50 protein-coding genes, 2 tRNA genes and 3 pseudogenes (2 of these 55 only partly in view) are annotated in these 56,068 nt (G+C 63.7%); 28 read left to right on the top strand and 27 right to left on the bottom strand.

Features of this window, described 5'->3' with window-relative positions; translation table 11 throughout:
• The 3 genes and pseudogenes from gltB to MQW79_RS10760 form a co-directional block, all read right to left on the bottom strand.
• Window positions 1-2,329 (bottom strand): annotated as a pseudogene (gene gltB / locus MQW79_RS10770) (glutamate synthase large subunit); its annotated part reaches 2,318 nt to the left of the window's first position; the annotation flags it as partial.
• A gap of 643 nt (window positions 2,330-2,972) precedes the next feature.
• Window positions 2,973-3,446 carry a DNA starvation/stationary phase protection protein Dps gene (gene dps / locus MQW79_RS10765; RefSeq protein ID WP_476584482.1) on the bottom strand — a complete coding sequence of 158 codons (474 nt, stop codon included), beginning with the start codon at window positions 3,444-3,446 and terminating at the stop codon, window positions 2,973-2,975.
• 283 nt (window positions 3,447-3,729) lie between these two features.
• Window positions 3,730-4,188, bottom strand: coding sequence for an Hsp20 family protein (locus MQW79_RS10760; protein WP_476584481.1), 459 nt, complete (start codon window positions 4,186-4,188; stop codon window positions 3,730-3,732).
• Window positions 4,189-4,611: 423 nt separating this feature from the next.
• Between MQW79_RS10760 and MQW79_RS10755 the strand changes: the two genes are divergently transcribed.
• The gene (locus tag MQW79_RS10755) at window positions 4,612-5,586 is read left to right on the top strand and encodes an alpha/beta fold hydrolase (RefSeq protein ID WP_476584480.1); all 975 of its coding nucleotides are present in this window, start codon (window positions 4,612-4,614) and stop codon (window positions 5,584-5,586) included.
• Between the two features lie 7 nt (window positions 5,587-5,593).
• Here the strand turns inward: MQW79_RS10755 and MQW79_RS10750 are convergent, their stop codons facing one another.
• Entirely contained in the window at window positions 5,594-6,388 is a 795-nt protein-coding gene (locus MQW79_RS10750) for an inositol monophosphatase family protein (protein ID WP_476584479.1), read from the bottom strand.
• A gap of 315 nt (window positions 6,389-6,703) precedes the next feature.
• Entirely contained in the window at window positions 6,704-7,528 is an 825-nt protein-coding gene (locus MQW79_RS10745) for an N-formylglutamate amidohydrolase (protein WP_476584478.1), read from the bottom strand.
• A gap of 327 nt (window positions 7,529-7,855) precedes the next feature.
• On the opposite strand from MQW79_RS10745, the gene cpdR reads away from it, so the two are divergent.
• From cpdR to MQW79_RS10730, 3 genes are all read left to right on the top strand, one after another.
• Window positions 7,856-8,215: a cell cycle two-component system response regulator CpdR gene (gene cpdR, locus MQW79_RS10740; protein ID WP_046105558.1), complete on the top strand. Its 360-nt coding sequence runs from the start codon at window positions 7,856-7,858 to the stop codon at window positions 8,213-8,215.
• Window positions 8,216-8,343: 128 nt separating this feature from the next.
• Window positions 8,344-8,418: transfer RNA gene (locus tag MQW79_RS10735), tRNA-Val, on the top strand.
• Between the two features lie 40 nt (window positions 8,419-8,458).
• Window positions 8,459-8,533, top strand: a tRNA-Val gene (locus MQW79_RS10730).
• 263 nt (window positions 8,534-8,796) lie between these two features.
• Here MQW79_RS10730 and MQW79_RS10725 read toward each other — a convergent pair.
• Entirely contained in the window at window positions 8,797-9,423 is a 627-nt protein-coding gene (locus tag MQW79_RS10725) for a pyridoxamine 5'-phosphate oxidase family protein (RefSeq protein WP_476584477.1), read from the bottom strand.
• A 158-nt stretch (window positions 9,424-9,581) separates the two neighbouring features.
• On the opposite strand from MQW79_RS10725, the gene msrB reads away from it, so the two are divergent.
• The gene (msrB, locus tag MQW79_RS10720) at window positions 9,582-9,983 is read left to right on the top strand and encodes a peptide-methionine (R)-S-oxide reductase MsrB (RefSeq protein WP_476584476.1); all 402 of its coding nucleotides are present in this window, start codon (window positions 9,582-9,584) and stop codon (window positions 9,981-9,983) included.
• Between the two features lie 325 nt (window positions 9,984-10,308).
• On the opposite strand, the gene hrpB is transcribed toward msrB, so the two are convergent.
• Window positions 10,309-12,759, bottom strand: a complete 2,451-nt coding sequence (gene hrpB, locus MQW79_RS10715) for an ATP-dependent helicase HrpB (protein WP_476584475.1) — start codon at window positions 12,757-12,759, stop codon at window positions 10,309-10,311.
• Window positions 12,760-12,918: 159 nt separating this feature from the next.
• Here hrpB and MQW79_RS10710 point away from each other — a divergent pair, with 159 nt between their 5' ends.
• On the top strand, window positions 12,919-13,785 hold the full coding sequence (locus MQW79_RS10710; RefSeq protein WP_476584474.1) for an aldose 1-epimerase family protein: 867 nt from the start codon (window positions 12,919-12,921) through the stop codon (window positions 13,783-13,785).
• Window positions 13,786-13,940: 155 nt separating this feature from the next.
• Here MQW79_RS10710 and MQW79_RS10705 read toward each other — a convergent pair whose 3' ends face one another.
• Window positions 13,941-15,464: a helicase HerA domain-containing protein gene (locus tag MQW79_RS10705; RefSeq protein ID WP_476584473.1), complete on the bottom strand. Its 1,524-nt coding sequence runs from the start codon at window positions 15,462-15,464 to the stop codon at window positions 13,941-13,943.
• A gap of 137 nt (window positions 15,465-15,601) precedes the next feature.
• Complete coding sequence (locus MQW79_RS10700; RefSeq protein ID WP_476584472.1) at window positions 15,602-16,231, bottom strand: class I SAM-dependent methyltransferase; 630 nt, start codon at window positions 16,229-16,231, stop codon at window positions 15,602-15,604.
• Window positions 16,232-16,338: 107 nt separating this feature from the next.
• Here MQW79_RS10700 and MQW79_RS10695 point away from each other — a divergent pair, with 107 nt between their 5' ends.
• Window positions 16,339-17,211, top strand: coding sequence for a LysR family transcriptional regulator (locus tag MQW79_RS10695; RefSeq protein WP_476584471.1), 873 nt, complete (start codon window positions 16,339-16,341; stop codon window positions 17,209-17,211).
• A gap of 150 nt (window positions 17,212-17,361) precedes the next feature.
• On the opposite strand, the gene MQW79_RS10690 is transcribed toward MQW79_RS10695, so the two are convergent.
• Window positions 17,362-19,911 (bottom strand): ABC transporter permease, encoded by a 2,550-nt coding sequence (locus MQW79_RS10690; protein ID WP_476584470.1) that lies wholly within the window; start codon window positions 19,909-19,911, stop codon window positions 17,362-17,364.
• Window positions 19,911-20,627, bottom strand: coding sequence for an ABC transporter ATP-binding protein (locus MQW79_RS10685; protein WP_476584469.1), 717 nt, complete (start codon window positions 20,625-20,627; stop codon window positions 19,911-19,913). The genes MQW79_RS10690 and MQW79_RS10685 overlap by 1 nt, the downstream gene beginning before the upstream one ends.
• Window positions 20,628-20,893: 266 nt before the next feature.
• Between MQW79_RS10685 and MQW79_RS10680 the strand changes: the two genes are divergently transcribed.
• Together MQW79_RS10680 and MQW79_RS10675 are read left to right on the top strand one after the other, a co-directional pair.
• Window positions 20,894-21,409 (top strand): hypothetical protein, encoded by a 516-nt coding sequence (locus tag MQW79_RS10680; RefSeq protein WP_476584468.1) that lies wholly within the window; start codon window positions 20,894-20,896, stop codon window positions 21,407-21,409.
• A 102-nt stretch (window positions 21,410-21,511) separates the two neighbouring features.
• Window positions 21,512-21,820 carry a GFA family protein gene (locus MQW79_RS10675; RefSeq protein ID WP_476584467.1) on the top strand — a complete coding sequence of 103 codons (309 nt, stop codon included), beginning with the start codon at window positions 21,512-21,514 and terminating at the stop codon, window positions 21,818-21,820.
• A 360-nt stretch (window positions 21,821-22,180) separates the two neighbouring features.
• Here the strand turns inward: MQW79_RS10675 and MQW79_RS10670 are convergent, their stop codons facing one another.
• Window positions 22,181-23,461: a Gfo/Idh/MocA family protein gene (locus tag MQW79_RS10670; protein WP_476584466.1), complete on the bottom strand. Its 1,281-nt coding sequence runs from the start codon at window positions 23,459-23,461 to the stop codon at window positions 22,181-22,183.
• A gap of 233 nt (window positions 23,462-23,694) precedes the next feature.
• On the opposite strand from MQW79_RS10670, the gene MQW79_RS10665 reads away from it, so the two are divergent.
• Both MQW79_RS10665 and MQW79_RS10660 read left to right on the top strand, forming a co-directional pair.
• A complete protein-coding gene (locus tag MQW79_RS10665; RefSeq protein ID WP_476584465.1) occupies window positions 23,695-24,387 on the top strand; it encodes a GntR family transcriptional regulator in 693 nt (230 codons plus the stop codon).
• 118 nt (window positions 24,388-24,505) lie between these two features.
• Window positions 24,506-25,480, top strand: coding sequence for an aldo/keto reductase (locus MQW79_RS10660; RefSeq protein ID WP_476584464.1), 975 nt, complete (start codon window positions 24,506-24,508; stop codon window positions 25,478-25,480).
• Between the two features lie 14 nt (window positions 25,481-25,494).
• Here the strand turns inward: MQW79_RS10660 and MQW79_RS10655 are convergent, their stop codons facing one another.
• Window positions 25,495-25,752, bottom strand: coding sequence for a BrnA antitoxin family protein (locus MQW79_RS10655; protein ID WP_476584463.1), 258 nt, complete (start codon window positions 25,750-25,752; stop codon window positions 25,495-25,497).
• Window positions 25,749-26,051 carry a BrnT family toxin gene (locus MQW79_RS10650; protein ID WP_476584462.1) on the bottom strand — a complete coding sequence of 101 codons (303 nt, stop codon included), beginning with the start codon at window positions 26,049-26,051 and terminating at the stop codon, window positions 25,749-25,751. The genes MQW79_RS10655 and MQW79_RS10650 overlap by 4 nt, the downstream gene beginning before the upstream one ends.
• 195 nt (window positions 26,052-26,246) lie before the next feature.
• Between MQW79_RS10650 and MQW79_RS10645 the strand changes: the two genes are divergently transcribed.
• Window positions 26,247-29,153 (top strand): insulinase family protein, encoded by a 2,907-nt coding sequence (locus MQW79_RS10645; RefSeq protein ID WP_476584461.1) that lies wholly within the window; start codon window positions 26,247-26,249, stop codon window positions 29,151-29,153.
• A gap of 169 nt (window positions 29,154-29,322) precedes the next feature.
• On the opposite strand, the gene MQW79_RS10640 is transcribed toward MQW79_RS10645, so the two are convergent.
• Together MQW79_RS10640 and MQW79_RS10635 are read right to left on the bottom strand one after the other, a co-directional pair.
• Window positions 29,323-30,330, bottom strand: coding sequence for an alpha/beta hydrolase (locus MQW79_RS10640; protein WP_476584460.1), 1,008 nt, complete (start codon window positions 30,328-30,330; stop codon window positions 29,323-29,325).
• A gap of 122 nt (window positions 30,331-30,452) precedes the next feature.
• Window positions 30,453-30,794 (bottom strand): hypothetical protein, encoded by a 342-nt coding sequence (locus MQW79_RS10635; RefSeq protein WP_476584459.1) that lies wholly within the window; start codon window positions 30,792-30,794, stop codon window positions 30,453-30,455.
• Between the two features lie 150 nt (window positions 30,795-30,944).
• Between MQW79_RS10635 and MQW79_RS10630 the strand changes: the two genes are divergently transcribed.
• The 3 genes and pseudogenes from MQW79_RS10630 to MQW79_RS10620 form a co-directional block, all read left to right on the top strand.
• The gene (locus MQW79_RS10630; RefSeq protein WP_476584458.1) at window positions 30,945-31,949 is read left to right on the top strand and encodes a ligase-associated DNA damage response exonuclease; all 1,005 of its coding nucleotides are present in this window, start codon (window positions 30,945-30,947) and stop codon (window positions 31,947-31,949) included.
• A complete protein-coding gene (locus MQW79_RS10625; RefSeq protein ID WP_476584457.1) occupies window positions 31,946-33,511 on the top strand; it encodes a cisplatin damage response ATP-dependent DNA ligase in 1,566 nt (521 codons plus the stop codon). Before MQW79_RS10630 ends, MQW79_RS10625 begins: the two co-directional genes overlap by 4 nt.
• A 199-nt stretch (window positions 33,512-33,710) precedes the next feature.
• Window positions 33,711-33,809, top strand: a pseudogene (locus MQW79_RS10620) (UvrB/UvrC motif-containing protein); the annotation flags it as partial.
• Window positions 33,810-33,997: 188 nt separating this feature from the next.
• Here MQW79_RS10620 and MQW79_RS10615 read toward each other — a convergent pair.
• From MQW79_RS10615 to MQW79_RS10600, 4 genes are read right to left on the bottom strand one after another with little or no spacing between them, the layout of a single operon-like run.
• On the bottom strand, window positions 33,998-34,267 hold the full coding sequence (locus MQW79_RS10615; protein WP_476584456.1) for a Txe/YoeB family addiction module toxin: 270 nt from the start codon (window positions 34,265-34,267) through the stop codon (window positions 33,998-34,000).
• Entirely contained in the window at window positions 34,260-34,514 is a 255-nt protein-coding gene (locus MQW79_RS10610) for a type II toxin-antitoxin system Phd/YefM family antitoxin (protein ID WP_476584455.1), read from the bottom strand. The genes MQW79_RS10615 and MQW79_RS10610 overlap by 8 nt, the downstream gene beginning before the upstream one ends.
• 50 nt (window positions 34,515-34,564) lie before the next feature.
• A complete protein-coding gene (locus MQW79_RS10605) occupies window positions 34,565-34,960 on the bottom strand; it encodes a MerR family transcriptional regulator (RefSeq protein WP_476584454.1) in 396 nt (131 codons plus the stop codon).
• Window positions 34,957-36,675: a long-chain-fatty-acid--CoA ligase gene (locus MQW79_RS10600; protein WP_476584453.1), complete on the bottom strand. Its 1,719-nt coding sequence runs from the start codon at window positions 36,673-36,675 to the stop codon at window positions 34,957-34,959. The genes MQW79_RS10605 and MQW79_RS10600 overlap by 4 nt, the downstream gene beginning before the upstream one ends.
• Before the next feature lie 388 nt (window positions 36,676-37,063).
• On the opposite strand from MQW79_RS10600, the gene MQW79_RS10595 reads away from it, so the two are divergent.
• From MQW79_RS10595 to MQW79_RS10550, 10 genes and pseudogenes are all read left to right on the top strand, one after another.
• Window positions 37,064-39,526 (top strand): acyl-CoA dehydrogenase, encoded by a 2,463-nt coding sequence (locus MQW79_RS10595; RefSeq protein ID WP_476584452.1) that lies wholly within the window; start codon window positions 37,064-37,066, stop codon window positions 39,524-39,526.
• Between the two features lie 173 nt (window positions 39,527-39,699).
• Window positions 39,700-41,661 carry a 3-hydroxyacyl-CoA dehydrogenase NAD-binding domain-containing protein gene (locus tag MQW79_RS10590; protein WP_476584451.1) on the top strand — a complete coding sequence of 654 codons (1,962 nt, stop codon included), beginning with the start codon at window positions 39,700-39,702 and terminating at the stop codon, window positions 41,659-41,661.
• Window positions 41,662-41,830: 169 nt separating this feature from the next.
• The gene (locus MQW79_RS10585; protein WP_476584450.1) at window positions 41,831-43,117 is read left to right on the top strand and encodes an acetyl-CoA C-acetyltransferase; all 1,287 of its coding nucleotides are present in this window, start codon (window positions 41,831-41,833) and stop codon (window positions 43,115-43,117) included.
• Window positions 43,114-43,272: a hypothetical protein gene (locus tag MQW79_RS10580; RefSeq protein WP_476584449.1), complete on the top strand. Its 159-nt coding sequence runs from the start codon at window positions 43,114-43,116 to the stop codon at window positions 43,270-43,272. The genes MQW79_RS10585 and MQW79_RS10580 overlap by 4 nt, the downstream gene beginning before the upstream one ends.
• Before the next feature lie 306 nt (window positions 43,273-43,578).
• On the top strand, window positions 43,579-45,195 hold the full coding sequence (locus MQW79_RS10575; protein ID WP_476584448.1) for a peptide ABC transporter substrate-binding protein: 1,617 nt from the start codon (window positions 43,579-43,581) through the stop codon (window positions 45,193-45,195).
• 111 nt (window positions 45,196-45,306) lie between these two features.
• Window positions 45,307-46,230, top strand: a complete 924-nt coding sequence (locus MQW79_RS10570) for an ABC transporter permease (RefSeq protein ID WP_476584447.1) — start codon at window positions 45,307-45,309, stop codon at window positions 46,228-46,230.
• Complete coding sequence (locus MQW79_RS10565; protein WP_476584446.1) at window positions 46,230-47,150, top strand: ABC transporter permease; 921 nt, start codon at window positions 46,230-46,232, stop codon at window positions 47,148-47,150. The genes MQW79_RS10570 and MQW79_RS10565 overlap by 1 nt, the downstream gene beginning before the upstream one ends.
• Window positions 47,151-47,152: 2 nt before the next feature.
• Window positions 47,153-47,341 (top strand): annotated as a pseudogene (locus MQW79_RS10560) (ATP-binding cassette domain-containing protein); the annotation flags it as partial.
• A 103-nt stretch (window positions 47,342-47,444) separates the two neighbouring features.
• Window positions 47,445-47,993, top strand: coding sequence for an ATP-binding cassette domain-containing protein (locus MQW79_RS10555; RefSeq protein WP_476584445.1), 549 nt, complete (start codon window positions 47,445-47,447; stop codon window positions 47,991-47,993).
• Window positions 47,990-48,856 carry an ABC transporter ATP-binding protein gene (locus MQW79_RS10550; protein WP_476584444.1) on the top strand — a complete coding sequence of 289 codons (867 nt, stop codon included), beginning with the start codon at window positions 47,990-47,992 and terminating at the stop codon, window positions 48,854-48,856. Before MQW79_RS10555 ends, MQW79_RS10550 begins: the two co-directional genes overlap by 4 nt.
• A gap of 112 nt (window positions 48,857-48,968) precedes the next feature.
• On the opposite strand, the gene MQW79_RS10545 is transcribed toward MQW79_RS10550, so the two are convergent.
• Entirely contained in the window at window positions 48,969-49,469 is a 501-nt protein-coding gene (locus tag MQW79_RS10545; protein ID WP_476584443.1) for a response regulator, read from the bottom strand.
• A gap of 182 nt (window positions 49,470-49,651) precedes the next feature.
• Between MQW79_RS10545 and ykgO the strand changes: the two genes are divergently transcribed.
• Window positions 49,652-49,777, top strand: coding sequence for a type B 50S ribosomal protein L36 (ykgO, locus tag MQW79_RS10540; protein WP_476584442.1), 126 nt, complete (start codon window positions 49,652-49,654; stop codon window positions 49,775-49,777).
• Between the two features lie 64 nt (window positions 49,778-49,841).
• Here the strand turns inward: ykgO and yddG are convergent, their stop codons facing one another.
• The 4 genes from yddG to MQW79_RS10520 form a co-directional block, all read right to left on the bottom strand.
• On the bottom strand, window positions 49,842-50,738 hold the full coding sequence (yddG, locus tag MQW79_RS10535; RefSeq protein ID WP_476584441.1) for an aromatic amino acid DMT transporter YddG: 897 nt from the start codon (window positions 50,736-50,738) through the stop codon (window positions 49,842-49,844).
• 168 nt (window positions 50,739-50,906) lie between these two features.
• Entirely contained in the window at window positions 50,907-51,599 is a 693-nt protein-coding gene (locus MQW79_RS10530; RefSeq protein WP_476584440.1) for a L,D-transpeptidase, read from the bottom strand.
• Between the two features lie 126 nt (window positions 51,600-51,725).
• The gene (gene pyk, locus MQW79_RS10525; protein WP_476584439.1) at window positions 51,726-53,165 is read right to left on the bottom strand and encodes a pyruvate kinase; all 1,440 of its coding nucleotides are present in this window, start codon (window positions 53,163-53,165) and stop codon (window positions 51,726-51,728) included.
• Entirely contained in the window at window positions 53,162-53,701 is a 540-nt protein-coding gene (locus MQW79_RS10520; RefSeq protein WP_476584438.1) for a DUF1036 domain-containing protein, read from the bottom strand. The genes pyk and MQW79_RS10520 overlap by 4 nt, the downstream gene beginning before the upstream one ends.
• Window positions 53,702-53,998: 297 nt before the next feature.
• On the opposite strand from MQW79_RS10520, the gene MQW79_RS10515 reads away from it, so the two are divergent.
• Entirely contained in the window at window positions 53,999-54,262 is a 264-nt protein-coding gene (locus tag MQW79_RS10515) for a DUF2312 domain-containing protein (protein ID WP_254675418.1), read from the top strand.
• A gap of 190 nt (window positions 54,263-54,452) precedes the next feature.
• On the opposite strand, the gene MQW79_RS10510 is transcribed toward MQW79_RS10515, so the two are convergent.
• Window positions 54,453-54,680: a flagellar basal body rod C-terminal domain-containing protein gene (locus tag MQW79_RS10510; RefSeq protein ID WP_476584437.1), complete on the bottom strand. Its 228-nt coding sequence runs from the start codon at window positions 54,678-54,680 to the stop codon at window positions 54,453-54,455.
• Between the two features lie 85 nt (window positions 54,681-54,765).
• Window positions 54,766-55,476, bottom strand: coding sequence for an aspartate/glutamate racemase family protein (locus MQW79_RS10505; RefSeq protein ID WP_476584436.1), 711 nt, complete (start codon window positions 55,474-55,476; stop codon window positions 54,766-54,768).
• A gap of 156 nt (window positions 55,477-55,632) precedes the next feature.
• Between MQW79_RS10505 and MQW79_RS10500 the strand changes: the two genes are divergently transcribed.
• Window positions 55,633-56,068: the 5' portion of an Lrp/AsnC family transcriptional regulator gene (locus MQW79_RS10500; protein WP_476584435.1), read on the top strand. The gene runs 26 nt beyond the window's last position; only the first 436 of its 462 coding nucleotides appear in the window; it begins with the start codon at window positions 55,633-55,635; its stop codon lies off the right edge, out of view.

Genomic DNA, 56,068 nt, shown 5'->3' with positions numbered 1-56,068 from the left:
CTTCGGCCAGGCCGACGCCCTCGATGGAGGTGGCGGTGCCGAAGAAATACTTCTTCACGAAATCGGTGTTGAGGCCGATGGCGTCGAAAATCTGGGCGCCGCAATAGGACTGGTAGGTCGAAATGCCCATCTTGGACATGACCTTGAGGAGGCCCTTACCGACGGACTTGATATAGCGGTAGACCACTTCGTCGGCCGAGACTTCGGGCGGATATTCGCCTTCGGCGTGGAGCGCGGCCAGAGCCTCGAAGGCGAGGTATGGGTTGATCGCCTCGGCGCCATAGCCGGCCAGCATGGCGAAATGGTGCATTTCGCGGGCTTCGCCGGTTTCCACAACGAGACCCGAGGAGGTGCGCAGGCCCTTGCGGATCAGGTGGTGATGGACGGCAGCCGTCGCCAGCAGCGCCGGAATGGCGATGCGGTCAGCCGCGACCAGGCGGTCGGAGAGGATGATGATGTTGTATTCGCCGGCAATGGCGGCTTCGGCCTTTTCGCAGATGGCCTGAATGGCCGATTCCATGCCCGCTGCGCCTCGGTCGGCGGAGAAGGTAATGTCGAGCGTCTTGGTCTTGAACTGGTTGTCGGCCATGTCACCGATGGCGCGGATCTTTTCGAGATCCTCGTTGGTGAGAATGGGCTGGCGCACTTCGAGGCGCTTTTCGCGCGACGAGCCTTCAAGATCGAGAATGTTGGGGCGCGGGCCGATGAACGAGACCAGCGACATGACCGATTCCTCGCGGATCGGGTCGATGGGCGGGTTGGTGACCTGCGCGAAGTTCTGCTTGAAATAGGTGTAGAGGAGCTTGGACTTGTTCGAGAGCGCCGAGATCGGCGTGTCCGTGCCCATCGAGCCCACGGCTTCCTGGCCGGTCGTGGCCATGGGCGCCATCAGGAGCTTGATGTCTTCCTGGGTATAGCCGAAGGCCTGCATGCGGTCGAGCAGCGACTCCGAGGTCGTCGGTGCCTTGGGCTCGGTGGCCGGCAGGTCTTCGAGCACGATCTGGCTGCGGGCCAGCCATTCGGCATAGGGGTTCCTGGTGGCGAGCGCCTTCTTCACTTCCTCGTCGGAAATGATGCGACCCTCTTCGAGATCGATGAGCAGCATACGGCCCGGCTGCAGGCGCCAGCGTTCGACGATGTCTTCGTCGGGGATGTCGAGAACGCCAGACTCCGAGGCGAGCACGACGTGGCCTTCGCGCGTCACGAGGTAACGGGCGGGGCGCAGGCCGTTGCGGTCGAGCGTGGCCACGACATAGCGGCCGTCAGACAGCGACATGGCGGCCGGACCGTCCCATGGCTCCATGAGGGCGGCGTGATATTCGTAGAAGGCGCGGCGCTCTTCATCCATCAGCGGATTGCCGGCCCAGGCTTCGGGGATCAGCATCATCGCCGCATGGGGCAGCGAATAACCGCCGCGCACGAGGAATTCGAGCGCGTTGTCGAAGCAGGCGGTATCGGACTGACCCTCATAGGAGATCGGCCAGATCTTGGTGATGTCGTCGCCGAACTTGGGCGAGGAGACCGAGGCCTGGCGGGCGGCCATCCAGTTGACGTTGCCACGGATGGTGTTGATCTCACCATTGTGGGTGGTCATGCGATAGGGATGGGCCAGCTTCCAGGACGGGAAAGTGTTGGTCGAGAAGCGCTGGTGCACGAGGGCAATGGCGCTTTCGAAGTGTTCGTCGCTGAGGTCCGGGTAGAAGGCGCCCAGCTGATAGGCCAGGAACATGCCCTTATAGACCAGCGTGCGCGCCGACATGGAGACGACATAGAAGCCGTTGTCGCTGTCGCTCTCGGGCACGTCCTTGTAGACGGTGTTGGAAATGACCTTGCGCACGATCAGGAGCTTGCGCTCGAACTGGTCGAGCGTGAGGCCATCGGGGCGGGCAATGACCATCTGCTCGATGATCGGCTGGGTGGCGATGACGCCTTCGGAGAGCTTGGAATTGTCGGTGGGGACAATGCGCTCGCCCAGGAGTTCGAGGCCTTCCTGTTCGAGGCAGCGGCGCACCACGGCCGCGCAGCGGTCCCGCAGGGCCACGATGTTGGGGTAAAAGATCATCGCCACGGCGTAAGCGTGCTTTTCGGGCAGCGCGAAGGGCAGCACCTTGGCGAAGAAGGCATGGGGGGTCTGAACCAGGATGCCGGCGCCATCGCCCATCAGCGGGTCGGCGCCTACGGCACCACGATGTTCGAGGTTCTCGAGGATTTCGAGACCCTTTTCGACCACTTCATGGCTGGGCTTATTCTTGATGTTGGCAATCATGCCGATGCCGCAGGCATCGTGCTCATGCGCGGGATCATAGAGGCCCTGGGCCGCGGGGCGGCCGTCAACGCTGGCGCGATCATCTGCGATGACGCGCTTGCCATCCAGAATCAGGGTTTTGCGATTGGCGTTATCCGTCTGGGCGGGAATTCCGGTCCGTACGTGTGCCATGGCTCAACCTCGTTCTGTTTACGCCCGCAATCGGGGCTCAATGGTTCGTCTTGCGCATCCTTGGTTGCCGGGGGGCCGGCCGGGCGGATGCATATGGTCCTCTTCGGGCGCAGTGCTCAGCCGGGTCGTACTACACAGTACGGCTCGAATGAGCAACTTCACGTCCATGCGTGGGGAGCGGCACTGCATCCAAATGGCCGCTCATAATTCGAGCTGGGGTCGATGTCCTTCTCAGGCACTCTCGACCTATGTTAGCTCCGCCTGTCCGTTTCCGCTATCGACTAGCGGTCCAGCCGGACCAGCGTGCGCGCTGACCGCGGAGAGCGGGGCGACGCGTCAGATAGGACAGCTGTACTGCCCTAACCGCTTCACATTTGCATAATTCAAAACTAGGGGCAAGCGATTTTGCCGCCATTCCGACACAAAAAATAGGAAATGGCGGGAAAAGCGATAGGAAAGTGTAGGAAAGCCGGGCCGGGAATGCATCGGGCGCCCCTCTGGGACGCCCGGGACCGGACCATTACGAGAAAAAGTCCTATTCGAGATGCGATTTGATGAACCAGAGGTCCTTGTCGAGATCGCGTGAGAAGGCCGTGAGGATGTCGGCGCTATCGGCGTCGCCCGCTTCGTCAGTGGTATCGATATCCTCGCGCACCTGATTGGCGAGCTTGCCGAAGCGCTCGGCCAAGGCGGCAAGGTGATCGGGCACCTTCTTGATATCGGTGGGATAGGGCGAAAGCCCGGAAGCCTTGGCGACGACCTGGCTGGTGCCCAGCGGCGTGCCGTCAAGCTGGGCGATGCGCTCGGCAATGACGTCGACATGGCCATCAATGCTGGCACGCATGGGGTCGAGCATTTCGTGCACGGCGATGAAATTGGGACCCTTGAGGTTCCAGTGCGCCTGCTTGGTCATGAGGGCCAGATCGATGCTGTCGGCGAGCCGGGCGTTGAGAACGTCGATCACGGCGGACTTGGCATTGGCCTTGAGATCAATGGCGGGGAGTTTCATCGGAGGAATCCTGATGCTGGTTGAACGTGTGGCCGGGGCCGTGCCGGTTCAACTGGCGGCAACAGGACTTGTTCCGGGATAGCATGAAAAAGGCGCGGTCGGCTGGACCGCGCCTCCGTATAGTCCGGGCCATTCGAGCGTAGCTCTCATGGCCTAGCCATCTGAAATCGCTCCACTGGAGCGATTTTGCGCAAAGCGCCACCGCCACTCAAGCGTAGCTTTCGTGGCCTTCTCGACTCTAGACGCGCCACTGGCGCGTCTAGCCCTTCGGGACGGCTCGGAGCTAGTTAACCGACTTGTCTTCGATGGTGGGCTGGGTGCCGCCATTGATGGAGATGGTGCGGGGCTTCTTGCTTTCGGGCAGCTCGCGCTTCAGTTCCAGGTGCAGGAGACCGTTTTCGAGGGTCGCGCCCTGGACCTCGACATAGTCGGCCAGCTGGAAGCGCAGCTCGAAGGCGCGCTCGGCAATGCCGCGATGGAGGAATTCACGCTTGCTGTTGCCGCCGTCGGCGGGCTTGGCGCCCTTGACCACAAGGTTGTTTTCCTTGGTTTCGATGGCAATGTCGCCATTGGCGAAACCCGCAACGGCAATGGTGATGCGATAGGCATCGTCGCCGGTGCGCTCGATATTGTAGGGCGGGTAGGTCTTGGTTTCCTGGGCGCCCAGCGTGTCGAGACGATTGAACAGCCGGTCAAAGCCGACCGTGGAGCGATAGAAGGGGGAAAAATCGATGGTCTGCATTTCACATTCTCCAATGAGCAACGTGGTTGGTGTCGACCGGTGCTGCGAGGCGTTCCCTGAAATGGCGAACGCGGTGGCGCAGGGCCGGTTGTCCCCGGCTTTCCGGCGGACAATGCTGATGTAGGTGGGCGCGGGTCCGGTTCAAGAGGTGGCGGTGGATGAACGCAATATGAACGGGACGCTCCATCCCGGTTCAGGCGGGAAAGGCTAGACATGACACGTGGACGCGGCCGGAAGCTCCGGTTCGAAGGTCACGCCCCTGACGGCTCCGTCAACCCGCCCCCCGCATGGAGCCGCACAGACAGAAAAGCCAGCGACCAAATCCGGTTGCTGGCTTTTCTTTTCTGGCCGCGCCCGCTTATGGTCTGGGCGAAGCTGTTCGCCGGTCCTTTTCAGGGGCCGGTGCTTGTGCGAGGCCAGGACTTGACCGCCCAGATCGATCCCAATGGACCCAAACTGGTCTCCATTCCCTCCAATCCGGTGCCCGAAGGGGCGCGGGTGGGTTATTTCACCACCTCGGACAAGGTGCGACTGCGCTATGCGCGCTGGCTGCGCTCGGAAGGGCCACAGCGGGGCACGGTCTGTCTCGTGCAGGGGCGCACCGAATATATCGAGAAGTATTTCGAGACCGTGGCCGATTTCCGCCGGCGCGGCTTTGCCGTGGCGACCTTCGACTGGCGCGGCCAGGGCGGATCGGACCGGCTGATCGGGGACCGGACGGTGGGCTATGTCGATCGCTTCGAGGACTACTGGACGGACCTGAGAAGTTTCCACGCCGAGGTGCTGCTGCCCGACTGTCCCGGCCCCTTCTACCTGGTCGGCCATTCCATGGGCGGCATGGTGAGCCTCCTGGCCGCGACGCTCGACCGCATGATGTTCGACCGGGTGTTTCTCAGCGCCCCCATGGTGGGGCTGCATGGGATGGAAGAGACGCTGGGGCGCACCGCCGTGATCGCCGAGACGGCCAGTTTCCTTGGTCTCGGACGACTGCCCCTCAAGCGCAGGGAAGATCGGCGGCCGGACGAAAGCATGTTCCCCAACAATCCGCTGACTTCGGACCTCCTGCGCTACAAGCGCATGGTCGATACGGTGCGCGCCGATGACTGGCTCTATATCGGCTCACCCAGCTTCCGCTGGCTGGCCGCCGCCATGCGGGCCATGCTGTCGACACGCGAGGAGCGCTTTCCGGGCGAGATCCGCATACCCTTGCTGATCCTGGCGGCGGCGCGCGACCAGATTGTCTCGACGCCCGATATCGAGCGGCTGGGTCTCAGGCTGCGCACCGGGCGGCATGTGGTGGTGGCCGGGGCGCGGCATGAAATGTTCATGGAAACCGACCCCGTTCGCGGCCAGGTGCTGGCGGCGTTCGACGCCTTCATTACCCAGCAAAGCAGCTAGCCCGGCCTCAGGAGGCGTTGACGAGATCGAGCGCCTGCTCCAGCAAGTGCGGCGTCGCGGCGGCAACGACATTGCCGCCGCCCGACGGTTCGGACCCGTCCCAGCAGGCAATGGCGCCGCCCGCTTCGCGGATGATCGGCACCAGGGCGGCGATGTCATAGGTATTGAGATAGGGCTCGATTACGAGGTCGGCCTGGCCGGCGGCGAGCAGGGCATAGCCGTAGCAGTCCATGCCGAAGCGTTGCAGGCGCGTCGCGCCTTCCACGGCCAGCCACTTGCTCCAGTATTCGCGCTTGAACAGATTGGGCGTGGTGGTGAAGACCCGGGCCGCCGACAGGTCGGTCTGGCCGCTGCTGCGATTGGCCTGGACGATGTCGCCGCGACGATAGGTCGAGCGACCCGGCACGGCAAGGAATTCCTCGCCGATGAAGGGCTGGCTCATCAGTCCCGCCACCGCCACGCCATCGACGGCAAAGCCGATCAGCGTTCCCCAGACCGGGGCGCCGGAAATGAAGGCGCGGGTGCCATCGACCGGATCGATGATCCAGCTATAGCGGCCCGTGCCGGTCATGCCCCATTCCTCCCCGATAATGGCGTGATCGGGAAAGGCCTCGGCAATGACGGCGCGGATGGCGGTCTCGGCTCCCTTGTCGGCCTCGGTCACCGGGTCGAAGCCGCCCTCGAGCTTGTTGTCGACGTTGAGCGGCGTGCGGAACAGCGGCAGGGTGCGTTCGGACGCGGCCTTGCCAGCAGCGCGCAGGGTGGCTTCGATGCGGCCAAAATCAATCTCGGATGTGCTCATGAGGGGGTTTTTCCGGGGAAGGCTGGGCAAGGCGTTGAATTCTCGCTGGATAGGCGAAGAACACGAAAAATTGAAGCCGTATAGTCGAGCAAAATGACAGGGCGATGCTGTCTCTTTTCTGATTCATTTTTGCAACAAGGCCGGTTTGATCTGCTGTGGATCACGCTGATCTGGCTTGTCGGCGGGCACGAATGCAGTCATCCCGGAAGGGCATGGTGCGTTACCGGACTGCTGGCCTAGGCCGCCACGTCCGGTGAACATCGTTCCTCCCTTGACTGGGGCCGTCTTTGGGGGCGGCCCCTTTTTATTGCGCGATCATTCCGCGGCGGCCTGTTCGGGCGGCGCGGTGCCGGCAAGGGCGACCAGGTCGAGGCCGATCAGGGTGAGGATCAGCCGTTCCATCAGGGCCTTGATGGCGTCAAATCCGGCATGCTTTTCCAGCGTCACCTCATTCATGTAGAGGTGGCGGCTGATTTCGATCTGCAGGGCATGCACGCCGTGCTGTGGACGGCCATAGGCCCTGGTGCAGAAGCCGCCGGCATAGGGGCGGTTGCGCGCCACCTTGAGGCCGGCCGAGGTGAAGACGGTTTCGACCAGATCGACCAGTGGGCCGGCGCAGGTGGTGCCATAGCGATCGCCCAGGACGATGTCGGGCGTCGCCCTTTCGCCGTGGCGGCCGAGGCGCGGCATGGAGTGGCAGTCGATCAGCACGGCAAGGCCAAAGATGGCTACAGATTCCGACAGGAGTTTCTGCAGCGCCGCGTGATAGGGGTGGTAGATTCCCTCGATGCGCATGCGTGCATCGTCCAGTGTCAGGCGCTCGCGATAGATGGGCTTGTTCTCGGCCACGACCCGCGCCAGCGTCCCCAGGCCGGCCGCGACGCGGGGCGAGGTGGTGTTGAACCGGTCCGAAAGCGGCTCGATGAACATGGTGGGGTCGAGTTCCCACGGCTCCCGGTTCACGTCGAGATAGGCGCGCGGAAAATGGGCGCGCAGCAACGGGGCGCCGAGATGGGGCGCGCGGGCATAGAGCTCGTCGACAAAGGCGTCTTCGGACTGGCGGATCGAGAGATGATCGAGCCGGGCCATGGCCAGGAAACGCTCGGGATAGACGCGGCCGGAATGGGGCGAATTGAACACGACGGGCGCCACCGGGCGCCGTGGTCTTATGGTCTCGAATGCCGGTTGATCCCAATAATCGGACCGCACGCAGTTTCCCCCCAATTCGGCGCTTGAACGTGCGCCGCGATGTTTTGTTCCTCAAGGGCATCGATGCGGCATGCGAAGCAGTCCGAACCGGTGCAACAGTCTCGCGCGGCGCAGGAAAATTGTCCAGTTTGGTCGCAGAGTTGCGAACAGCGCGAAAAACCCGCACGAGACGTCCGTGAGGGTGTTGCTTCAGCGCCAAGGTGGCATAAACATCGGCCCACACCGACTCACTCGCGTAAACGGCCAAGGGGCTATGAGATGAAGCGAATCCTGCTCGCCGAAGACGACAACGACATGCGCCAGTTCCTGACGCGCGCGCTCAAGAACGCCGGCTATGAAGTCGTGTCCTTCGACAACGGGCTTTCCGCCTATGAACGGCTGCGCGAGGAACCCTTCTCGTTGCTGCTTTCTGATATCGTCATGCCCGAAATGGACGGGATCGAGCTGGCGCGCCGCGCCACCGAACTCGATCCCGACCTCAAGGTCATGTTCATCACCGGCTTTGCCGCCGTGGCGCTCAACCCCGACAGCGACGCGCCCAAGGATGCGTCGGTGCTCTCCAAGCCGTTCCACCTCAAGGACCTGGTCAACGAGGTCGAGCGCCTGCTGGCGGCCTGATTTTCCACAGGCCCGCGGGCCTGTGCGCGCGAGAATTCACAGCTTGCGGAAAGGCTCTTGACCCCTCAGGGGGTTTTATGGTCTATCCGCGCCACCGGAACGGCAATGCCAGTCCGGCCCGGAGAGATGGGCGTATAGCTCAGCGGGAGAGCACTACGTTGACATCGTAGGGGTCACAAGTTCGATCCTTGTTACGCCCACCATCTCTTTCCGGTTCGCTCGGGTCCTGACGACCAGGCGATTGGGAGTATAGCTCAGCGGGAGAGCATTCGCTTCACACGCGAAGGGTCACAAGTTCAATCCTTGTTACTCCCACCATCTACCCCGCCCGGCCCTGATGACGGGCTGCAAATCCCAAAACACTGCGCTTCCGGTGCTCACGTGCTCATGCACGCTGCGCTCCGGTTCTCGCGTTCCGCGATTTTCGCCACGTCCTGAGGGCCGCTCAGGGCAGATGGTGCCCAGAACTGCCTGTTCTGACTTGAAGCACCCGCTGCGCAGGTGGTGCCTAGCGTGACATCGCAGCCGCGCCCCGAGCGCCGTTCGCGGCAAATGGTGCCCAGAAAGCGTTTAGGGCAAAATTACCACATCGTTGCCTTTGCCCGCTCAGGCCAGGCTTTGTCGTAGCTTTCGCCGCCGACCTGGTTTTCGGTCATGGCGGCCAGGATCTGGCCGGGGGTGGGAAGCGTGGCGGGATCGACATGCTTTTCGGGGTTCCAGAGTTCGGAGCGGAGAATCGCCCGGGCGCACTGGAAATAAAGTTCATCGATCGCGAGCACGATGACCGAGCGCGGGGCCTTGTCCTCGACGGCGAAGCTTTCGAGCAGGGCCGGGTCGACGGAAAGATGGGCGCGGCCATTGACGCGCATCGTGGTGCCCGAACCGGGGATCAGGAACAGGAAGGCGCAGCGCGGATCGCGCACGATGTTGCGGAGGCTGTCGATGCGGTTATTGCCGCGCCGGTCGGGCATCATCAGCGTTCGGTCGTCATGGATGCGCACGAAGCCCGCTCTGTCGCCACGCGGCGAGCAATCCACGCCTTCCGGGCCGACGGTGGCGAGGGCGGCGAAGGGGCTGGCCTCGATCAGCTGCCGATAATGTGGGGTCATGGACCGGCTGACCTTGGTGGTCGAGGCGGCGACAGGCGCCGGCAGGTAGAGGGCTTCGAGTTCAGCGAGGGAGGTGATCTGATGCGGGCGGGCGGACATGAAACCTTGCGCGAAAGCGTGACGGAACGAAAATGGGTGTTTTGCTGTAACTATGCCTATATGTCAGCCGAATGAAGGATCGAATGCGACTTTCGCCCTAAGCGCCCGGTGGGGCGCGGCTTGTCGCCAAAATCCCGAGACCAGAAGGAGTTCTGCCCATGGACGGCCATGCCTTTCCCGTGACCCGCACCGATGCCGAGTGGCGCGCAAAACTGTCCGACGAGCAATATTACATCATGCGCCAGCATGGCACCGAGCGGCCCGGCTCCTGTGCGCTGCTGCATGAGGAGCGGCAGGGTACGTTTTCCTGCGCCGGCTGCGATACGCCACTTTTTGCCTCGACGCTGAAATTCGAAAGCGGCACCGGCTGGCCCAGCTTCAACGACCCGATCCCGGGCTCGGTGGAAACCACCACTGACCGTAGCCACGGCATGGTGCGCACGGAAGTCCATTGCGCCACCTGCGGGTCGCATCTGGGCCATGTGTTTCCGGACGGCCCACCGCCGACCGGACTGCGCTATTGCATCAATGGCGTGGCACTGAATTTCGTGCCCAACTAGCCGATCTTCCGGCCGGCACGGCCTGCAAAAGCCCGTTTTCTCCGCTTCCGGTCCTCACGTCCTTCAGTGCGCTGCGGTCCGGTTCTCGAAAACGGGCTTTTTCATGCGGACCAAAATCTCGACCAGTTGGTGCCCGCTCATGTTCAGTTGCCCTGGATGAAAGTCCGGGGCTTTTTTCTTTCCCCCCTCGGGGAGAAGGTGGTGCGTAGCGCCGGATGAGGGGAAGGCTTCAGCGAGAGTGGAGACTCCCCCCTCCCCCGTCTCGGGCTTCGCCCGATCCACCCTCTCCCCGAGGGGGAGAGGAATAGGAGGCTCCGCTCTTGCCCTAAGTCCCGCGCGGCTTGGCCCTGTTGGTGGCAGGCGCGGCGATGGGGTCGTCGGGCCAGGGGTGGCGAGGGTAGCGGCCTTTCAAATCCTTCTGCACATCCTTCCAGGAGCCCCGCCAGAAACCGGGCAGGTCGCGCGTCGTCTGGATGGGCCGGTGCGCCGGGGACAGAAGGACCAGCAGCAGCGGCAACCTTCCATTGGCCACCGACGGATGACGGTCGAGGCCGAACAGTTCCTGCACGCGAATTTCGAGGGCCGGGCCATTCTCTGCCGCATAGTCGATGGGCAGGTGGCTGCCCGAGGGCGCGTGGAAGTGGCTGGGCAGGAGTTTGTCGATCTCCTGCCGTTTCGCCCAGGGCAGGAGCGCATCGAGGGCATTGCCGAGGTGTCCGGCTGATAGAGCAGAGAGCCGGGTTTCGCCAATGATGTGGGGCACGAGCCAGGCAGGATCGGCGGCGAGGGCTGCGTCAGAGAGGTCGGGCCAGTCACCGCCCAGCGTCTGGTGGAGGAAGGTGGCGCGGGCGCGAATGGCCTTCTGGTCCTTGCTCCAGTTGAGGGTTTCGGGCCGCTTCAGCGCTACCTCGGCCAGAAGGCCTGCCGCCGCTTCGAAATCAGTGATGGGCGCTGTGTCGTCGGCAAGTCGTAGGGCATCGAGCCGGCGCTGGCGGCGCGCGCGGATGGAGCCGGTGGCGGTGTCGAAGCTCAGCGTGGTCTGGCTGGTGATGTGACCGGCGAAGAGGCTTTCGAGTTCGGCCGGGTCGAGCGCGGCGGCCGAGCGGATGCGTCCCTGGGTGGCGCTGCCGGTGAGGTCGGCGACGACGAGCAGCGGCGCGCCGGCCAGCGCATGGGTCTCGTCGAGCTGGGCCTGCCGGCCATTGGCGAGGCGGAAGCGGCCGCGCGGTCCGGCGGGTTGGGCGATACGATCAGGAAAGGCGCGGGCAAGGTGATGGCCCGGCGAAAGCGGCTCGGTGGAGGCGCCGCCTGCCAGTTTTGCCCAGCGACTGGCCATGGCGCGGGCATCCTCGGCGCGGCGGGAGCGGTCGGCGCCGAAGCGTTCGAGGCGGCGGGCGAGGTCGGTGTCATCGCCGCCAAGGCCCCGCTCGCCGATGAGCACCGCCAGTTCGGCGGCGGTGCGGCCGTCGCCATCTGCCGCGCCGGAAACGACCATATGGGCAAGGCGCGGATGCAGTGGCAGTTTTGCGAGGGCCTTGCCTGACGGCGTCAGCATGCCCGTCGCGTCGATGGCGTCGAGGCGGGAGAGCAGGGCCCTGGCCTCGCTCCAGGCGGGGGCCGGCGGGGCATCGAGGAAGCTGAGGGATTTTGGATCGGTGACACCCCAGGCCGCCAGATCGAGCAGCAGGCCCGACAGGTCAGCGGCCAGGATTTCCGGTGTTTCGAAGGCGTCGAGGGCGGAGGTCTGGCCCGCATTCCAGAGGCGAATGCAGACGCCCGGCGCGGTACGGCCGGCGCGGCCGCGGCGCTGGTCGGCCCCGGCGCGTGAGACACGGCGGGTGGCGAGCGTGGTCATGCCGGTGGCGGCTTCATAGACCGGGACGCGGCGGAATCCGCTGTCGACGACGATGCGCACGCCTTCGATGGTCAGCGAGGTCTCGGCAATGGAGGTGGCGAGTACGACCTTGCGACGGCCCGCGGGGGCGGGCTGGATGGCGCGATCCTGCTCGGCTGGCGTGAGCTGGCCATAGAGCGGGGCGAGATCGGTATTTTCGGGCAGGCGGCTGGCGAGCCGCTCGGCGACGCGGATGATCTCGCCCTGGCCGGGCAGGAAGACCAGGACAGAGCCCTCGTGCTCGCGCAGGGCTTTCAGTGTCGCCGCGGCGACCTGGTCTTCGAGGCGCTGCAGCGGATCGGGCTCGGCGTGAAGAGTTTCGACCGGGAAAGTGCGGCCGGGGCTGTCGATGACGGGTGCGTCGTCGAGCAGGGCCGCGACGGCGGCGCCATCGATGGTGGCGGACATGACCAGCAGCCGGAGGTCGGGGCGCAGGGCGCGGGCATCGAGCGTGAGGGCGAGGCCGAGATCGGCGTCGAGGCTGCGCTCATGGAATTCGTCGAAAATGACGGCGGCAATGCCCGTCAGTTCCGGATCGTCGAGCAGCATGCGCGTATAGACGCCCTCGGTGACGACCTCGATGCGGGTACGAGCGGAGACCTTGCTTTCCATGCGCACGCGATAGCCGACGGTCTGGCCGACCTCTTCGCCGAGCAGCCTGGCCATCTGCCGTGCGGCGGCGCGGGCGGCGAGGCGGCGCGGCTCGAGCAGGATGATGCGATTGTCGCCACGCCATTGTGCCTCAAGCAGTGCCAGGGGTGCGCGCGTCGTCTTGCCGGCGCCGGGCTGGGCGACGAGGACGGCCGACATGCCGGTTTCCAGAGCCGCCAGAAGCGCGGGCAAGGCGGCATCGATGGGCAGGGGCGGCAGGGACGTGGGCATGGATCTGGCGATAGCCGTGTTGGGCATGGGGGGCAAGGGGGGCTTGCCCACGCTTATGCTTTAGGGCTTGTTCACTGCCCGGCGTACTGGGGAGTTCTCCCGCGAAACGGAAGCGTTTACGGTGCGCGCAAAATGCGGCAGGTCCGCTTGGAGGAATGCATGCAACTGACCCGTATCGCCAATGACCAGATCACTGTCGATGTTGCGGCACTGGGCGCGGAAATGCAGTCAATCCAGACGCGGGATGGCCGGCACTGGCTCTGGCATGGCGACGCCGCCTATTGGACCGGGCGCTCGCCCATCCTCTTTCCCATCGTCGGCAAGGCGCCCAATGACAGTGTCAGCATTGGCGGCGAGCGCTTCCAGATGAGCCAGCACGGCTTTGCCCGGCGCAGCAATTTCGAGCTGGTGGTGGAGGAAAGCGACCGCTGCGTCTATCGCCTTGCCGCTTCGGAGGCGAGCCGGGCCATGTATCCGTTCGACTTCCAGCTCGATGTCGAGCATCGGGTCGAGGGGCGGGCCGTGGTGGTGACAGCTACGGTGACCAATCGTGATACGCGGGTCATGCCCTTCGGCATCGGCTTTCATCCGGCCTTTGCCTGGCCGCTGCCCGGGGTGGCAGGGCAGGCGCATAGTGTCGAGCTCGATGAGGGCGGCGCCCCGGCCATGCATCGCCTGTCCGGTGGACTGGTGAGTCCGGAGGCGAAGGCCTCGCCCTTTGTCGGGGGACGGATCGCACTCGACCATGGCCTGTTTGTCGAGGATGCGATGATCTTTCCAGAAGGGGCCGGTGCCGGCCTGCGCTATGGTCCCGACCAGGGCCCGAGCGTGCACTTCACCTGGGAAAACCTGCCCAATCTGGCGCTCTGGACCAAGCCGGGGGCCGGGTTCATCTGCCTCGAGCCCTGGCATGGCATGGCGGCCGAAGTGGGTGGTTCGGATGAATTGAGCGAGCGACCCTATTCGGAACTGCTGGGACCGGGTGCGGTCGCACAGTATTCGTTCAAGGCGGAATTGCGGGGGTAGGGCCGATCGCCGCCTGGAAACCAGCGGACCATACGTCACCCCACCCTCAGTCCCTCCCCATCAAGGGGAGGGAGGCGCAAGCCTCAGTCGCCGGTGTTCATCGTCTCCCTCCCCCCTGTGGGGAGGGATCAAGGGTGGGGGCTATTTGCAGCGGCTTACTCCGCCGCGCCGCGTTCGTCCTGCAGCGCATCCGGGCCATTGGGGTCGCCGGGGGCGGTTTCGACGCCGAGATCGGGGAAGGCGGCGATACGTGCCCCGCGAAAATCGGTGCGCAGCACAATGAGTCCGCGTTCTTCGAACCAGGTGAGCAACCGCCGGGCGCGGCTCGATGAATGGGTGCCGTAGAGACGCGCAATGGTGGCGTCGGAGGGGCAGGGGCCACCCACGAGCGCGGCCTGCGCAATGACCAGGAACACGCCCTGCACGTCGTCGGTGAGGGTTTCGGAAAGCGAGAGGGCCTGTTGCCAGCCATCGGAGGAGGCGGTTTCCGCGTCCGGCGCAACGCGGGCAACGGCGAGCATGCGCTTGAAGGCCGGCAGGGCGGGGGGCTCGCCGGGCACGCGGCGAATGCGGCAGCGCACAAGGAAATCCTGATATAGCTGCGCCGTGGTGCGGAAGCCGGCATCGGGATCGCTCATCAGCTCTTCCATGACCGCAGAAATCATGGCGTCGCGCTCGGCAGCATCGATTTCGGGGAAGAGCGAGACCGGCGCCTCGGGCGCCTCGGCACGGGCCCTGGCGCGGGCCTCGGCGACCTGGGCCAGGAGTTCATTGGTCGAGGGCGGCGGTGGCGGCGGCGGGCGGCGCACGATGGGGCGGGCCAGCTCTTCGGGGTCCTGGGTGAAAATCAGGTCGGCGGCATCCACCGGGGCCTCGGGCAGCGGGGTCAGTTTGGGGCTGGTGGAGCGGGCCGAGGTTTCGACCGGACCGATGGTGACCGGCAGCGGGCGGCGCGAAATGGCCGGCCCGAGGGCGACAAAATGGCCGCGCGCGAGATCGCGGAACTGCTCGGCCTGGCGACGGTCCATGCCCAGGAGATCGGCGGCGCGGGCCATGTCGATGTCGAGAAATGTCCGGCCCATCAGGAAGTTGGAAGCCTCGGCCGCGACATTCTTGGCGAGCTTGGCGAGGCGCTGGGTGGCGATGACACCGGCAAGGCCGCGCTTGCGGCCGCGGCACATCAGGTTGGTCATCGCGCCGAGCGATAATTTGCGCGCTTCGTCAGATACTTCGCCCGCGACGGCGGGGGCGAAGAGCTGGGCTTCGTCGACCACGACGAGCACGGGATACCAGTAGTCGCGGTCGGCATCGAACATGCCGCCGAGGAAGGCGGCGGCGGCGCGCATCTGCTGCTCGACGTCGAGCCCTTCGAGATTGAGGACGACGGAGACGCGATGCTGGCGGACGCGGGCGGCGATACGGGTCAACTCGGCTTCGGTACGGGTGGCGTCGACGACCAGATGGCCGAACTTGTCGGCCAGGGTGACGAAATCGCCCTCCGGATCAATCACGCATTGCTGCACCCAGGGGGCGGACTGCTCGAGCAGGCGCCGCAGCAGGTGCGACTTGCCGGACCCGGAATTGCCCTGCACCAGCAAGCGGGTTGCGAGCAGTTCTTCGAGATCCATATGGGCGGCGCCGTCACTGCGGCTTTGTCCCATGTCGATGGCGACCTGCACTCGTCTCTCCGGCTGGATGCGCCCGTTTCCAGCGGAAGGCTGACGCACGGCTACAATTTGCTAACCGACTGTTAGCACGGAGCACCGCCGATTCGGAAAGCCGCAGCGTCGAATGTGAAGGGCCTGTGGATGGTCCCTCAAGAGAGGGGTGGCTTCCTGGCAATGATGAAGACCGCCGCCTCGGGATTGGGCTGCCAGTCCTGTTCGATGACGAAGCCGGCCTGGGTGAGGGTCTGGCGCAGTTCCTCGTGGCTCATGATGTTGAGTTGCGGCAGCTTGCCCAACGCCTTGCCGATGGGGGCGAGGAAGCCCATCCACTTCATCTTGTCCCCCAGGCACGCCGTGCTCGAAACGAAGCGCCCTCCGGGCTTCAGGATGTCGAAGACGCGGGCGACCACGGCGTCGCGATCCTTCATCAGATGCAGGATGGAGAGGCCGAGCACCATGTCGTAGCGGCCCGCGGGAATGGCCATGGTGTTGATGTCGCCCTGTTCGAAGCTGACATTGTCGACGCCGGCGGCCTGGGCCTTGGCGCGGGCCTTGTCCAGCATACCGGTGGAAAAGTCGACGGCATGGACGGAACGGACATGGGGCGCATGGGTGATGGCGGTGCCGCCGGTGCCGCAGCCGAACTCGAAAATGTCCATGTCAGGGGTGAAATGGGCCTGGGTGCGCGCCAGTTTGGAGCGATAGGCTGCCTCGTCGGCAATGGGCTGGGCCGCGTATTTGTCGGCCAGCCGGTCCCAGAAGGCGCTTGTTGCGGCCATGGCGAAATCTCCGTTCCCATCTGCCGGGAGAATAAACCGCGCGCGACCAGAACGAAATTGAAGAAAATGGCAGTTTCATTATGCTTAAACGCATAAGGGGGACGCCGATGCTGCCGGACTGGAACCAATTGCGGGCGCTGCTGACGACGGTCGAGACCGGGTCGCTGTCGGCCGCCGCCAAGCGGCTGGGGCTGACCCAGCCGACATTGGGGCGACAGGTGGCGGCGCTGGAGGAGGCGCTGGGCGTTGCCATATTCGAGCGGGTGGGGCGGCGGCTGGTGCTGACCGAGGCGGGTCGCCAATTGGTGGGCCATCTCAGAGTCATGGGGGAAGCGGCCGAGCGGGTGGCGATGACCGCGACCGGGCAGTCGCAGGCCGTGGAAGGGGTTGTGCGGATCACGGCCGCCGACATCTATGCCGGCCATGTGCTGCCGCCGCTCTTCGAGCGCGTCCGGCGGGAGGCCCCGGCCATCTCTATGGAAGTTCTGGCCACCGGGTCGATCAGCGACCTGTTGCGCCGCGAGGCCGACATTGCCATCCGCCATGTGCGGCCCGAACAGGACGGGCTGATCGCACGGCGCTGCAAGGACACGCAGGCCTTTATCTATGGTACGCCTGAATTGCTGGCGCGGATGGGTCATCCAAGGACCGGCGAAGACCTGGCGCGGGGCGATTTTGTCGGTGCCCTGAACGGCAATGACGATTTCATCGCCACGGCCCGGGCGCGCGGCGTGCCGCTGAGCGAGAACAATTTTCGTCTCATGACCCAGAGCGGCATGACCGGCTGGGAATGGGTGCGCAGGGGGCTGGCGCTGGGCGGCATGGTCGAGGCGGTCGCGGCGCTGACGCCGGAAGTGGTGGTCGCCGTCCCCGAGATCGAGGCGATCCCGGTACCGGTCTGGATCGTGACGCATCGGGAATTGCATACCAGCCGGCGGATCAGGCTGGTGTTTGACATGCTGGTGGAGATGTTTTCGTAGTTTTCCTGACCTTGTCCGCCGCCGTCACCCCACCCTCGGTCCCTCCCCCTCAAGGGGAGGGAGGCGCAGGAGGCGTGAGCGTGGTGGAGAAGGCGGGCGGCCCTCGGGTCAGGCCCGAGGGCGGTGCGGTGGTTGCTGTGGGCGGGTGCTTTAGAGATCCCGCAGCAGCAGGGCCGGCCGGGTCGAGACGGCGCGCCAGATGGTCATGGCCCCGAGCGTGGCGGTGATGCCTGTCGCGACCAGCAGCACGACAAGGATGATGTCGAGATCGACGGTGAACTCCACTGCCAGCATCAGGCCGCTGACCACCCGGCCGAGCGTCAGGCCCAGGATCAGGGCCGGGATGGCGGCGAGCAGCGCCAGCAGCAGATATTGCAGGCCCGCCGTGGCGATGAGGTCGAGACGGGTGGCGCCAAGGACCTTGGTGATCACAGCGTCGGCTTCGCGCTGGCGACGGCCGGTGGCGAGCGAACCGATGAGGACGAGGAGCCCATTGCCAACAGCGAGGCCGCCGACCAGGCTTGCCGCGAAGGAGAGCTGGCCCAGCGCGTCTGTCACCTGCTTCAGCGTATCGCCCACCGAGATGAAGCGGATGTCGGGGAGTTCGCTGGCGAGGAACCGAGCCAGGGCCTCTTCCTGCCCCGGCTGGGCGGTGACGGCGGCAAAGAGCGTCGTGGGGTAATTGTCGATGACGCCAGGGGAGAAGGTTGCAAGGAAGTCGATGCCGCCCTGCCAGGAATAGTCACGGAAACTGGCAATGGTGACGGTGACCGGTTCGCCGAAGATCGAGAACGTCAGCGTGTCGCCCAGATCGACCCCAAGCCCGTTCCTGAGGCTCTGATGGAGGCTGACAAGGCCCGGGCCGGAATGGTCCTCCGGCCACCACTCGCCTGCGGTGACGCGCGAGGTGGCGGGCAGGCGGCTGCGATGGGTGAGCGGCACTTCGCCGGCGAGAAGGAAGGTGGCTTCGGGGCCGCGGGTTGCCAGTTCGGCGGCCGGGGTGCCGTTCACATCGACAAGCGCGCCGCGCAGCATCGGGGTGGAGACAAAACGGGCAAAGCCATTGCCCTCTGCCGCGAGGGTTTCGAGGTGCTCGACCTCGTCGGGGAAGAGGTCGGAACCGACCAGAGTCGGCGCATCAAAGGCAGAGGCGCCGAAAAATTCCTGCTGCAGATTGGCCTGCATGACGAGGACGATGATCAGCATGGTGAGAGCCATGCCGGCCGAGACCGCGACGGTGGCTGCATTCTGGCCGGCGCCGGCAATGTTGTGGATGGCATGGCGCCAGATGCGCGGGCCGGCTTCCGGCAGGCGCTTGAGGCCGGCCTGGGCCAGCCGGATGAACAGCTGGAACAGGATGGCGCCCAGAGCGCTGGCGAGGCCGAAGGCGGCGACCAAGGCAGCATCGCCCGTCATCAGCCAGGCGAGCAGGAAAAAGGCGATGATGGCGCCGATCAGCGGCAGAACCTGCCAGGACAGCAGCAGCGCGCGCCAATCGACCGGCGGCGCATCGAGGCCTTTTGAGCGGAACAGCAGGACCGGTCTTATGGTCTGGGCCTGCTGCAGGGGCAGATAGGCGAAGGCGAAGGCGGTGACGAGACCGGTGCCGGCGGCAACCGCCAGCGGCTGGACATGGACGGCCGGGGCGAGCGGGATGCCCACGGCAGCGCCGATGAAGGGCAGGATCAGCCAGGCCACACTGGCGCCGATGACGAGGCCGATGGCAACGCCCACCAGAGCCAGGGCCGCCACCTGGGCCAGGAAATGGATGAAGACACGGGAGCGGGTGGCGCCGATGGAGCGCAATACGGCGATGACACCGGAACGCTCGGCAATATAGGCGCGCATGCCGGTCCAGACGGAAACGCCGCCGATCAGCAGCGAGCCGAGGCCGACAATGACCAGAAAGCGCATGAAGAGATCGTAGTAGCGCACCATCTGGCCGAGGCCATCGCGGGCGGTACGGATGGTCCAGCCCCGGCCTTCCAGGGCCGAAACGACAGCATCAAGGCCGGCATCGAGGTTGCGGTCATCAAGGACGAGCTTGTAGCGATACCAGGTGCCGAGGCCAGGCAGAGGCGAGGTGCGGTCGCTGACGACGCCGAAACCGTCGCTGGAAATCAGCGTCGGCATGCCGAGGCGGAAGCCGCGCACCGGGCCATCGGGCAAATTGACCAGCGTGCCGCGCACCACGAATTCGGTGCCGCCAAGGCCAAAACTGTCGCCCACCGCTATGCCGAGCTGGTCGAGCATGATGCCATCGATGAGGGCGCCGTGGCGCTCCTGGGCATCGGGGGCGAGCAGGGTTGCGAGGTCGGTATCGCCCGTCAGCTGCGGGCTGCGCACAGTGCCCAAGAGCGGGTAGCCGGGCCCGACGGCGCTGACATCGGCAAAGGCCTCGCTCTCGAAGGTTTCGGCGCGCAGATTGGTATCGACGACGGAGGCGAGCCGGCCCAGCTGCTCGAGCGCGGCAAGTTCGTCCGGCGTGGCGAGGCGGTCGGCGCGGGAGATTTCGATGTCACCGCCCATGATCTCGGCGGCGCCCACTTCGATGGCGCGGGTAATGCTGGTGCCGACCGAATTGACCCCCGCGATGAGCGCGGTGCCGACGGCCAGACAGATGACCAGCAGGAGGAAGCGCCGGAGATCGCCACGCATATCGAGAAGGCCGATGCGGATGGACGGCCAGAGGGTGCGCATCACAGCGTCACCGGAGCCGCTTTGGCGGTGGTTTCAGTGAGCTGCCCCTGGGTCATGGTGAAGACCCGGTCGGCGCGAGCGGCCAGGGCCGGGTCGTGCGTGATCATCACCACGGCAGTCCTGTTGCGGCGGGCCAGGTCGAACATCAGGTCGACGACCACGGCACCGGTCTTCTGGTCGAGATTGCCGGTGGGCTCGTCGGCAAGCAGCAGCGGCAGGTTGGCGACGGTGGCGCGGGCGAGACCGACACGCTGCTGCTCGCCGCCGGACAGGGCGGTGGGGCGATGATCGAGGCGATCGCCAAGGCCAACGGCGGCGAGGGCCGCGGCGGCCTTTTCGCGCACTTCGGCCATGGAGAGCTGGGGTTCGGCGATTTCAAGCGCCAGGCCCACATTGTCGAGGGCGGTCAGCGAGGGAATGAGGTGAAAGGACTGGAAGACGATGCCCAGTGTGTGGCGGCGGAAACGGGCCAGCTCGTCCTCGTTCATGGCCGAAAGATCGCTGTCATTGACGGTGACCGTGCCGCCGGTGGCCTTTTCGAGGCCGGCGAGAAGCATCAGCAGCGAGGTTTTGCCGCTGCCCGAGGGACCGACAATGGCGACCACTTCCGACGGGGCGACCGAGAGGGAAACCTTGCGCAGGATGTGCAGCGGGCGCCCGGCAATCTCCACGCTGTAATCCACGTTGCGTGCATCGATGATCGGTCCTGATGTCATGACCGGAAGTCCCCCTCATGGCCCCAGGGAGCCTGCACCGTGCCGGTGATGCTCCTGGGACTTTTCTTGTCGCATTTCCGGACCACAAAACCGTTACCACTTTTCTTGGAAACGCTCTTGCGGGCAAACTTGCGTCCCCACGCGAAGTTTTTACTCGATAGTGGGTGATTGATTCGTAACAATGCCGTCAATTGCCGCGTGTTTTTACTGGTGCGGTGCAGAGCTTGCTGGCAGATTTGCGCCTGGCGCGATTTGAGGGGAAAAACGTGACGAATTGGCTGCGGGCGGCAATGGTCGCACTCACGGTTCTGGTGTCGGCGGCCGCGCCGTCCATGGCGCAGAGCGAACTCGATCTTCTCAAGTCCTATATCGGCAATTGGCAGGGCGCAGGGGCTCTGGTCGGCGGCGACCAGCCCGAACCCTTCCGCTGCCGCCTCGGCGTTTCCGAGGGGAACCTGGGCAAGATCAACTATACCGGGCGCTGTACGCTGGTAAACGCGACGCTCTCGATCAGCGGCACTATCGCCTATAGCGACGCCAACCGGCAGTTCGAGGCAGCGATGAGTTCCAATGCCGGCTATACGGGCCTGGCCGTCGGCCGCCAGTCGGGCGGTACGATCAGCTTCGATCTGCGCGAGCAGCAGAAGGATCGCGCCGGCAGCGACGTGCGCATCGGCGCCCGCATCGTGCTGGTGGGCAATAACAGCATCACCGTCGATTTCGAGGTCGAGTTCAACAATTCGGGCGAAGTGCTGACGGCCAGCGTGCCGTTCGCCCGGTAGAGCCCGGCACGGTGTCGATGCACAAGGGGTCATGCCTTTGCGGCGCCGTGTCGTTCACGGTGGACGGTCCGCTGCCCCCGGGCTACCGCCTGCCATTGCCGCATGTGCCGCAAGACCACCGGCAATTACGAAGCCGGGGTGGATGTCGACAAAGCCGCCGTGGCGATTTCGGGCGAGGAAAACATCACCTGGTTCCGCTCGTCGGAAAAGGCGCGCCGCGGCTTCTGCGCGACCTGCGGGTCTCCGCTGTTCTTCGATTTCATCGGTGGCGACTGGATCGGGATCAACCTCGGCGCCTTCGACGGGCCGACGGGGGTCAAGGTTTCCGAGCATATCTATGTGGCCGACAAGGGCGATTATTACGACCTGCTGGATGGCGCGCCGCAGCACCAGACTGTGCCGGGGCAGTAGGGGCAAACCAGTCCGACCTCACCTGGGCGTGGCATAAGGCACGACGCCGTCCCCGGGCTCGACCCGAGGACCACTCCTAACGTGCGCCGAGATTCCGTTTGCTTTGAGGCAGGCCCTCGGTTCGAGCCCGGGTGCGGTGGGTGTTGGCGGAATATGCTGGAACGATGCATGTCCAGATACCCCCACCCGAGCGCCGCTGGGCTCCTTTGTCGCCAAGCTTTGCTTGCCCTCCCCACAAGGGGGAGGGAGATGACAAACGGAGGTACTGCTGAAGGCACCCCCTCGCGACCTTCGCTAAGCCTTGATGCTAAGCTCCGGTACCCTCCCCTCTGAGGGGGAGGGTGACGTCTGCGATTGTTGCTAGAGCTTCACCAATGTCTTCACATCCACCGGCAGGCCGGTGGCAAAGCTCTTGTTGGCGGCGATGCCGGTGAGGATGGAGAGGGCGCCGTCGCGGTGGTTGGCGCCATAGCCGGGGCGCGGGGTGGCATTGCCGAAGATTTCCTCGAGCATGATCTTGTCCCCACCGCCATGGCCCCCTTCGCCATGCTTTACGGGAACGACGCGCGGTTCGCCGTGGAGCGGGAAGTGATAGAGTTTCACGCCCTTGGCGGCGCCTTCGGTTTCGGAACCGGCGCCGGCATTGATATAGGAATTTTCGTGCACGGTGAGTTCGAGACGGCCGCCGGTGCCGTTGATGGCGACGTTGAAGCCTTCCCAGGGCGCGTAGGCATAGAGGGAATAGGTCATCACCGCCTTGTTGGAATAGCGCACGATGACATTCATCGTGTCCTCGATGGAAATGCCATCGCCGAAGACGTTCTGGTCGCGCTGGTAGCCGTCTTCCTTTTCGGCGTCCCAGTAGAGCCCCTTCTGCACCGGGTTGGCGGTCAAATCGATGGCGAATTTGTCGCCCTTGGCGGCCTCGACGCCGGTGGTGCGCGTATAGGGCGTATAGACGCCACGCTCCTCGGCATTGGCGCGGCCATAGAATTTGAGGTCGCCCATGCCGAAGACGGTGTCGGGCTGGGCACCGAGCCAGAAATTGACCAGATCGAAATGATGGGTCGACTTGTGGACCATGAGGCCCCCCGAATTGCGCTTGTCGCGGTGCCAGCGGCGGAAATAGTCGGCGCCGTGGCGGGTATCGAGCAGCCATTCGAAATGCACCGAGGTGACCTTGCCGATGGCGCCTTCGGCAATCAGCTCGCGCAGCATGGAATTGTGCGGCGCATAGCGATAGTTGAAGGTCACGCGGACTTGCTTGCCCGTGCGCTCGACGGTGTCGAGAATGGCCTGGCACTTTTCCGGATCGGTGGTCATCGGCTTTTCGGTGATGACGTCGCAGCCGGCTTCGAGCGCGGCGATGATGTAAGTGTGATGGGTGCGATCGATCGAGGTGACGATGACGGTGTCGGGCTTCTGCTCTGAAATCATCGTCCCGAAGTCGGCGGCCTTGTAGGTCGGCACGGGTTTGCCGCCCAGTTCGGTCTCGATCACCTTGTTGGTAAAATCCATGCGCACCTGATTGGTGTCGCACAGCGCCACCAGCCGGGACTGTTCGCGATGCGGCCCCAGGATCGCCTCGTAGAACATGCGTGCGCGTCCACCGGTGCCCACAAGCGCGTAGGTCTTGGCCATTCCGTCAGTCTCCCAGTCTCGAACAAATCAGGGCGCTCCCTCCTCCGGGCGGCGCGCGGAAGTGATCTACCATACAAGATTGCGGAGTTGTATAGTTTCTTTGTACAATTCTGCGCGGGGCGGCGCGGCAACGGGTGTCGCGCCTCCCGGAATCCGGGGATTGGGGCCAGAAAGCTGTGGAAGACGCAAAACGACACGATCAGTTGAGCGGCCATTCATCCCATGGTCCGGTGATGGAATCACACCGGATCGGAGCCAAGGTGGGCGAGGCGCTTGAAGGGACCATTGCGTTTCGCGTCGTCGTGGCGCTGCGCGACGATATTGTCAGCATGGTGCTCAAACCCGGCGACGTGATCTCGGAAAGCGATATTGCCGGGCGCTACGGCGTGTCGCGCCAGCCGGTGCGCGAGGCCTTCATCCGCCTCGCCCAGCAGGGACTGCTGCTGATCCGTCCCAAGCGCGCCACCGTGGTCAAGAAGATCTCGCCCGATGGGGTGCGGCAGAGCCGGTTCATCCGCGAAAGCATCGAGGTGGAGATCATCCGCCGAGTCGCCAGCAATCCCGGCCCGCATGTCAAAGAGACGCTGGCCAAGCTGATCGCCGACCAGGAGGCAGCCTCGGCCGCCAATGACAGCCGGCGCTTTCATCGCCAGGACGAGCTCTTTCACCGCACGCTCGCGCGGCTGGCGGGGGTGGAATATGCCTGGCAACTGATCGACGATCACAAGATGCAGCTCGACCGGGTGCGTTACCTGACGCTGGGCGTGTCCTCGACCCAGCGGGCCATTGCCGAGCACAAGCTCATCGCCGAGGCGGTGATCAAGGGCGACGTCGCAGGCGCGGAAGCGGCCATGCGCGCGCATCTGGGGCGTGCAGAGGTTCTGCTCAACCAGACGATCGAGGATTTTCCTGATTATTTCGAGTGAGTTCGGCCGCCTTGGCGGTGGAACCGGCGGGCCTGCGCCCAGTTCCTTGCTTGCCCTTGTTCTCGTGGGAGCGGGCCCCTAGGGTGGGCAGAACCCAAGTCCAAGAGGAGTGATGCGGATGAAGACGCGGCGGCTGGGCAAGACCGGTTACGAGGTCAGCGAAATTGGTCTGGGCTGCTGGCAGCTCGGGGGCGATTTCGGCCCGGTGGACGACGATACCGCCAATGCCATCCTCACCCATGCGCTGAGTGCGGGGCTCAGCTTCTGGGACACCGCCGATGTCTATGGGGGCGGGCTTTCCGAAAGCCGGATCGGCGCCCATGCCAAGGGCCCCAATGTGGTCGTGGCCACCAAATTGGGCCGGTCAGCGGCACTCTATCCCAACAAATATTCCAAGCAGGCCCTGCGCGAGAGCCTCGTCGGCTCGGCCAAGCGGCTGGGCGTGGGGACGCTGGACCTGGCACAGCTCCATTGCGTACCCGGCGAAGTGCTGCGCGACGGAGCGATTTTCCGCTGGATGGACGAGCTGCGCGACGAAGGCCTGATGCGGCATTGGGGCGCCAGCGTCGAGACCATTGACGAAGGCCTGCTCTGCCTCAAGCAGCCGGGCTGTGCGACGCTGCAGATCATCTTCAACCTGCTGCGCCAGGACGCAGCCAGGGAATTGCTGCCCAAGGCGGCGGCGCAGGATGTTGGCATCATCGTGCGCCTGCCGCTGGCCAGTGGTCTGTTGAGCGGCAAGTTCGACATGACCACGCGCTTCGCCGACAGCGACCACCGCAGCTATAACCGCGACGGCGCGGCGTTTTCGGTGGGCGAGACCTTTTCGGGGATAAAGTTCGAGAAGGGCGTCGAGCTGGTGCAGGTGCTCAAGGGCTTTGCCCCCGAGGGCGTGCCGATGAACCAGTTCGCGCTGCGCTGGGTGCTCGACCATCCGGAAGTCTCGACCGTCATTGCCGGGGTTTCAAAGCCCGAGCAGATTGCCGACAATGTCGCGGCAACCGAGCGCAAGAGCCTGTTCCCGGCGCTGATGAAGCAGCTGGGAGACTGGTATGAAGAAAACGTGAAGCCGGAAGTCCGCGGCGGGGTCTAGGAAACGCGCCGCGATCAACCCGTCTTGCGGCTGGGCTTTTCTTCAGGCGCTGCAGTGGCCCTTGCCTTCTGTGCTTTCACATAGGCCTTCAAAACGTCCTGCATCCGAGTGATGTGGCCTTTGCCTTGGCTCTTGAAGAAGAAAAATACCTCGGGGTCGAGTTTGAGGTGAACGGATGTCTTGCCCTGCGGATCGATCCAGACAGCATTCTCCCAGAAGCTGTCAGGTAGATCCGGGCCCCTCGGGGGCGTCGGGATTATGGTAGAGCTCACCGCGTTCCTTCATCGCTCGGATTTCGGCCAGCGTAGCCCTCTTGATATTTTCTTCGGTCATTTCGGCCTCCTTGCCAGGCGGAAATCAATCGCGTTCGGCCGCCGCGCTGCGTGTGGACGAGCACATAGCAGACGCCGTCGGCAAAGCCGGTGGACTTGAAACGCGGCTCGCCGTACTCGAACCGACTATCCAGTTCCGTCAGGACCCAGTTCTCGAAAATGAGCATTGCCTCAAGCAGGTCGACTTGGTGCTTTTCGATGTTGGATCGACGTTTGGTTTCGTCCCATTCGAATTCCATGTTGCTCCTCCCCGGATGGGGATGCTGGTGGTCGAAGAGAGTTCCGTCGACAATGCATCACCCGGAAGCCCAGTGATGCACACCTCAAAGGAGTGTACATTTTTAGTGTACACTTTCGATTGGCGTAGGCAAGCCCTAGCGGTCCGGCTTCCGCGCACCTAGGTTAGTCGTCCAAAGAGCAGGAAGAGTAGTGCCATGTCCCACCCCGCATTCGAGCTTGTCCGCGACGAGACCATTGCCGAGATCAATTCGCAGGCCTTGCTCTACCGGCACAGAAAGACCGGGGCGGAGGTGTTGAGCCTTGTCAATGCCGACGAGAACAAGGTGTTCGGGATCACCTTCAAGACGCCGCCGGAAGATTCGACGGGCATTGCCCATATTCTCGAGCATTCGGTGCTGTGCGGATCGCGCAAATATCCGGTCAAGAAGCCCTTCGTGGAATTGCTGAAGGGGTCGATGCACACCTTCCTCAATGCCATGACCTATCCTGACAAGACCGCCTATCCGGTGGCCAGCCAGAATCTCAAGGATTTTTACAACCTGGTGGATGTGTATCTCGATGCGGTGCTGTTTCCGCTGATCACGGAGGAAACGTTCGAACAGGAAGGCTGGCACTACGAGCTGGAAAGCCTTGATGCGCCGCTGGTCTACAAGGGCGTTGTGTTCAACGAGATGAAGGGCGTCTATTCCTCGCCCGATGCCGTGATGCATACCCAGACACAGACGGCGCTCTACCCTGATACCACCTATGGCAAGAGCTCGGGTGGGGACCCCAAGGTCATCCCGGAGCTGACCTATGCGCAGTTCAAGCGCTTTCACCAGACCTATTATCACCCCTCCAATGCCCGCGTGGTGTTTTCAGGCGATGACGCGCCGGACACGCGCCTCGACATTCTCGATGCCTATTTCAACCAGTTCGAACGCATCGACCCGAAATCGGACGTGGCGCTGCAGCCGCGCTGGAATGCGCCGCGTCAGGTGAGCGGCACCTATGCCGGGACGGTCGATGGCGAAAAGCGCCGCGACGGCATGGTCTCGGTCAACTGGATGATCGACCCGCCCGAAACGCGCGAGGAAACGCTGAGCCTTGGGCTATTGAGCTATCTGCTGGCCGGCAATTCGGCGGCACCCCTGCGCAAGAGGCTGACCGAGAGCGGCCTTGGCGAAGGCATGATCGGGGGCGGGGTTTCCACCCATCTCAGGCAGCCCATGGGCGGCTTCGGGCTGCGGGGTATCGACCCTGCTGATGCCGAAAAGGTGGAAAGGCTGGTGCTCGATGCGCTGGCTGAAATCGCCGAGACGGGCTTTTCGCAGGAGCAGCTGGACGCGGCGATCAACACGTTCGAGTTCAACCTGCGCGAGCAGAATACCGGCGGCACGCCACGCGGCATGACCTATATGTTCACCGCGCTTGGCGGGTGGCTGCATGGTGGCGACCCGCTGGCGCCGCTGGTCTTCGAGGACGCGCTGGCCAGCCTCAAGGACAAGGCCGGCAAGGGGCATTTCGAAAGCGAAATCCGCCGACTGTTCCTCGACAACAGCCATCGGCTGACTTCCCGCATCCAGGCTGATCCGGAGCAGGGCGCGCGGGAAGCCAAGGCGGAGGCGGATAGGCTGGCGAAGGTTCGGGACGGGCTTGGTGCGGCAGACCTGCAGGCGGTGCTGGAGCGCACCGAAAAGCTCAAGGCGCTGCAGGAAAGCGTCGACCGGCCGGAGGACCTGGCGAAAATCCCGACGCTGACGCTTGCCGATCTCGACCGCGACATCCGCACCGTGCCGACCGAGGAAACGGCCATTGCTGGGGTGCGCACGCTCTACCATGACCTGCCGACGCTGGGCATTCTGTATCTCGATCTGGGCTTTGACCTGCATGCGGTGGACAAGGAGCTCCTGCCCTATCTGCCGCTCTTCGGGCGGGCTTTGCTGCAGACGGGCACCAGCAAGGAAGATTTCGTTTCGCTGACGCAGCGGATCGGACGGACCACCGGGGGTGTCGCCCAGCATCGTGGCCTTGCCACGCGCACCGATGGCGAAGGCACGGCGGCCTGGTTCTTCCTTTCGGGCAAGTCGGTGCCGGACAGGTTCGGCGACATGCTCGGTATCCTCAGGGACGTGCTGCTCGACGCCCAGCTCTCCAACAAGGATCGCTTCCGGCAGATGGCGCTGGAAGAAAAGGCCGGGTTCGAGGCGCGGCTGGTGCCCTCGGGCAATGCCTTTGCCGACATGCGCATCAAGGCGGGCCTCACCGAGGCCGGCTGGGTTTCCGAGCAGATGAGCGGGGTGAGCTACCTCACCTTCCTCAAGCAGCTGATCAAGAGAATCGATACCGACTGGGACGGTGTCGAGGCGGCGCTGACGCGCATCCGGGACACCCTGTTCAACCGCGCCCGCATGGTCATCAACCTGACGGCCGATAGTGCCCTGTGGGGTGATGCGCGGCAGGCGCTCGAAGGACTGGTGGGCGAGCTGCCGGACCGGCAGACGCCGGACGCGGACTGGAGCCACAGCTTCGTGCCGCGCAACGAGGGGCTCGTGATCCCGGCGCAGGTCAACTATGTGGGCAAGGGTGCCAATCTCAAGGCCCTGGGGCTGGAGCTTTCGGCCGCTTCCGCCGTGGCGCTGCGCCTGCTCAACACCACCTATCTCTGGGACAAGGTGCGGGTGCAGGGCGGCGCCTATGGCGGGTCGAGCCGCTTCGACCTCTCCTCGGGCAATTTCGCCTTCCTCTCCTATCGCGACCCCAATTTGCTCAAGACGCTTGATGCCTATGACGGCGCGGCCAAGGCGTTGCGCGCCGAGATCGGCGAGACCGATCTCGTCCGTTCCGTGATCGGCGTGGTGGGAGACCTCGACCGGCCAGAATTCCCCGATGCCAAGGGCTATTCAGCCATGTGGCGCATTCTCAACGGCACGAGCGATGAACTGCGCCAGCAGCGGCGCGACGAAATCCTCGGCACCAGCCGGGCGGACTTCCTGGCCCTGGCCGATGCCATCGACCTCGTGGCTGATAAGGGCCATGTCGTGGTTCTGGGCGGTGAGGCGGCGATTGCCGCAGCCAATGAGAAGCGCCCGGGACTGCTGGAGGTCAGCAAGGTGGCCTAGCACACTTTTCCTTCTTCCCTTGCGGGAGAAGGTGCCCGAAGGGTCACCGACTTCGCGAAAGCGAATTTCGGTTGGGATGAGGGGTGGGGAGCTGCAAAGAAACCCCTCACCCGTCTCGCGCTGCGCGCCATCCACATCTCCCGCAAGGGGAGTGGCGTAGACCCGGTCGCTATCGGGTCAGAACCTCCGTCAGATAGGGCAGGCTCACATCCATGCGATAGTCGACGCCGGAATGGTTGTCGGGGAATTCCTCGTAGCGGTGGGCTATGCCCTGGCGATCCAGCTCCTTGTGGATGCGGCGGGTGCCGTAGAGGATTTCGTACTGGTCCTCGGTGCCGCAATCGAGGAAGAAGCCTTTCAGTCGGCCGATGCTGCCAGCATGGCTTTTTACCATCTGCGCCGGGTCCCAGGCGAGCCAGTTATTCCAGCGCTCGGGAATGATCTCGCAGGTGTCTGTCGTGACCGGCAGGCGGAGGCCGAGGAAGTCTGCCGGTGCCGGATCGAAACTGGCGGCCTGGCAGAGGAACATCAGGATATGGGTGTCCTTGCCGTCGAGCTTGGGCTTGGCCTCGAAAGCGCTCATCCATTTTTCGATGGAGTTGTCTGATTTGGCGAGGGCACGCAGCACGGCCGGAAAACCGCCGAGATAGAGGTTTTCGAAGCCGGCATCCCCCGAATGGCTGGCAGCAGCCGCCCAGACATCGGGGTGGCGCATGGCATGAACGAGGGCGCCATAGCCGCCCGAGGATTTGCCAAAGACGCCGCGACGGCCCGCGCCGCCACAGGAGAATTTCGCCTCGACCGTCGGCAGGACTTCCTCGATGAGAAAATCCTCGTAACTGCCGAGCACCGGCGAGTTCACATATTGATTGCCGCCCAGCCGCGAGAAGCAATCGGGAAAAGCGACGACGACAGGGGCCATCTTGCCCTCGCCGATGAGGCGATCGAGGCGCTCGGGGACGTTTTCGGTAAAGGCCTTCCAGGCGGTGTGGGCGGGGCCGCCGGCGGTGTAGCCGACGAGGTCAACCAGGAGCGGCAGGTCTTTGCCGTCGTGGCCGGCGGGGATGTAGACATCGACAATGCGCGTGGTCGGATCGCCGAGGAGATTGCCAGCGAGGGCTTTGCTCTCGACGGTGAGGCGGTGGATGGTGCCGGCGGGGTGGGTTGTCTTGCGCATGGGTACCTCGGGTTGGTCTTCTTTTAGGAGACGCAGCCGCTGATGCAAGCCCTGGCGATCGCCTCACCGACCCGGCTGCGCCGGCCACTTCTCCCCGTTGGGGAGAGGAATAGGGGCGGTATTCAAGCCATGAAATCGAGCAGGGAGCCGGGCTCGGCGTCTGCCTTGCCGGTGAGGGCTTCGAGCATGCGCTTCTTGATTTCGTCCTCGACGGCAGCGCGGGCCTCGGGCTCCATGGAGGCGATGGAGTCCTCGGACAGTTTCATTTCCTCGAGGATCTGGGCGCGCAGGCGCTCGGCCGGTGACATGCGCGCATATTCGAGAAACTCTTCTTTGGCGCTAGGTTTGAGGCTTTCGGTCAGCTGGCCCTTGCTGATGGAAAGCTGGCTATTGGCGAGGAGGGACGGGGAGAGGGACGAGATGTTCATGACGCACCGTGTCAGCAGATGTGTGCGAGAGGTCATGCAAGGAATTTGCCACTTCGGGCCGCCGGCTTTCCGGGCCTTTCGCCGGCCAGTCGGCGGCAAAAATCGTGGAGGCGGCAGAACTTGCCGTGGTGAAATTGCCGGGCGGCGGTGAACTGGGCGGCCGCCGATGGCGTTGAACGGGGTGTCATGACCAAGCCGATCATCCATCGCGATCTCTATGTGCCGGCTATCGACGCCTGGATCGATCCGTCGACGCCCAGGCCGCGCGCCATCATCACCCATGGTCACGCCGACCATGCCCGGTCGGGGCATGGGGCGGTGCTGGCGACGCCCGAGACCATTGCCATCATGAAGGTGCGCTATGGCGAGGACTGCGCGGGGCAGTTTCAGGCCCTGAAGCTGGGCGAGCGGCTGGTGATTGACCATGCCGTGGTGAGCCTGCACCCGGCCGGCCACATTCTGGGTTCGGCGCAGGTTCTCATCGAGGCCGAGGGGCAGAGGGCGCTGGTGACCGGCGATTACAAGCGGCTGGCGGACCGGACGGCGGAGACCTATGAGCCGGTGGATTGCGACCTGCTGGTGACCGAGGCGACGTTTGGACTACCGGTATTCCAGCATCCGGACCCGAAGGATGAAATTGCGCGGCTGCTGAAATCGGTGGCCGACCAGCCCGAGCGCTGTCACCTCGTGGGGTCCTATGCTTTGGGCAAGGCGCAGAGGGTGATCGCGCTGCTGCGCGACGCCGGCTGGGACAGGCCGATCTATCTGCACGGCGCCATGATCCGGCTCTGCGCGCTTTATGAGGAGCTGGGCGTGAAGCTGGGTAAACTGCTTCCGGCGACCGGCATGCCCAAGGCCGCGATGGCGGGGCAGATCGTCATTGCGCCACCTTCTGCGATCCGTGACCGCTGGAGCCGGCGCTTTCCCGATCCGGTCGTGTGCCAGGCCTCGGGCTGGATGAGCATCAAGCAGCGGGCGCGGCAGGCGCTGGTGGAATTGCCGCTGGTCATCTCGGACCATTGCGACTGGCGCGAACTCAACCAGTCCATCCTTGAGAGCAAGGCCGGGACCGTGTGGGTGACGCATGGGCGTGAGGATGCGCTGGTCTATTGGTGCCGCCAGCAGGGGCTCGATGCGGAGCCCCTGGCGCTGCCGGGTCTCGACGATGATGGCGGGGAGGGCGGGGAATGAAGCGGTTTGCCGACCTGCTTGAACTGCTCGCTTTGACCCCGTCGCGAACGCGAAAGATAGCGGCGCTGGCGCAGTATTTTGCAGAAGTGCCGGACCCGGATCGCGGGCTGGCGCTGGCGGCGCTGACCGGGGAAATGGACATTTCCAACGTCAAGCCGGCCCTGCTCAAACAGACCGTCCTGGCCGAGGTGGACGAGACGCTGTTTGCGCTGAGCTATGACTATGTCGGGGACCTCGGGGAAACCATCGCGCTGATCTGGCCGCATCATGGCGAGGGTGAATTGCCCAAGTTGAGCGAGGTCGTCTCGATCCTCAACACTACAGCCAAGGCGGAACTGCCGAGAGTGATCGGCGGGATGCTGACGCAGGCGGCGATCCACGAGCGCTGGGCGCTGGTGAAGCTCGCAACCGGCGCCTTGCGGATCGGGGTTTCGGCGCGGCTGGCCAAGACGGCCCTGGCGCAGATGAGCGGGGTGGACCTGCAGCAGATCGAAGAGGTCTGGCATGGGCTCAAGCCGCCCTATGAGGAGCTCTTCGCCTGGCTGGAGGGCAGAACCGACAGGCCAAGCGTCGATCACACGGCGCGCTTCCACCCGCTGATGCTCTCAAATCCGATCGAGGACAGCGATTTCGAAAAGCTCGATCCGCGGGATTTTGCGGCGGAGTGGAAGTGGGACGGCATCAGGGTGCAACTGGTGCTGGGAAAGGATGGCGCCTCGCTGTTCTCGCGTACCGGCGACGATATTGCCGCGAGCTTTCCCGATGTGGTCGAGGCGGCCATGGGGCGGGCGGTGCTGGATGGCGAATTGCTGGTGGGGCATGACTTCGAGGCTCGCAGCTTCAACGACCTGCAACAGCGGCTCAACCGCAAGGTGGCGCAAGGCAAGCAGATGGCCGAACTGCCGGCCTTCGTGCGGGTCTATGACATGCTGTTCGACGGCGACGAAGATGTCAGGGCGCTGGGCTGGGAAGGCAGGCGCGCGCGGCTCGAAGCGTGGTTCCACAAGAACCCGCAGACGCGGCTGGACCTGTCCGAGGTACTGAGCTTTGGCGACTGGGACGAACTCGGGCGGCTGCGGAAAATGGGTGCGGACGAGCATGGCCATGAAGGCGTGATGATCAAGCTCAGGACCGCGCCCTATGTGCCGGGGCGACCCAAGGGGTTCTGGTTCAAGTGGAAGCGCGATCCGAATGTGGTCGATGCGGTGCTGATGTATGCCCAGCGCGGGCATGGCAAGCGGAGTTCGTTCTATTCGGACTATACGTTCGGGGTGTGGAAGGGCAACGAGATCGTGCCCATCGGCAAGGCCTATTTCGGCTTCACCGACGAGGAGCTGAAACAGCTCGACAGGTGGATACGGGCCAATACGGTGGGTTCGTTCGGGCCGGTGCGCGAGGTGCGCAAGGAACTGGTGTTCGAGGTGGCGTTCGACTCGGCGCAGAAGAGCGGGCGGCACAAATCGGGCGTGGCGCTGCGGTTCCCACGGATCAACCGGATCCGGTGGGACAAGCCGGCGGGCGAGGCGGCGCGGCTCGAGGATATGGATGCGTTTGTGGGCTGAGGGGATTTGAGTTTCGTCACTGCCCGGCTTGTCCGGGCAATCCACTTTGGCGCGAGGTCGAATATGGATCACCGGGTCCCCGGGTCAAGCCCGAGGATGGCCCGGTGATGACGGTGAACGGAAACCTCACTATGGGCCCCGGCCTTCGCCGGGGTGGTGGGGAGATCGGAGGCACAGTATGTCGTCTAGGAGCAATCACGCCAGACTGGTGGCGCTGGAAAAGCAGATGGAGCAGGCGGCAGCCGATTTCGATTTCGAGAAGGCAGCGGCCTTGCGCGACGAGATTGCCCGATTGAAGGGTGAGTACGGCGCTGCGACCGAGGTGGTCGGCGAGGATGGCGAGACGGTAAAAGTCGTGGTGGGGCAGGCGCCGCCGGGACAGATCGGGCTGGGGTCGAATGCCCCGCTGCGGCAACCGCCCAAGGGCTGGGTGAAGCCGAAGAAGCCGCCGTCATTGACGAAAAATCACAAGGGGAGGGGGGAGCGCTAGCCCTTTCGGTAGTGATAACGGCACTGCGCTATCTCGAGCGTGTCCTCGTCAGCGCGGTAAATCATGCGATGTTCTTCGTCGATTCGTCGCGACCACCATCCGGCATATTCATACCGTAGCTGTTCTGGTCTTCCCGACCCCGCCTCGGGCGTGCGCTGGCATTCCTTGATCAGGGCATTGATTTTGCGCAGGACCTTGCGATCGCTCTCCTGCCAATAGAGGTAGTCCTGCCAGGCGTCGTCCGAGAAAGTGACACGCCTACTCAATCAGCTTCCTTTCCACGCCCTTACCGGCATCCAGGTCGGCTATTGACCGGCGAAGTCGTTCCGCGTTCGCGGGGCTGCTCAGAAGGTATGCGGTTTCCTGCCAGGAGTTGAAATCCTCCAGCGACATGACGACAGCGGCTTCCTTCCCACCAGGCCGGGTGATGATAAGAGGCACATGATCCTCGACGGCCGCATCGATGTCGGCGGCAATGTTCTTGCGAAAATCTGAGATGGACTTGGCGCGCATGGAATGTCTCCTTGCGCGTTAATGTACGAAATTGCGTACAAAAACTCAAGTCATCCCGCCTTCTTGGTCAGTCGTTCCTCGGCGAGCTGCTTGATGTCGCGCAGCTCGCGGATGGTGGTTTCGAGGTCGTCGCGCTGGCGTTCGAGGAGGGCCAGGCGCTCGTCGACCTTGCCGGCCAGCAGGTTGACCTGCTGGGCGCGGTCGGCGTCGTAGAGGCTGAGATAATCGGAGATGTCGCGCAGGGTGAAGCCCAGGCGCTTGCCGCGCAGGATGAGGATCAGCCTCGCGCGGTCACGCTTCCTGAAGATGCGGGTCGCCCCCACCCTTTCGGGCGAGAGCAGACCCTTGGATTCGTAGAAGCGGATGGCCCGGGTCGAAATGTCGAACTCGCTGGCGAGATCGGCAATCGAGAACAGGTCCTTGCCCTCGGCTTCCTGGCCGGTCACGGCTTTTTGGCTTTCATCTGGGCGTATTCCTCGCGCAGCTCTTTCTTGGAGAGCTTGCCGATCAGGGTCTTGGGGAGGGCATCCTTGAAGATGATCTCCTTGGGCATTTCGATCTTGTTGAGCGTTTTGGCGAGGAAGGCCTTGAGATCGGCCTCGCTGACACTTTGGCCGGCCTTGAGCTTGACATAGGCCACCGGGGCCTCGCCGCGATATTCGTCTGGCACGCCGATGACATTGACCTCTTCGACCGCCTCATGGGTCATGGTCGCTTCCTCGATGGTGCGCGGATAGACGTTGAAGCCCGAGCAGATGATGAGGTCCTTGATGCGGTCAACGAGGAAGACATAGCCGTCTTCATCCATGTGGCCGACGTCGCCGGTCCTGAGCCAGCCATCCATGAAGGCATCCTTGCTGGCTTCGGCGTTTTCGTAATAGCCGGCCATGACCTGCGGTCCCTTGACCTGCAATTCGCCATTCTCGCCGATGCCGACGACCTTGCCCGAATCCACATCGACGAAGCGGATATCGGTGCCCGGCAGGGGCAGGCCGATCGACATGGGTTTACTGGGCTTGCGCAGGGCGGCGCAGCAGACCACGGGCGAGGCTTCGGTGAGGCCGTAGCCTTCGGCAAGAATGGTCTTGGGGTTCTTCTTGCCAAAGGCATGGCGCACTTCGTCAGGCAGGGCAGCGCCCCCGGATATGGCGACTTCGAGGCTTGCCAGCTGGTCGGGGGTAACGCTGTCCGCCCGGGCAATGGCATTGAGCAGGGTCGGCACGGCGGGCAGCACATTGGCCTTGGTGCGGGCAAAGATGCCGAGCAGGGCCTTCAGTTCAAAGCGCGGCAGCATGATAACAGGCGTGCCGTTGCTGAGCGGCACGTTCATGCAGACGGTCATGGCGAAGATGTGGAAGAAGGGCAGGACCGCAATGACCTTGGAGGGCGGCAGGAACAGGCCGCAGCCCCATTTGTCGATCTGGCTCATATTGGCCGAGATATTGGCGTGAGTCAGCAGGGCGCCCTTGGGAATGCCGGTCGTGCCGCCGGTATATTGCTGGACGGCGATGTCCTTGACCGGATCGATGGTGACCGGAGAGGGCGTGTCCTTGCGGGCGAGCAGGGAGTCGAAAGAGGTGATGGACCCGGCATGGGGCGAACGGCTCACCTTGGCCAGATCCTTGCGCTTGGCCACCGAGAAGAGGATTTTCTTGACCATGGGCAGCGCATTGGGGAAGTGCGCGACGATCAGCTTCTTGACGTGCCCGGCCTTGACCAGGGCCTCGCCCTTTTCAAAGATCTGCTGGAGATCAAGCGTCACCATGATGTCGGCGCCGGCATTGGCGGTAATGTGGCTCAGCTCGGGAACGGTGTAGAGCGGGTTGCAGTTAACGACGGTGCCGCCGGCCCGCAGGACGCCATAATAGGCGATGGGATAGAAGGGCGTATTGGGCAGCATCAGGGCAACACGGGTGCCCTTGGTCACGCCGAACTGGCTCTGCAGGGCGCCGGCAAAGGCGATAATCCCCTCGGCCAGTTCGCCAAAGCTGGTCGTGCCGCCGAGGAAGTCGAGCGCCACACCGCCCGGATTTTTGGCGCAGGCGGCCAGGACCTGCTCGTGCACCGGCGTCGTGTCGATCCTGTCATCCCAGATGATCCCGTCGGGATAGCTGGAGATCCAGGGGCGAAGGCCTTCATTGGCGGCGGCGGTCGTATCCATGCGTATCTCCTCCCAATGCCTCGAAAGGCAGATGGTGTTCCCCTCATTCGATGATCGGCGGGTCCTTGCGACCTGCGCTCGAGGCGCCCTGTCATTCCGAGATCGCGGGAAATATCTCATGCCTTTACGTTAGCGTCAATTTGCTGCCGGTGATAGCGCAACCCCGGCGACGGGCCCGGCGTTCAAGTTGAGACGTATAGGGGTAGTGGTTGACGTATACGTAAACTAGAGTAAACTGCCTCTACATGAACCCAAGCCCCCGCGCTATGGTGCGGGTCAGCAAGGGAAGGCCGGGCCGATTCTGTCGTCGGCAACCGGTCCGGCATTTGAGGAATGGCGGGCATCGTCCCCGGTCTTGCGGGTCGGTCCTGTCCAAGGAGGATAGGGCATGACCCTTTTGCTGATTGCGATCAGTCTTGTTGCTTTTGCCACCCTGGCCATGCGGGAAAGCCCGATCTGGCAGTGGGGTGGCGCACTGGTGGCCATCGGCCTGCTGTCCGGGCTCGAATTTACCGCCACGGGCGCTGTCTATGCGCTGGGCTGGTTCAGCTGGGTGCTGGTCGTTCTCGGTGCCGTGCTGCTGGCACTGGCGGTCAAGCCGATCCGCATGGTGGCGCTCACCACGCCGGTCTATGGTGCGGTCAAGTCCATCCTCCCCAAGGTCAGTCGCACCGAACAGGAGGCGCTCGACGCCGGTACGGTCGGCTGGGATGCGGAACTGTTCTCCGGCCGACCCGACTGGGACAAGCTCACCAGGATCCGCCCGCTGACCCTGACGGCCGAGGAACAGGCCTTCCTCGATGGCCCGGCGACCGAAGCCGCCAGAATGATCGACGACTGGGATATCCGCCACAATCGCGCAGACCTTTCGCCCGAGCTCTGGGACTTCCTCAAGTCCAAGGGTTTCCTTGGCATGCTGATCGGCAAGGAGCATGGCGGCCTCGGCTTCTCGGCCCAGGCGCAGTCGATGATCGTTTCCAAGATCGCCAGCCGCTCGGTGGCTGCCGGCATTACCGTCATGGTGCCCAATTCCCTCGGGCCGGGCGAACTGCTCGAAAAATACGGCACCCAGGCGCAGAAGGACAAATACCTGCATCGCCTTGCCAATGGCCAGGAAGTGCCCTGCTTTGCGCTGACCGGCGTGCATTCGGGCTCGGATGCCGGCGGCATGCGCGATATCGGCGTGGTCAAGAAGGGCATGTATAATGGCGAGGAAGTGCTGGGCGTCAGCCTCAGCTTCGACAAGCGCTACATTACCCTGGCGCCGATCGCGACGCTGGTGGGCCTCGCCTTCATCCTCAAGGATCCGGACAATCTCTTGGGCCGCGGCCCGGAAATCGGCATCACCCTGGCGCTGATCCCTTCGGACCATCCGGGCCTCGATATCGGCCGCCGCCACTATCCGGCCCGCCAGGCCTTCATGAATGGTCCGGTGCGCGGCACCGACATGTTCGTGCCCATGGACTTCCTGATCGGGGGTACCGACTATGCCGGCCAGGGCTGGCGCATGCTGATGGAGTGCCTGTCCACCGGGCGCGCCATTTCGCTGCCCGCCATCGGCACGACCTCGATCAAGCAGACCCTGCGCGCCACCTCGGCCTATGCGCGGGTGCGCCGCCAGTTCGGCATTCCAGTGGGTATCATGGAAGGCGTGGCCGAGCCCCTGGGCGAGATGGTCAAGCGTGCCTACATGTTCGAGGCGACGCGTCGCCTGACCGCATCGATGGTTGACGAGGGCCAGCGCCCGGCCGTCATTGCGGGCCTGCTCAAATATACAACCACCGAAGCCATGCGCGAAAGCATGGACGATGCCTTCGACATTCAGGGCGGCCGCGCCATCCAGGACGGGCCTGGCAATTACCTGTTCGGCGCCTACCAGTCCATGCCGGTGGCGATCACGGTGGAGGGCGCCAATATCCTCACCCGCACACTGATGACCTTTGCCCAGGGTGTACTGCGCGCCCACCCCTATCTGCTCAAGGAAATCCAGGCGGCGCAGAACAAGGATCGCAAGGCCGGGCTTGACGCCTTTGACAGCGCCTTTGGCGGGCATACCAAATTCATGCTGCGCAATATCGTGGCGAGTTTCCTGCATGGCCTTTCCAACGGCGCCTTCGCATCCTCGCCCAACCAGGGATCGATGGCCAAGTGGTACCGGCGCCTGCATCGCTACAGCCAGGACTTTGCCCTCGTGGCCGACTGGACGACAGTGGTGCTGGGCGGGGCGCTCAAGCGCAAGCAGAAGCTTTCGGGCCGTATGGCGGACATCCTGGGCGATCTCTACCTCATGTCCGCGACGCTGAAGCGTTTCGAGGAAGAGGGATCGATCCCCGAGGACAAGGAATTGGTGGAAGCCATCCTCGCCGACCGCATTGCCGCGCTCGAGGCGACCTTTGACGAAGTCTTCGCCAATTTCCCCAACCCGGCCTTTGCCTGGGCCATGCGGATCCTCTGCTTCCCGCTGGGGCGCCACGCCAAACCGGCCAGCGATCGCGTCAACTATCGCTTCGTGCGCTCGGTGCTGAGGCCCGGCGCCTTCCGCGACCGCCTGACGACAGGCGTCTATGTTTCGATGGACCCCAACGACGTCACGGGCGTTCTGGAAGATGCGTTCCTCAAGGTGACGGAGGCCGAGGAGATCGAAGCCAAGTTCATCAAGGCCTCGCGCAAGGGCGTGTTCGAGCGGCGGCTCGACCGCGATGCCATCGCCGATGCGGTGGCGGCGGGCGTGCTCAACGACAATGAGGCGGGCATCATGCGGGCGGCCGACGAGGCGACAAACCGCGCCGTGCATGTCGATGATTTCGAGATGGACGTGCTGAAGCCAACGGCGACGCAGGCGGCGGAGTAGAGGCGGAGTAGGGGCCGCAAAACAATCCGGCGCCGTCCTCGGGCTTGACCCGAGGACCACGGGCGGCAGCGGGATGTTGCGAGTGGCCCTCGGGTCAAGCCCGAGGGCGGAACTGTGGGGTGGCGACACCCCGGAAGAATAAACGGCGCGAAGCCGATTTCGAGGAAAAACCCATGATCGCCCCACAGGCAACCGAGACGAAACACTGGAGCTTCCACACCGATCTCGAAAAGATCGGCTGGCTGACCATCAATACGCCCAGCGCGTCGGTCAATACGCTGAGCCGCGAAGCCATCATGGAGCTCGAAACGCTGGTGGCGCGGTTCGAGGATCTGGCCAATTCCGACGAACTCGTCGGCATTGTGCTGCTGTCGGGCAAGGATTCGGGCTTTATTGCCGGCGCCGATGTCAGCGAGTTCGACGCCATGAGCGACTTCTCGGTGCTGCCGGAGGCACTGCACCGCACCCATGCGCTGTTCTCGCGTATCGAGGCGCTGAAAGTGCCCGTCGTGGCCGGTATCCATGGCTTCTGCCTCGGCGGCGGGCTGGAACTGGCTTTGGCCTGCCACTACCGCATTGCGGTCAATGACGACAAAACCCGGATCGGCTTCCCCGAGGTCAATCTGGGCATTTTCCCCGGCTTTGGTGGTACGGGCCGCTCGATCCGCCAGGCCGGGCCGGTCGATGCCATGCAGATCATGCTGACCGGCAAGATGCTCAGGGCCGGCGCGGCGCGCGGCCTCAACCTCGTCGACAAGCTGGTGCGTCATCGCGACATGCTGCGCTGGGAAGGCCGAAAGGCGGTGCTTTCGAAGCGCAAGTCGAGCGAGGCGCCGTGGACCAAGAAGGCTATGGCGCTGCCCCTGGTGCGCGATGCCGTGGTCAACCAGATGCGCAAGGAAACCGGCAAGAAGGCCAATCTCCGGCACTATCCGGCCCCCTATGCCCTGATCGACCTGTTCGAAAAGCATGGTGACGACTGGCGCGCGATGATCCGGGGCGAGGTCGATGCCTTCGTGCCGTTGATGGGGTCGCCCACCGCGACCAATCTGCGGCGCGTGTTCTTCCTTTCCGAAGGCCTCAAGAAGCAGGGGCTGAAGGGCGCCAAATTTGCCCGTGTGCATGTCATCGGCGCCGGCGTCATGGGCGGCGACATTGCTGCCTGGTGTGCCTATCGCGGCATGAGCGTGACGCTGCAGGACCTCGACATGGAGCGCATCAAGCCGGCGCTCGACCGGGCCAAGAAGCTGTTCCAGAAGCGCTACAAGAAAAAGCGCGAGGTGGATGCCGCCATGCTGCGGCTGACCGCTGATCCCAAGGGGGCCGGCGTGCCGCGCGCCGATGTGATCATCGAAGCGGTGGTCGAAAAGCTTGAGGTGAAGCAGGCGATCTTCTCCGGCCTCGAGGACAAGATGAAGCCTGGTGCCATCATGGCCACCAACACTTCCTCCATCGAGCTCGAACGCATTGCCGAAGCGCTCAAGGACCCGGCGCGGCTCATTGGCCTGCATTTCTTCAACCCGGTGGCGCAACTGCCGCTGGTGGAAGTGATCCGCTCGACCTTCAACAGCGACGAGGAGATCGGCAAGGGCGCCAGCTTTGCCCTGGCCATCGGCAAGTCGCCGGTCGTGGTCAAGTCGGCGCCCGGCTTCCTCGTCAATCGCGTGCTCATGCCCTACATGCTGGGTGCCGTGGAGCGGGTGGAAAAGGGCGAGAGCAAGGAATTGCTCGATGCCGCCGCCGTGGCCTTCGGCATGCCGATGGGCCCGGTCGAGCTGATGGATACCGTCGGCCTCGATGTGGGCAAGTCGGTGGCGACCGAGCTCGGCCATGCCGTGCCCGAGGACAGCCAGTTCGCGCGGCTGATCGCCGAGGGAAAGCTCGGCCGCAAGAGCGGCGAGGGCTTCTACAAGTGGGAGAAGGGCAAGGCCATCAAGGGTGAGGTCCCCGCTCATGCCGATCTGGCGGGCCTGGGCAAGGAACTGGTCAAGCCTCTGGTGGACATGACCGAGGTGGTGGTGGGCGAAGGCGTCGTCGCCTCCCCCGAACTGGCCGATATCGGCGTGATCTTGGGGACCGGTTTCGCACCCTTCCTGGGTGGGCCAATGAAAGCGCGCGCGGACGGACGGGCGTGATGCTGGGTCGCGCAATAAACTCGATCGTCACCCTCGGGCTTGACCCGAGGGGCCTGCACTTGCTGCGCGATCCCCAAGTACAGAGCCCTCGGGTCAAGCCCGAGGGTGACGTCCGGTGGGTGAGGAGCCTTGTGGGCCAAAACAGCAACCCTTCTGAGGGAACAAAAGAATGACTGAACTCAAGCGCGTCGCCATTGTCGGCTCGGCCCGAATTCCGTTCGCCCGCGGCGGCACCGCCTATGCGGATGAAACCAATCTCTCCATGCTCGGCACGGTTCTGGGCGGAGTGGCCGACAAATACGGCCTCAAGGGCGAGAAAGTCGACGAGGTGATTGCGGGCGCCGTGATCAACCATAGCCGTGATTTCAACATTGCCCGCGAGGCGCTGCTCGATGCGGGGCTCTCGCCGCGCACGCCCGGCACGACCATGCAGATCGCCTGCGGCACGAGCCTGCAGGCGGCCCTGGTGCTCGCCGGCAAGATCGCCTCGGGCCAGATCGAGAGCGGTATCGCGGCAGGCTCGGACTCTGTCTCGGACAGTCCGATCGTCTTTGGGCCGAAATTCCAGCACCGCCTGCTCAATGCCAATGCGGCCAAGACGACGGGGCAGAAGCTCAAGGCCTTCACCAAGGGCTTTTCCTTTGGCGAGCTGACGCCGGTGGCGCCCTCGGTCAACGAACCGCGCACGGGCCTTTCCATGGGCCAGCATTGCGAATTGATGGCCAAGGAATGGGGCATTACCCGTGCCGAGCAGGATGCTTTGGCCGTGGCCAGCCACCGCAATGCGGCGGCGGCCTATGACGAGGGCTTCCACGACGACCTCCTGGTCCAGTGCGCGGGCCTCGTGCGGGACAATAATGTGCGCGCCGATGCCAATATGGAGAAGATGGCGACGCTGAAGCCCGCCTTCGACAAGACAAGTGGGCTGGGCACGCTGACGGCGGGCAATTCGACGCCGCTGACTGATGGCGCCTCGGGCGTGCTGCTGGCATCGGAAGAGTGGGCGCGGGCACACGGCCTGCCGGTTCTGGCCTATCTCACCACCGGTCGTGTCGCCGGCAACGACTTCGCGCATGGCGAGGGCCTCCTGATGGCGCCAACGATCGCCGTCTCCGAAATGCTCGAGCGGGCCGGGCTCGGCTTTGCCGACATCGACTATTTCGAGCTGCATGAGGCATTCGCGGCGCAGGTGCTGTGCACGCTGAAGGCCTGGAAGGACCCTGCCTATTGCAAGGATGTGCTGGGGCGCGAAACAGTGCTGGGCGAGGTCGATCCGGCCAAGATCAATGTGAAGGGCTCAAGTCTGGCCTATGGTCATCCCTTTGCGGCGACGGGCGCGCGCATTCTGGGGCTGACTGCCAAGCTGCTCTCCGGCCAGGCCAACAAGCGGGCGCTGATCTCGGTGTGCACGGCCGGTGGCATGGGTGTGGCGGCTCTGGTAGAAAGTGCGGCATGAGCGACAATGTCATAAAATTCCGCAAGCCCGAGAAGAAGCCCGAGCCCAAGCCGCAGCGTCCGCGCGGCCCCATGCCGGGCTGGGTGCCCTTTTTAGGGCTCCTCGTCGTCGCAATTGTGATCTTTTTTGTGCAACGCGGTGGCGGCACGGTTTAGTGTTCGGGGTCGGAACATTTAGGACGGTCTTGCGCGTCGCGGCACCAGCATCGGCAAGTGTAGTATTTGAATCCGGATGTCGGAATTATTACAAAAATTCGTACTCTGATTAATGCAAACCGGAGGATGTTCACAGCGAACCCTCCGGTGACGTTTAGGTCAATCTTTCGCTTGTCAGTAGACGGAATTGCGTAATACCGTCCAGCAATCTTGGCCGCCGGTTGTTGATCGTCGGCGAGGGAAAAAAGCCGCGCCGGAAAGGCCGGCACAAGACTTTCAGGAATTCCACAAGGAGATGGGACGAGAATGAAGTTCACCACAGCCTTCAAAGCGGTAGCGACCGCCGGCGCCATGGCGCTGATGATGAGCACTGCTGCTTCGGCCGTGACGCTGCAGCTGCACAATGGTGGCGATCCGGGTACCCTCGATCCGCACAAGGCCTCGGGCGACTGGGAAAACCGCGTTATCGGTGACTACATCGAAGGTCTTCTGACCGAAGATGCCAAGGCAGAAGCCATTCCGGGCCAGGCCGAAAGCTGGGAAATCTCGGAAGACGGCACCGTCTACACCTTCACCCTGCGTGACGGCATCCAGTGGTCGGACGGTACTCCGGTGACCGCCGGCGACTTCGTCTTCGCCTTCCAGCGTCTGTTCAACCCGGCCACCGCCGCTGACTACGCTTACCTGCAGTTCCCGATCAAGAACGCTGCCGCCATCAACTCGGGCGAGATCACCGATCTCAACGAGCTCGGCGTCAAGGCCATCGACGACAAGACCCTCGAAATCACCCTCGAGGCGCCGACCCCGTTCTTCCTCGATGCGCTGACCCACTACACCGCCTATCCGGTTCCCAAGCACCTGGTCGAAGAACTGGGCGACGACTGGACCAAGGTTGAAAACATCATCGGCAACGGCCCGTACCTGATCAAGGAATGGCTGCCGGGCTCGTATGTCCGTTCAGAAAAGAACGCTGACTATTACGACGCCGCCAATGTCCAGATCGACGAAGTGTTCTACCACGTCCTCGAAGATCAGGCCGCTGCGCTCAACCGCTACCGCGCCGGTGAATTCGACATCCTGACCGACTTCCCCGCCGACCAGTATCAGTGGCTGCAGGACAACCTGCCGGGCGAAGCCCATGTGGTGCCGTTCCTGGGCGTCTACTACTACGTGATGAACCAGGAAGAGGGCGAACCGCTCGCTGACGTCCGCATCCGCGAAGCGCTCTCGACCACCATCGTTCGTGACGTGATCGGCCCCGATATCCTGGGCACCGGCGAACTGCCGGCCTATGGCTGGGTCCCGCCGGGCACCAACAACTATGTCGACACCCCCTACGAGCCGGAATGGGCTTCCGTGCCCTATGAAGAGCGCGTTGCCCGCGCCGTCGAGTTGATGACCGAAGCTGGCTACGGCCCGGACAATCCGCTGACGCTGCAGCTGCGTTACAACACCAATGACAACCACCAGCGTATCGCCGTGGCGATCGCCGCCATGTGGGAGCCGCTTGGTGTCAAGGTCGAGCTGTTCAACGCTGAAACCGCCGTCCACTACGACGCCCTGCGCGCCGGTGACTTCGAAGTCGGCCGTGCCGGCTGGCTGCTCGACTACTCGGATCCGTCCAACACGCTCGATCTGCTGAAGACCGGCGTTGACCAGGCCGGTACGATGAACTGGGGCAACAACTACGGCCGCTACTCGAACGAAGAGTTCGACGCGCTGCTCGCCCAGGCTTCGACCGAACTCGATCTGGATGCCCGTGCCGACCTGCTCGCCCAGGCCGAAAAGATCGCCATGGACGAATTCGCTGCGATCCCGATCTACTGGTACGTGTCCAAGGACGTCGTGTCGCCCAAGATTTCGGGCTTCGAAGAAAACGCCAAGAATATCTTCCGCACCCGCTGGCTCTCGAAGTCGGAATAATCGGAAGATCGAATGCGATCGTGGGGGCCAGCGGCCCCCACGGTTCTTTTCCGGCCCCCTCGCCCTGCGGCAGATCCGCACCTGGCGACCCGGCCAAGGAGTTCTTGAAACATGCTGGCTTATGCCTTTCGGCGCGTGCTCTCGGCTATTCCGATTGCACTGATCGCCGTTACAATCTGTTTTTTCATCCTGCGCCTGGCGCCGGGTGGTCCCTTTGATGGCGAACGCGCCCTGCCGCCGACCGTGCTGGCCAATCTGCGCGCCCATTACAATCTGGATCAGCCGCTGATCTCTCAGTACTTCATCTATATCGGACGTCTGCTGCAGGGCGACCTTGGCCCTTCGATGGTGATCGACGGCTTCGACGTTTCCGATCTCATCCGCATCGGCTTCCCCTTCACGCTGACCATGGCGATGTTCGCCTTCGTCATCGCCACCGCCATCGGCATCGTGGCCGGCATGGTCGCCGCCGTGAACCAGAACAAGTGGCCCGACTATGTGCTCGTGCTGGCCGTGATGCTGGGTGTCGTGGTGCCCAACTTCCTGATGGCCGCGCTGCTGCAGCTGTGGTTCGGCGTGTATCTGGGCTGGCTGCCGGCCGGTGGCTGGGTGACCGGCTCGCTCTGGCACCTGGTGCTGCCGGTGACCGTGCTGGCCTGGCCGCATGCCGCCCGTATCAGCCGCCTGATGCGCGGTTCGATGATCGAAGTGCTTGGTTCGAACTATGTGCGCACCGCCCGCTCCAAGGGCCTGGGCGAACGTATCGTGCTGGCGCGTCACGCCATCAAGCCGGCCCTGCTGCCGGTGGTCTCCTATCTCGGACCGGGCCTGTCCTATCTTCTCACCGGCTCGCTGGCCGTCGAGCAGATCTTCGGTCTGCCCGGGATCGGCAAGTATTTCGTGCAGGCCGCGCTCAACCGCGACTATGGCATCGTGCTGGGTACGACCATCCTCTACATGTTCATCATTCTTGCTCTCAATCTGATCGTTGACCTCATCTATGCCTGGCTCGATCCCAAGGTGAGGTACCGCTGATGCCCGGGATCACTGGTAAAGATCAGGTCCTGACGACCTATGCCAACAAGCTGGCGACGCTCGACCCGGTCAAGGGCCGGTCGCTGACCCAGGACGCCATGCGGCGCCTCGTGCGCAACAAGGCGGCCATCGCCTCGATCGTGGTGATCGCCGTGATCATCCTGCTCGCCTTTATTGGCCCCTATTTCCTGCCGTGGGGCTATTCGGAGGTCGACTGGTCCAATATCCGCAAGCCGCCCAATTTCGAGGCCGGGCACTATTTCGGCACCGACCAGAACGGGCGTGACATGCTGGCCCGCGTGTTGCAGGGCACGCAGATGAGCCTGATCGTGGCCTTCGTGGCGACGGTGGTGTCGGTGTCCATCGGCGTGGCCTATGGCGCCGTGGCCGGCTATTTCGGTGGCCGGGTCGATGCCGTCATGATGCGTATCGTCGACGTCATGTATGCGCTGCCCTACATCCTCTTCGTCATCATCCTGATGGTGATGTTCGGCCGCAATCCGGTGCTGCTGTTCGTCGGCATCGGCGCCATCGAATGGCTGACCATGGCCCGTATCGTGCGTGGCCAGACCCTCTCCATCAAGGAGAAGGAATTCGTTGAGGCCGCCCGCGCCAGCGGCGCGAGCTCGTGGACCATCATCTTCAAGCATATCGTGCCGAACCTGACCGGTCCGGTGGTGATCTATGCGACGCTGACGATCCCCGAAATCATCATTGCCGAGAGCTTCCTCAGCTATCTCGGCCTTGGCGTGCAGGAACCGCAGACCTCGCTCGGCACGCTGATCTCTGCCGGTGCACCGGTGGCCGAAGTGCTGCCCTGGATGTTGCTGGCCCCGGCCGTGGTCCTGGTGACCCTGCTGCTTGCACTGACCTATATCGGCGACGGCCTGCGCGACGCCCTTGATCCGAAGGACCGCTGAGCATGGCATTGCTAGAAGTCAAAAACCTCAAGGTCGATTTCCAGACCAATGACGGCGTGGTCAACGCCGTCAAGGACCTCTCCTACACGCTGGAAAAGGGCAAGACCCTGGCCATTGTGGGCGAAAGCGGCTCGGGCAAGACCCAGGGCGCCTTCGCGCTTCTGGGCCTGCTGCCCAAGAACGGCAAGGCCTCGGGTTCGGTCATGTTCGACGGCAAGCAGATTCTCAACCTGCCGCTCAGGCAGTTGCGGTCCTATCGCGCCGCGCGCATCGGGGATCATCTTCCAGGACCCGATGACCTCGCTGAACCCGTATCTGCGCATTTCACGGCAGATGACCGAAGTGCTCGAGCTGCACAAGGGCATGACCCGCAGCCAGGCGCTGGCCGAAAGCGTGCGTTTCCTCGATGCCGTGCGCATCCCCGACGCCAAGAACCGCGTGCACATGTATCCGCACGAATTCTCGGGCGGCATGCGTCAGCGCGTGATGATCGCCATGTCGCTGTGCAATCCCGAACTGCTGATCGCCGACGAGCCGACCACGGCCCTCGACGTGACCGTGCAGGCCGGTATCATCGACCTCCTGGTCGACCTGCAGGAGGATTTCGGCACCTCGATCATCCTCATCACCCATGACCTGGGGATCGTCGCGGGCACCTGCGAGGATACGCTGGTGATGTTCGACGGCCGCGTGATGGAATATCGCAAGACCGAAGAGCTGTTCGCCAAACCCGAGCATCCCTATACGCAGGGTCTGCTGGCGGCCGTGCCGCGCCTCGACAAGAAGGTCGAGCGCCTGTCGACCGTCTCCTATGAATTCTTGAGCCAGAGGGGTGAGGCATGAGCGCCAAGGAACCCATTCTCCAGGTCCGCAACGTCTCGGTGGATTTCAAGATCCCGGCCGGCGGGCTGTTTGGTGGCACCAAGGTGCTGCATGCGGTCAAGGACGTGTCTTTCGACCTCTATCAGGGTGAAACCCTGGGCATTGTGGGTGAAAGCGGTTGCGGCAAGTCAACGCTGTCGCGTGCCGTCATCCGGCTGCTCCAGGCCACGTCGGGCGAATCCAAATGGATGGGCAAGGACATCCTCAAGATGAGCCCGAAGGAACTGGTGAACCTGCGCAAGGACATCCAGATGGTCTTCCAGGACCCGCTGGCCTCGCTCAATCCGCGCATGACCGCCGGCCAGATCATCGCCGAGCCGCTGCAGATCCACTATCCCGATGTCAGCAAGACCGAGCGCATGGCGCGAGCGGTGGAGATGATGGAGAAAGTTGGTCTGTCGGCCAACATGATCAACAAGTATCCGCATGAATTCTCGGGCGGCCAGTGCCAGCGTATCGGCATTGCCCGGGCGCTGATCACCAGGCCCAAGCTCATCGTCTGCGACGAGGCCGTGTCGGCGCTCGACGTGTCGGTGCAGGCGCAGGTGATCAACCTGCTGATGGACCTGCAGAAGGAATTCGGCATTTCGCTGCTGTTCATCGCCCACGACATCGCGGTGGTGCGCCATATCGCCCAGCGCATCATGGTGCTCTATTTCGGTGAAGTGGTGGAAATCGGGGACAGCGAGCAGGTGGTGATGAACCCCCAGCACGACTACACCAAGAAGCTCATTGCTTCGGTGCCGGTGCCCGATCCCAAGGAAGAAATGCGCCGCCGCGAACTGCGCCGGCGCCTGCGCCGCGAGGCTGCCGCTGCCGCCTGAGTGCTGCCCGAATGAACAATCCCCCGGCTCAGGCCGGGGGATTTTTGTTTTTTCAGCCTCTGTCTTGTTGCGCCCGAACCGCAAAACCGTCGCCACCTTTGCGGGAAGTGCTCTAGTCTTCCGCGCTTTCGTGGCCGCGCCGATCGGGTGTGGCAATGTCCTGCACCCTGCGGCGACGATCCGGGCCGGCATAGTGCGCCGCTTCGATGAAGGAGCGTGGCTTGCTCGCCATGGCGTCGAGCCGGGATTTGAGATGACTGGCGGCAAAGGGCTTGCGCAGAAATTCGGTGACCCCGGCATCGCGCGCCGCGGCAATGCGGGCCGCATCAGGCGCCGCCGCCGTCATGATGATCGGCGTCAGCCGGTTGGGCGATGTGGCGTCGGCGCGCAGGCGCCTGACCAGATCGACGGCATCGGGATTGCTCAGGGCATCGTCGATGACGATGACTTCATAGGGTCGGCGGCGCAGCTCGATCTGGGCCTGGTTGGCATCCCAGGCCTCGCGGATGTCGCGTTTGCCCAGTCCGCGCAGCATGTCGGCGACCAGCGCGGCCATATTGGCCTGCGGGTCGATGATCAGGGCCCCGGTTTTGCTGGTATTCTGGCTGCTCATCCATGGACCGCTTGCGAGGAAATCCGGGCTAGAATAGAGCCTGCCGGTCACCCGCGCGTTAACGGGCCGGGAGTGGGGAAAACCCCGCGCAATGCGCGTTGACAGCTCCGGTCTCTTTCCTTATGAAGAGGCCAGTTTTCGGGCGCACTAGCGCCCATTTTGTTTGACCAAGGATTGCAAAGATGAAAGTCCGCAACTCGCTGAAGGCGTTGATGGCTCGCCACCGCGCGAACAAGCTCGTCCGCCGCCGCGGCCGCGTTTACATCATCAACAAGGTGGATAAGCGCTTCAAGGCCCGCCAGGGCTAAGCGTTTACCGCTGACGATTTCGACAAGGCCCGCATGCAGATGCGGCCTTGTTGCATCTGGGCGGTTATTTCCGTGTTGCCAGCCAGCACAGAAGCGAACCGGCACTGACCATGGCCGCGCCCTGCCAGAAGGAGAGCGGCAGGGCGGACTGGAGCAGGATGGCGGCAAAGGCCGCCGACAGCACCGGGGTAAAGTAGGAAGCGGTGGCGAGGGCGGTCGCATTGCCATGGACAATGCCGACATTCCAGGCGGCATAGGCAAAGCCCATGGCGGCGGAGGCAAGGACGAGGATCACCACGTCGGCAAAGCCGACGGTCCAGGAGATGTCGCCGGTAAAGGCCAGCTTGATCCAGAGCGTGAGGGCGGTGAGGGCGAAGAACAGCGTCGCGCCATTGCGGCCATTGGCCATTTTCGGGGTGACGATGCAATAGGCGGCCCAGATGAGCGCACCGGCGAAGGCCAGGCCATAGCTCAGCGGATTGCGCCGGATATTGTCCAGCATGGCGGGCAGGGAAAACCCGGCGTCGCCGCCCAGGACCCAGACGATACCCACCATGGAAAGGAGGAGGCCGGGAAGGATCCAGGGTCTCACTCGCTGGCGATTGAAGACCACGGTGCCGACAAGGGTCAGGGTCGGCCAGAGGTAGTTGACCATGCCCACTTCGATGGCCTGGCGAGGCGTGGACGTGTAGCCAATGGAGAGGGCCAGGCAGAGCTCGTAGCTGACAAAGAGCAGACCCCCGACCCAGAGATAGCGGCGCGGGAAGCTGCGCAGGTCGCCCAATCCGAGCGTCAGCAGCAGGAAGAGGCTGGCCAGCGTATAGAGCAGGGCCGCGCCGCCCGTGGCGCCAAAACTGGTCGAGACCGACTTGATCATGCCAACCACGGACGCCCAGAGCAGGATGGCGACAAGGCCGATGGCGGTGGCGCGAACAGTCTGGGTGGTCGAGGCGGCGGTCATGATGAGTTTCTACAGTAAAAGACCCCGCAACAGTCGAACGCGGGGAGGGGTGGGGCGCGCCAGTGGGCGTTCAGACCACCCGTACGTCGCGCATCCCCGCCCGATCTCCCATCAGGGGAGGCGTTGGGCGGGCCGCGCTGCGACGGCTTCAATATGACCGCGACGGGGTCAGGCCTTGAGGACGATGACCTTGGTGTTGACAGGGGTGCGCTCGTAGAGATGCATCATGTCCTGCGTCAGCAGGCCGATGCAGCCCGATGAAATGCCGTTGCCGATCGTCTCGGCCTGGCGGGTGCTGTAGAGCGTATAGAGCGTATAGACGCCATCCTGGTAGAGATAGAGCGTGCGGGCGCCGAGCGGATTGTCGAGGCCGGGGGCCATGCCGCCGGCATATTTGGCGACTTCGGGCTGGCGGGCGATCATTTCCCTGGGTGGGGTCCAGACCGGCCACTCGGCCTTGCGGCCGATATAGGCGTCACCGCTCCACAGGAACCCGGCCCGACCGACGCTGACGCCATAGCGGGTGGCGACGTTCTGCCCTTCGACGCGATAGACATAGTGATTGCGCGGATCGACGACGATGGTGCCGGGCGCCTCGGCACTGTCATAGCGCACGGTGCGGCGCCAGTATTTCTCGTTGACCTTGTTGAGATTGACCGCTTCCACGGGGAAACGCTCGTTGGGGAGCGGCCCGTAGACCTCGTCGGCTTCAGCCTTGCTGAGCGCCCTTATGGTGCTGCCGCTGCAGCCGGCAAGGGCAAGCGCCCCGAGGCTGGCGGCGGAGCCGAGAAGGAAGGCCCTGCGGCCCATTGCGCTCGTTCGGGTCAGTCGGTCTTCAGTCAGTGCGTTCTGTGTGTCCATGACACGCGCCCCCTGTTTCCCATGGCCTGATCCTGATCCTTGCCCGGCACGCCTGCAAGCGAGAGAGCAAAAAAGAAGGCCCCGAACCAGTCGGGGCCTTCCTCAATGATGCTGTTCGGTCACACTTCAGCTTGAGCCGGCGCCGTCCTGACGGACAAAGGCGATGCGCAGCATGTTGGTGGCGCCCGGTGTGCCGAGAGGCACGCCCGCGGTGATGGCAATGCGGTCGCCAGGGCGGGCAAAGCCCTCCTGATAGGCGATGACGCAGGCGCGATCGACCATGTCCTCGAGGTTGACCGCGTCTTCGGTCTGCACGCAATGAATGCCCCAGACCACCGACAGGCGGCGGATGGTGCGCAGATTGGGCGAGAGGGCGATGATCGGCTTGCTCGGACGCTCGCGCGCGGCGCGGATGCCGGTCGAGCCCGAGGCCGTGTAGGTGACGATGGCGGCCAGGTCGAGGGTTTCGGCAACCTGGCGGGTGGCGGCCGAAATGGCGTCGGCGGCAGTGGCCTCCGGCTCGGTCTGGGCAGCCTTGATGATGTTGCGGTAGTTGGCGTCGCTTTCGACGGCCACGGCAACCTTGGCCATGGTGGTGACGGCTTCGACCGGATACTGGCCCGAGGCGCTTTCGGCCGAGAGCATGACCGCATCGGCGCCTTCGAAGACGGCGATGGAGACGTCCGACACTTCGGCGCGGGTCGGGACCGGCGCGGTGATCATGCTCTCGAGCATCTGGGTGGCCACGACCACCGGCTTGCCGTAGCGGCGGCACATGCGGATCATGCGCTTCTGCAGACCCGGAACCAGTTCGAGCGGCAGTTCGACGCCCAGATCGCCACGGGCGACCATGATGGCGTCGGAGAGTTTGACGATCTCTTCGAGGCGCTCGATGGCCTGCGGCTTTTCGATCTTGGCCATGACGCCGGCGCGCCCCTGGACGATCTTGCGCACGTCGATAATGTCTTCGGGACGCTGCACGAAGCTCAGCGCCACCCAGTCGACTTCGGCCTTGAGCGCTTCGAGCAGGTCCGCATGGTCCTTCTCGGTCAGGGCGCCGGTGGGCAGGAGCGTGTCGGGCAGGGAGACGCCCTTCTTGTCGGAGAGCTTGCCGCCATAGACGACTTCGGTCTCGATGACGCCGCCTCCGACTTTAGTTGCCTTGAGTTGCAGCTTGCCATCGTCCAGAAGGAGACGGTCGCCAACCGAAACGCTTTCGATGATTTCGGGATGCGGCAGGTAGACGCGTTCGGTATTGCCATTGTCGTTCTGCTCGCTGTCGAGCGTGAACTTCTGGCCGGCCACGAGATTGACGGAGCCGCCTGCGAACTTCCAGACCCGCAGCTTGGGCCCCTGAAGGTCGGCGAGGATGCCGATCGGATGCTTCAGGCGCGCCTCAACCGAGCGGATGCGCTTGACGGTCTGGTGCATGAGCTCATGGCTGGCATGGCTCATATTGATGCGGAAGACGTCGGCGCCGGCCTTGGCCAGCTCCTCGATCATGGACTCCTCGTTGCTGGCAGGCCCGAGGGTTGCGAGGATCTTCGCGCGTCTGATCCGTCTCATTGCGTATCCGTATTTTCTGGCGTTGTGGTGGCTGCGGGGTCGTCTACCAGGAAGGCAGGGTCTTCGAGATCTTCACCCAGATCCGGACCGACAACACTTGGCTCGCCCGCATTCTCGGTGAGCTGCAAGGTCCAGTCGGAGCGGTTCTGTGTATCGATTTCAAAGAACCCGGTGCGCTCATAGCCCCGGGCGAGGCAATCCTCAACCCCGAATATTGTGAAGGTTTCGTCACGGGTGCACATATAGACTTGTCCGTCCCATGCGCCGCCGCCGATATCGTCGACCGCGTAGAGGTAATAAAAGCGGCGCTGCAGGTCGCCCTGATAGAGGGTGCGGCAATCGCCCGGAGGGGCCTGCCACCAGCCTTCGCTCATCCAGCCGCGCTCCGCGCGGTAGCCGAGCGCCACCGAAATCAGGTTAGCCGTCTCGTTGCAGACACGCAGTTCGGCATGGGCGGGCGTGACAGCCGCCATGGCAAAAAGGCTGGAAAGGCCTGCGAACAGGAGGGTCGAACCGAGGCGGATTGTGTTCACCATGGCGCCGGAAATCACCGAAAAACGTGCCCTTCTTTGATCGTATGGCAGTGGGGAGGTCAATGGCTAAAGGCCTGATTTGACGGAATTGCGGGCATGTTCCGCGCTCTGGTCAGAAAAGTGGCGAAGTCTGGGCCTTTGCCGATTTTCCACGCCGGGGCCGCAGGGTGTGGATTGGCCCATAAAAGGGTTGAACCGGACCGGTGTCTGGGGTTCATGGGGGCCGGACAATTCCCGTTTCGTTTTCATGCCGGAGACCAAGCCTGACGGCGGTCATCGGCAGCTAGACCAGAGGTAGCCATGGCCGTTGAAGACAGCGTCGCGCAGGACCAGCTGCGCGCATTCATCGAGCGTATCGAGCGCATGGAAGAAGAAAAGGCGGCCATTGCCGCCGATATCAAGGAAATCTACGCCGAAGCCAAGGGCAATGGCTTCGATACCAAGATCCTTCGCAAGATCGTGACCATCCGCAAGCAGGACGCCAATGAGCGCATGGAGCAGGAAGCCCTGCTCGAGCTCTACATGTCGGCCCTGGGCATGGTCGAGGGGCCGTCGGATCTCTGAAGGGATTGATCCCTTCCGTGGAGCAGCGGGCGCCTCGGCGCCTGAGTTCCACGCTGAATTGTTCCCCGACTCGGTGTCACCCCGGCGAAGGCCGGGGTCCATGCTGAGCTCTCAATATGGATCCCGGTCTTCGCCGGGATGACAGTCGGCGGGCTTGAGGCACAGTGCTCTTAAGCGAACCTGAAGACAGCTACACCAGAATATCGAGCAGGGCCTTGGACATGTCGCTGGCCACGCTCGCGACCTTGGCCGAGGCCTTGAAGTCGTTCTTGGCCTGAATGGTATTGACCATTTCTGTTCCGATATCGACGTCATTGCCCTCGACGCCAATGCGGGCGATGCGGCTGGCGCTCTGCTCGAGCTGGTGACTGGCCCGGTGCATGCCGGATGCGGCAATGGAAATGCTGGAAATCGTCATGACCGATCCTGCTGGTTCAGCTTCCAGCAAGGCGGCAAACGTCTCAACAAATCGTTAGCCTCGCCGGTGCAAGGCGCTGCGAAAGTCACGCGGCCTGGTGCAGAACCTCGCCCAGCGCGAAGCGGATGGCCGCATCGGCGTGGATGGTGGTCGAGTCATAGCCAGGCAAAGCCAGGGCTTTGGGATCGAGCAGCATGCCGATTTCGGTGCAGCCCAGGATGACGCTGTCTGCTCCCGCGGCCCGAGCCTTGTCGATAATGGCGAGATAGGCGGTGCGCGAGCGGTCGCAGACATTGCCCTGGCAGAGCTGGTCGAAGATCACGTCATGCACGATCTGCCGACTCTCGGCGTCGGGCACCATGACGTCGAGGCCCAGTGATTGCATGCGGCTGGTGTAGAAGCCGTGTTCCATCGTGTAGCGGGTGGCCAGCAGCAGCGGACGCTTGCGGCCATCGGCGCGCAGCACGGCAGCGGTTTCGGTGATGATGTCGATAAGCGGCACGCCAACCATTGACGCAACCGGTTCGGCCACCAGATGCATGGTGTTGGTGCAGATCAGGATGCAATCGGCCCCGGCCCTGGCCAGACCTGCCCCGGCTTCGCCGAGAAGCGCTGCGGCCAGATCCCAGCGACCGGCTTTTTGCAGGGCGACCACTTCCGTGAAATCGAGCGAGCGCAGGGCGATGTCGGCCGAGGCGAGGCCGCCGCGCAAGCGCCGCACCTCCTGATTGATGTGCCGGTAGTAGACGGCAGTGGATTCCCAGCTCATGCCGCCGATCAGGCCAATGGTCTTCATGGTGTCCTCCGCTCCAATCACCGTGTTGCAATCAGTGTGCCGCGCCTCCCGAGCTGGCGGCATGCAGAGATGGGCGGCTGATGGAGTGCCGGCGCGTCGTGATTGCGCAATTCCGCAATATTGTGCAATCTGGATGCATCAGGGGAGTGGCTGACGATGCTGGATGATCGTGATCGCAGGATTTTGAGCCTCCTGCAGGCGGATGCCGAAACGCCGGTAGCCGATATTGCCGAAGCCGTGGCCCTGTCGGCTTCCGCCTGTTCGCGGCGGATCGCCCGGCTCAGGGAAGAAGGCTATATTGCCCGGACCCTGGTGGAGCTGGATCGGCGCAAGGTCGGGCTGCCGACCACGGTCTTCGTCATCGTGCGCACCGGCAGCCATGCGGCCGACTGGCTGGAGAAATTCCACGCGGCGGTCAATGCGGTGCCCGAGATCGTCGAGGTGCATCGGCTGACGGGGAATTTCGACTATATCCTCAAGATCGTGCTGCCCGATGTCGAGCATTATGACGTGGTCTACAAGCAGCTGGTGAGCCGCATCGAGCTCTTCGACATGTCGGCCTATATCTCGATGGAAACGGTGAAGCAGGCCA

The organism is Devosia sp. Micro-HW1 (assembly GCF_056341075.1).
This window is presented reverse-complemented; position numbering and strand designations above follow the sequence as displayed.

Coding starts and splice junctions, on each gene's coding strand:
- MQW79_RS10505 (WP_476584436.1), bottom strand. CDS start 55,476: ATGAAGACCATTGGCCTGATCGGCGGCATGAGCTGGGAATCCACTGCC.
- MQW79_RS10565 (WP_476584446.1), top strand. CDS start 46,230: ATGCCCGGGATCACTGGTAAAGATCAGGTCCTGACGACCTATGCCAAC.
- MQW79_RS10555 (WP_476584445.1), top strand. CDS start 47,445: ATGACCTCGCTGAACCCGTATCTGCGCATTTCACGGCAGATGACCGAA.
- MQW79_RS10660 (WP_476584464.1), top strand. CDS start 24,506: ATGAAGACGCGGCGGCTGGGCAAGACCGGTTACGAGGTCAGCGAAATT.
- cpdR (WP_046105558.1), top strand. CDS start 7,856: ATGAAGCGAATCCTGCTCGCCGAAGACGACAACGACATGCGCCAGTTC.
- dps (WP_476584482.1), bottom strand. CDS start 3,446: ATGAAACTCCCCGCCATTGATCTCAAGGCCAATGCCAAGTCCGCCGTG.
- MQW79_RS10700 (WP_476584472.1), bottom strand. CDS start 16,231: ATGGCCGCAACAAGCGCCTTCTGGGACCGGCTGGCCGACAAATACGCG.
- MQW79_RS10610 (WP_476584455.1), bottom strand. CDS start 34,514: ATGCGCGCCAAGTCCATCTCAGATTTTCGCAAGAACATTGCCGCCGAC.
- MQW79_RS10595 (WP_476584452.1), top strand. CDS start 37,064: ATGACCCTTTTGCTGATTGCGATCAGTCTTGTTGCTTTTGCCACCCTG.
- MQW79_RS10515 (WP_254675418.1), top strand. CDS start 53,999: ATGGCCGTTGAAGACAGCGTCGCGCAGGACCAGCTGCGCGCATTCATC.
- hrpB (WP_476584475.1), bottom strand. CDS start 12,759: ATGCCCACGTCCCTGCCGCCCCTGCCCATCGATGCCGCCTTGCCCGCG.
- MQW79_RS10675 (WP_476584467.1), top strand. CDS start 21,512: ATGTGCCGCAAGACCACCGGCAATTACGAAGCCGGGGTGGATGTCGAC.
- yddG (WP_476584441.1), bottom strand. CDS start 50,738: ATGACCGCCGCCTCGACCACCCAGACTGTTCGCGCCACCGCCATCGGC.
- MQW79_RS10575 (WP_476584448.1), top strand. CDS start 43,579: ATGAAGTTCACCACAGCCTTCAAAGCGGTAGCGACCGCCGGCGCCATG.
- MQW79_RS10640 (WP_476584460.1), bottom strand. CDS start 30,330: ATGCGCAAGACAACCCACCCCGCCGGCACCATCCACCGCCTCACCGTC.
- MQW79_RS10520 (WP_476584438.1), bottom strand. CDS start 53,701: ATGGTGAACACAATCCGCCTCGGTTCGACCCTCCTGTTCGCAGGCCTT.
- pyk (WP_476584439.1), bottom strand. CDS start 53,165: ATGAGACGGATCAGACGCGCGAAGATCCTCGCAACCCTCGGGCCTGCC.
- MQW79_RS10710 (WP_476584474.1), top strand. CDS start 12,919: ATGCAACTGACCCGTATCGCCAATGACCAGATCACTGTCGATGTTGCG.
- MQW79_RS10600 (WP_476584453.1), bottom strand. CDS start 36,675: ATGGATACGACCGCCGCCGCCAATGAAGGCCTTCGCCCCTGGATCTCC.
- MQW79_RS10585 (WP_476584450.1), top strand. CDS start 41,831: ATGACTGAACTCAAGCGCGTCGCCATTGTCGGCTCGGCCCGAATTCCG.
- MQW79_RS10530 (WP_476584440.1), bottom strand. CDS start 51,599: ATGGACACACAGAACGCACTGACTGAAGACCGACTGACCCGAACGAGC.
- MQW79_RS10750 (WP_476584479.1), bottom strand. CDS start 6,388: ATGAGCACATCCGAGATTGATTTTGGCCGCATCGAAGCCACCCTGCGC.
- MQW79_RS10590 (WP_476584451.1), top strand. CDS start 39,700: ATGATCGCCCCACAGGCAACCGAGACGAAACACTGGAGCTTCCACACC.
- MQW79_RS10580 (WP_476584449.1), top strand. CDS start 43,114: ATGAGCGACAATGTCATAAAATTCCGCAAGCCCGAGAAGAAGCCCGAG.
- MQW79_RS10665 (WP_476584465.1), top strand. CDS start 23,695: ATGGAATCACACCGGATCGGAGCCAAGGTGGGCGAGGCGCTTGAAGGG.
- MQW79_RS10630 (WP_476584458.1), top strand. CDS start 30,945: ATGACCAAGCCGATCATCCATCGCGATCTCTATGTGCCGGCTATCGAC.
- MQW79_RS10695 (WP_476584471.1), top strand. CDS start 16,339: ATGCTGCCGGACTGGAACCAATTGCGGGCGCTGCTGACGACGGTCGAG.
- MQW79_RS10550 (WP_476584444.1), top strand. CDS start 47,990: ATGAGCGCCAAGGAACCCATTCTCCAGGTCCGCAACGTCTCGGTGGAT.
- MQW79_RS10635 (WP_476584459.1), bottom strand. CDS start 30,794: ATGACCTCTCGCACACATCTGCTGACACGGTGCGTCATGAACATCTCG.
- MQW79_RS10685 (WP_476584469.1), bottom strand. CDS start 20,627: ATGACATCAGGACCGATCATCGATGCACGCAACGTGGATTACAGCGTG.
- MQW79_RS10570 (WP_476584447.1), top strand. CDS start 45,307: ATGCTGGCTTATGCCTTTCGGCGCGTGCTCTCGGCTATTCCGATTGCA.
- MQW79_RS10725 (WP_476584477.1), bottom strand. CDS start 9,423: ATGTCCGCCCGCCCGCATCAGATCACCTCCCTCGCTGAACTCGAAGCC.
- ykgO (WP_476584442.1), top strand. CDS start 49,652: ATGAAAGTCCGCAACTCGCTGAAGGCGTTGATGGCTCGCCACCGCGCG.
- MQW79_RS10625 (WP_476584457.1), top strand. CDS start 31,946: ATGAAGCGGTTTGCCGACCTGCTTGAACTGCTCGCTTTGACCCCGTCG.
- MQW79_RS10545 (WP_476584443.1), bottom strand. CDS start 49,469: ATGAGCAGCCAGAATACCAGCAAAACCGGGGCCCTGATCATCGACCCG.
- MQW79_RS10510 (WP_476584437.1), bottom strand. CDS start 54,680: ATGACGATTTCCAGCATTTCCATTGCCGCATCCGGCATGCACCGGGCC.
- MQW79_RS10670 (WP_476584466.1), bottom strand. CDS start 23,461: ATGGCCAAGACCTACGCGCTTGTGGGCACCGGTGGACGCGCACGCATG.
- msrB (WP_476584476.1), top strand. CDS start 9,582: ATGGACGGCCATGCCTTTCCCGTGACCCGCACCGATGCCGAGTGGCGC.
- MQW79_RS10645 (WP_476584461.1), top strand. CDS start 26,247: ATGTCCCACCCCGCATTCGAGCTTGTCCGCGACGAGACCATTGCCGAG.
- MQW79_RS10690 (WP_476584470.1), bottom strand. CDS start 19,911: ATGCGCACCCTCTGGCCGTCCATCCGCATCGGCCTTCTCGATATGCGT.
- MQW79_RS10650 (WP_476584462.1), bottom strand. CDS start 26,051: ATGGAATTCGAATGGGACGAAACCAAACGTCGATCCAACATCGAAAAG.
- MQW79_RS10760 (WP_476584481.1), bottom strand. CDS start 4,188: ATGCAGACCATCGATTTTTCCCCCTTCTATCGCTCCACGGTCGGCTTT.